We start from the raw sequence: 56,087 nt of genomic DNA, 5'->3' as shown, positions 1-56,087 counted from the left end.
TAGTCCAGCCAGACGATGTTTCCAGCCGTCATTGAGTCCCCCAGCAGCGGTCCTGCCAAGCGCAGAACTTGCACTCAATGTGGGTAGGTGTGGTGGCAAAGCGCGGCAAGACCTCGCTTGCACTGGTGGCAGTGATCACGCGCACAGCTCGGTCGGACATGCGCTGCGCCAGCCCGCCGTCAAAGGGCAGCAACTCGAACCAGATTTCCTGGGTGTCTTTGTTGATGGCGGTGAAAAGCGCCGGGTTGGCAGAGATGCCCGGAATGCTGGCTTCCATGTAGGCCTGGTAGACCGCAACCTGTGCGGCATAGACCGGCTTGGACTTGGCCACCCCGAGTTTGACGGTGTCGCGCCAGGACTTGTCGTTCATGGTCTTGAACTCCCAGAGCGCCGGGTAGCTCACGCCCAGGTCAGCAGGCCCGGTGTTCAAGATCCCGTCGACGTGACCACGGATCCGTCCACCTGCCACCGAGAAGCCAAACTGACCCCCTTGGACTTTTCGCGTGTACAGGTCAAACCCCGCCATGCGCAGCCAGCGGATGGCCAGGTCTTCCAGCGTGTGGCCTACCTCAAAGATGCGCAGCAAGCGGCCTGAAAAATCACGGCCGTCGTCCACCGGTGTGTGCGTGTACTCGTATTGCAGCGCGCGCTCGCATGAAACGCCCAAGCGCGACGCGCCCAGGTAGTCGCGCGGCGTCTGGCCAGCGCGCTCGCGGGTCAATGCTGCATCAATGAGCTGGCTGATCTGTTCCTGAATTTTGGGGCGGGCGTTGAAGTCCAGCATCACACACGACCCTTCTGCAAGCTCAGGCGCTCTTGCAAAAACGACCGGTCGCGTGCGGCCATGCGTTCGTGCTCAGCCGTCATCTGGCCTTGGTAGGCCGTGACCACGACATCAATCAGTGTCAGCACCTCAATGCGGCTGTAACTGGCCAGCGGGCGGTCCATGCCGATGCCGCTCACGAACTCGCCCAGTGGTTGCAGGCACGCGCCCATGGCGGTGGTTTCCATTTCACTTGGATTAATCATTTGTCCCTCCGTCTTATTCATGAGTGTTGAGAAGGCGTTTTGGCAGCGGCGAGAGCAAAACACCCATTTGTCTGAATAGCGACCGGGGTCGCTTCGTTTGAGGCTGGGGTTAAACCAGCCGTAGCCTTTGGCCTGGCGGGCACAGACCGCGCACTTCAAGCCGCCTCCAAAACATGGGGGTAGCTGCTGTGGCTGGTGGCGCTGCCGTGATGCGCGTCATTGGCAGCGGTGACCAAACGCTGAATCTCTTTGCGGTTGAACTGAAACGACAACAAAGCGGAAGCCTGGTAGCGCGTCATGCCGAAATCGGTCCGCATCGCCTCTGGCAGGTAGACCAGTTGCTTGACCGTGGGCGGCTCGTTGAGCCAGCGCCTGGTCTTGTGCGCCGAGTCAGCCGACTCGTGGTCGTTGAGCCAGTCATCAGCGCGCGCCATGCACACGGTGCGCTCGCCCACAGCCAGCAAAGTGGGACGCAGCGACTTGGCTCCACCGATGGCATGCCAGCGGCCGTTCAGGAAAAACACGCCGCCCCAAGCCGTAAAGCCCGTAGCCATCAAGGCGTCGTCAGCGCCAAACAGATCGCACCACCGGAAATTCGAGCGCTTGAGCAAGTCGATTTCACTCATGATGAAATCCGAGAGTGCGCCGATGTCTTCTGGCTGGCGCACCCAGACATAGCCGCAGAGCGGGCACTCCATGCAAGACAGCGGCACGGATGCGTCGCACTCCGGACACTCTTTGGTGGGTGCTTCTCCCTCATGCGTGTGGCCATCGAGGTTGACCTCTTGCTCCAGCGCACCATGCATCAGACTGGCCGTGCCGAAATCCAGCACTACACAATCGGACTTGATAACGCCGGGAAACTCCTGCGGGTCCACCGTGCGCAGACCACGCCCAACCATCTGAATGAAGGTGGACTTGTAGGAGCTCGGGCGAAGCAACACCACACAAGACGTGGGTGTGTAGTCGTAGCCCTCGGTGAGCACCGCCACATTGACCACCACCTGGGCGCTGCCGGTCTCAAATGCTTGCAGCCTTGTTTGGCGTTCAACCGGCGACAGCTCGCCATGGATCAGCACGGACGACACACCGGAAGCCACAAACGCCTCGCAAACACTTTGCGCGTGGGCCACGGTGGAACAAAAAACGATGGTCTTGCGGTCTGCCGCTTTTTGCTTCCAGTGCGCAATCACGGCGTCAGTGATCAGCGATTTGTTGAGAATCGTGGCCACCTGCTCCATGTCGAAGTCGATCGCTGTACGGCGCACGTTCTGCAATGCTTCCTGCGCACCGACATCAATCACAAAGGTTCGCGGTGAGACCAGATGGCCGCTTGCGATCATCTCGCCCAGACTGATCTGGTCGGCCACGTTGGAGAACACCTCGCGCAGGCCCTTGCCGTCACCCCGGTTAGGCGTAGCGGTCAGGCCGCAGATGGCAGCCTTGGGATTCTTGGCCAACACCTGGTCAATGACCACCCGGTAGCTGGGCGAGGACGCGTGGTGCGCCTCATCGATGACCAGCAAATCAAGCGTGGGCATCTGCGCAAGGTTCATGGGCCGCGAGAGGGTTTGCACCATCGCAAAGGTGGCATCACCCGCCCAGGATTTTTCCTGGGCATCAAAGACCGAGGTGCTCAAGCCCGGATTGACGCGGGCGAACTTGGCCCGGTTCTGACCCGTAAGTTCGGTGCGGTGTGCCAGCACGCAGGCCTTGGCATCCGGCTCAGACAACATCTTGCCGACCACCGCCGACAACATGATGGTCTTACCAGACCCGGTGGGTGCGACAGCCAGCGTGTTGCCATGCAGAGCGAGCGCGTCCAGGGTGCGTTGGACCAGCAGGGATTGGCGGGGTCGAAGCATCATGGCTGTGACCTCCGCTTACTGCGCCCAGCTCGGACGACCGGGAACCGGCGCACGACCTGTGGCTTGGGCATAGGCGTTGGCTGCGGGCGCAGCACTGACCGGAGCAGGCGCTCGCGGTGCACCCATGGCAGCGGCGTAGTCCTTGTTGTCAGGCGTCACTGCCGCCTTGATGACCGCCTTGTCCTGGCCGTTCTGGTCTTTGTCCCAGTCCACCTTGCCCAGGAACTCAATGCCATCCAGATCCGCAAAGCCGCTGATACGCCGGGCGTTCTGGGCGGCCTGGCTGTTGTCACCCGGCTGGACGTTGCGCGCCGAGTTCAGGATGGCCTTCACCATGGTACGGCCCATGTTGGCCCACTCAGGTCCCTTTGGACTGTGCAGACCAATGAGTGACCACATCTTGCGTCGCGCAAACTCACCATCGGTCACCACGAATTCGCAGTTGAGATACACCGAGCCGGTGGTGCTGCTTCGGGTGGCATAACCGCCGGTCCAGCCTTGTGAGGCGTCATCGAAGCCGCCGGGTTTGATGGTCATGCGCACGCGCACCAGCGTGCCTTTGGGGATCAGGTCGAAAGAGGTTTGTTCAGACGCGGAATTGAAATCGAAGTAAGTCATGTTCAGGACTCCTGAGTGGGGTTGAAGGAAGTGGGGTCGAAGCTGGTGTCTGTGCTTGTCTCAGTTGAGGTGCGGGCTTCTGGCAAAGCAGGAACACTGCTGGCGGGCCGTGCAAAGTCGAGCCGCTCTGGTGCGGGCTTGGCCGGGCCAGCAATCTTTTCCATGAGGCGGCCCAGGTCGGGCTCCTCAATGGCGTCCAGGCGACCCGAGCGGTCTTTGGCCGGATAGCCCCAGTTGTTGAGCGTGTGGCAGACAAAAGCGCGGTAGCTGCTACCGTCATCACCCTTGAGCTCGGTCAGCGTGACCACCTCATCGACGATGCCGGGCAACTCCAGTCCGGTTTTGGAGCCATCAACCTGCAGAGAAAATACGCGGCGGTTGAAGTCGTCCAGCGCTTCGTTCAGGATGCCGACGAACCACACGTTCTTGCGCCGGGTGTGCTGCAAGTGAGTCAGCCAGCCGATCATTTCTTGACCCATCAAGCCGTAAGCACCCCGGCTATCAGGCTTGCCGGTTTTTTCTGAAAAGGCTTGGGGCTGACCTTTGCACCACTGCAGGCACAGACGACCGGCCACGGTGATCGAGTCCACGAACACGGTGTCGTACTTGTCCATGGAGGAGGACTCACCGAAACGCTGGCACACCGCATCAAAGTGCGCCTGGCTGTAGGGCTGGTCATCGCGCAGCGCCGGGTTGGGGCCGCCAATGAAGACGGCAAAGTCGCGGCACTCCTGCCATGTGCGTGGGCGCACCGTGTCACCTGCCCAGCCTTCGACTGCGAGGTCGCCCGCTTCCAGGTCAAAGAACAAAGTGGCGCTGGGTTTGAGGGTCCACAGCTGCGAGGTTTTGCCGATGCCGCTTTTGCCGACGAGTACGCCTTTGACGCCACGGCGTTCGGCCAGGCGCTGGTCAGCGGTGATGATGGGAAGGCTCATTTGTTTTCTCCTTGAAGTGCGAGACGAAAACCCGGCTTGCCGGTTTTGAGGGTGCGGGCCGCAGAGAACGAACTCTTGAGCGATTCGGGCCACGCGTTGAACTTGGTTTCCGAGACGCGGTAGCTGATCTCGACGTACTCGGCCGGGTTGTCGCCGTTGGCGGCAATGCGCTGCGTGATGTCAGCGAGGCGGGCCTGGTCCCACTCGATCTTTTTGGGAAGATCAGCAGTGATGTGCACGCGGCCGTCATCGAAATGAACTACGCCGGTGTCTTTGCCTGCAGCCAGACGCAGTTGGTGGGCTTGCGCTGAGTACTTCAAATCCAGCGCCCGGTCGATGTGCTCGACGATGGTCTTGGCCATCACCAAAAAATCGGCCGCGTTGTTTTTGAGCTGGAACAGCGACTCGGCGGATTGCTCAGCCAATGCGCCCACGGGGATGGACAAAATTTGATCGGGATGATCAAGCGGTAACGTGCTCATGCTGCACCTCCCACTGCACTGGAGGTGCTTTGGCGCAAGCTGTCGGACTCGAATGCTTCGATGTCTTCGACGCGGTACAGCACGCGGCCCTGTATCTTCATGAAGACCGGACCGATGCCGTCGCTGCGCCATCTTTCTAGCGTCGCTTCAGCGACGTCCCAGCGCTCTGCTAACTGGGTTTGGTTGAGGTGCTTGACCTTTTCTGCGGATTGCAATTGAATCTCCTTGGTGTTGAAAAAACCCCGGTTTTTTGAAGCTCGTTTGCCTCGCTAACCAGTGAGATGAATTTCAACAATCGGGATTCCTCAAACCGATCCTCAGACTCCTCAGCAGCATTCCTCAAATGCGTTTCGTGCGGACAAAATGCAAAAAACCCGGGCTCGTACTGGTGAGCGCCGGGTTTTAGGTGGGCCTGCGGGCTGGTGCAGGTTGCAGTGACTCAGGTCAGCCAGTCACGGTCTTCCTCTGGTATTTGCAAGGCGTAAACGCCGTCACCGGACTGGTACTTGATGAATTGCTTGTAGACCACCGGAATTCGTTCAAACACCTTGCTTGGCGAAAACGAATCGGCTTGTGATCTGCATGCTGTACGCAATGCATCACGGTCCATCTCACGATCAAAATCGTCCATCAGCGCCAGCAATAAATCTTTCTGCCGTGGCTCCAGCGCATAGTCAACGCCATCCACGCGCGCCTTGCTCTCAGTGCGAACCAGGCGCAGGGTAGTTCGAAACTGGGTGTCCTCAACCGGAGCGGCAACTGGCACGGTAATACGGTCGTTGAAGAACTCAAACTTGCTTTGCGAGATGCGTGCCACGTCACTGAGGTGGACCACATCAAACCCTATCAGGGGCGAGCCCTCGGGCAGTGGCAAAGCGCTGCTGGTGATCACCTTTGCAGACTTGTGCGCCTGGTCCTGCCTGATAGTTTCCACCAACCGCTGCGCCACCCTGTGGTCATGCAGGTGGCGAGCAAAGTACCAGGTCAGCGGCTTGCCGCGCACCGGCTCCGTGACCCCGATACGCCAGGCTATCTCGGTGGCAACTTCTTTCTTGGCGCTGGGCTGGGTCCCCAACCCAAGCATCAGCCGGTCGATGAACTTGGGCAAGCTCACCTTGTAGGTTTCTTGCAATAGCCTCGGGCTGGTGACTTCGCCGCATTCATCGCACGAGAGCAGGATGTTTTCATGGGCGAGATCACGAGCGACGCGCGCCAGTTCCACACCACACTCAGGGCAGGTCACGTGCGAGAGTGACGCGCCAACCACGAGCAGGCGTTCACGCAACAAATCTCGTCCGGCGTTCCCATATTCACCACCCAACAGAGTCATGCCGTTGACCTCGGGCTTTTCTCGCTCAAGGAGTTGGCACAACACGCTGGTGGCACTGATTTGCGCAAGACTCACGCCGCAACCTCTTCTGCTTCGATCACGTTCAACGAACGCAATACAGCAAGTGCTGTGGGCTGATTTTTATCAGCCAGGTTTTTGATGGTCGAAGAGCCCGTGGCGGAGATATCAAAGCTGAAGTGTCCGGCCTTGCGGCTTTCGGTAGCCAGTGTGTAGACAATGACCGAGGCACTGCTCATGTTGTATTCCGACTCGAAGGAGTGATGCACTTTGAGTCCCGTCAGCGCCAGCCGGATTGCATCGTCCTGGTCTTTGGCCGATGGTGCTTCCACCTGAAACGAAATGCCGGTGCGTCCCATGGGCGTGAAGCGTGCCCGGCGCAGGCGAACTTTTTCAACGCCGTAGGCAGACCAGTCCTCAAACGGCTCCATCAAGCCGTCGCGCAAGGCGTTGAGTTTGTAGCGTGTCTTCTCAATTTCTTCTGGCTTGATGGCTGTCTCCACCACATGCTTGCCAAAGAGCTCAAGCACCGCGCCATGATTTTTGGCACCACCCTTGACCACGGTTTCAATGAAGCCAGTCGACGGCTGGTACACCAACGCAGTCTCCAGCGCGATGCGGGTGTTGATGCGCTTGAAACTATTCTCGGAAAAATGTGCGATCGCCGTGACGGGGCCTTCGATGTAAATGGTCAGTTGCACGCTACCGTCGGCGGCCCGTTTGCTGACCTCAATGTGAGTGCCATCGCCACCGCCCACGCTCTTGTAAAGCTTGGCCACCTCGTGGCAAAAGGCATCGAGTTTGATGCGGTCTTGCATTGGGTCGAGCCCAGGCTGGATGCGGTGTTTTTTCCAGTACTTGCCATTGGATTTGGCCTGAAAGGCAATGTGCATTTCAGCGTTGCGAAATGCGGTGTCCCGAAAGGTCAACATCCACAGAGACTGCTCGCGGGCATCGCGGCTGGCAAATGCCTCCTGCACCTCGCGATCACCAGCGCATGAGGTCTGAAACTCTTGGATGGAGAGATCGTTGGACATCAGGTGTGCGCGGCGCAAGTCGTCGTGCCAGAGGTGCAACTTGTATTCAACCGACTCGCGCTCGGCTTGCGTCATCTCTGCACCCTGCATAGTTGCATCAAGCAACGCGACTGCTTCATTGACCACGGTGGGCAGCAGTTCCTGCGCCAGGCTCCAGTCAATGGCCAGGCTCTGGCCCAGGGGATGCGCGTCGGTGAATTCGCGCAGGGTTGGCATCGAGATGTGACGCAGGAAATGTGCAGGGTTGAATATTTTCATTGTTGGTTTGCCTCATGTGTATTTGCGCACAAGGCCAACCAAAACCCCAAAAATCTCAAGTTTGCCGCTGGGCCGGATGGTGGGGAAATCCGGGTTGGCGGGAAGCAGGTGATATCCGTCTTTGTCTCGTCCAAGTGTTTTCAGTGTGAATTCATCATCAACGACCGCGACCACCACTTCTCCGGGGTTGGCCTGGCTGCGCCGCTCGACCACAGCCAGATCTCCGCTGTGGATCCCGGCATTGATCATTGAGTCGCCTTTGACCCGCACCAGCACCGTGTTGGCTGGCCGGGCGATCAAAAATCGGTCCAGCGTCATCTGCTCGCCACCCTCGTCTGCTGTTGGCAGGGGCATGCCAGCGGCAACCGGCAGGTTGGCAATTGAGCGGTCAAAGAATCGATCGGTCGGGGACCAGTCGCCATCAGAGGTGCGCTCCAGCATGCCCGCAGCCTCCAGCCGCTCCAGCACCTTTTTGATACCGGACTTGGAGGCGAACCCCAGGAGCGACATCAGCCTGGTGTACGAGGGCAACACCCGGTGTTGGGCGTAATAGTCCTGCAGGGTGGCCAGGTGTTCGAGATCGTTGATTGTTTTCTTCACGGAATCATTGTAGAGAACGATCGTTCACTTTGCAATGATCTTGTGTCTTCAATCGCAAAAAACCTTTTTTACGATGATTTCAGGCGTTAACCCGCAGGAACCCGCACTAACCCACACCAGCCCGCAACTCCCTGCTGGCCTTGGAAGCAGCCCTTAAAGACAATTTTGGCTAAACAAGTTTGTCAACACGGAACGCTACCCAATGAGCCTAAAAAACAGCATTAACCACCTCCCGCCTGAGCGCATGACACCTGAGCAGCGTCGGCTGGAGATCGCCGCCATCCTCGCAAAGGGCCTAGTCCGGCTGCGCCAGTCAAACCCGGTCAAGCGTCAGATACCTGCCACTGAGCGCAAAGTTTTACTTGGCTTCTCTGGTGACCAGAGCGTTCATACAGACCTCATCAACAAATGAACGAGGTTCACATGAAAACAAGCAAAACGCCCGCAACCGCACCCCGGACTGCGGTGGCCCAGGTGCATGAACTGCCCAACCTGCCTTTTCCCGAGATCAAAGCCCTGTGGCGAAAACTGTTTGGCGGTGAAACACCCACCCACAACCGGCAGTTTCTGGAGCGCCAGCTTGCCTACAAACTTCAGGAGGTCGAATTCCGCAAGGTCGACCCGGGGCTGCTGGAGCGCAACAACAAGAAGATCGCCTCGCTGATTGCCACCGGCAAGCTCAGAAGACGCGACCGGGATTTCCACCCCACGCCCGGCACACTGTTTACCCGCGAGTACCACGGCAAGGTGCACCAGGTGATCGCCACGGCAGACGGCCAGTACGAATTTGAAGGTCGCCCTTACCGAAGCCTCTCGATGATTGCGCGAGAGATCACCAGCAGCCGCTGGTCCGGGCCTGTCTTTTTTGGACTCAAGGACTACGCCGCCAAATCCTCCGCCAAGAAAGGTGGCTCCAAATGAGCGAAGTGTTGAAACGCCGCATGCGCTGCGCGGTCTACACCCGCAAGTCCAGCGAGGAAGGACTGGACCAGGAATACAACTCGATTGATGCCCAGCGCGATGCTGGGCACGCCTACATCGCCAGCCAGCGCGCCGAGGGCTGGATCGCGGTCGCCGACGACTACGACGACCCGGCTTTCTCCGGCGGCAACATGGAGCGGCCCGCACTCAAGCGACTGATGGCCGACATTGAGGCCGGAAAAATTGACGTGATCGTGATTTACAAGATCGACCGGCTGACTCGCAGCCTGGCTGACTTCTCCAAGATGGTCGAAGTGTTTGAACGCCAGGGCGTGTCCTTTGTGTCTGTCACCCAGCAATTCAACACGACCACGTCCATGGGCCGACTGATGCTCAACGTGCTGCTGTCCTTTGCCCAATTCGAGCGCGAGGTGACTGGCGAGCGGATCAGGGACAAGATTGCCGCCAGCAAGCGCAAGGGGATGTGGATGGGCGGCATCCCACCGATTGGCTATGACGTTGCCAACCGGCGTCTGATTCCCAATGAGGCCGAAGCCAAGACGATTGCGCACATTTTTCAGCGATTTGTGGAACTGGGCTCGACCACCAAACTGGTCAAAGAATTACGGCTGGATGGTGTGACCTCCAAAGCCTGGACTACTCAGGACGGTCGAGTCCGGGAGGGCAAGCCGATCGACAAGGGGCTGATTTACAAGGTACTGAACAACCGCACCTACCTGGGCGAGTTGCGTCACAAGGAGCTTTGGTATCAGGCGGAGCACCCGCCGATCATCACGAAGTCCATTTGGGACGATGTCCACGCGATCCTCAGCACGAATGGACGTGTGCGGGCCACCACGACCAGAGCCAAGACGCAGTACCTCCTCAAAGGTATCGTCTTTGGCAGCGACGGCCGCGCGATGTCACCATTCCAAACCGCCAAACAAAACGGTCGCCGCTACCGGTACTACGTGCCCCAACGCGACATCAAGGAGCACGCCGGTGCATCGGGCCTGCCCCGCATGCCAGCTGCGGAGCTGGAGTCGGCGGTACTGGAGCAACTGAGGGGTCATTTGCGCTCACCGGATGTGGTCAGAGATGTCCTGCCGCAGGCCCAGAAATACGACCCTACGCTGGATGAGGCGATCGTCACCGTAGCCATGAAGCGGCTTGATGATGTCTGGGACCAGTTGTTCCCTGCAGAGCAGATGCGGATTGTGCGGTTGCTGGTTCGCCAGGTGAATGTCTCGCCCAACAACATGTCGATGGATTTGCATCCCACAGGTATCCAGCGACTGGTGCTTGAGTTGCATCACAAGAAACTGCAACCCGAGCCAGCCACGGAATTGGCAGCGGAGGCAATGGCATGAGCGAGATTCAAATCAGATCGACAGGCACTACGGAAGTGATTCAATCCAGCGACGGCCGGATCACACTGTCGGTACCGATTCAGATCAAGCGCCGCAGTGGGCGCAAACAAATGACGCTGCCTAACGGGCAATCAGGTCAGCCGGGCAAACTGCTACGGCCGTGGGACGTGGCGGCCACACCGCTGCAACTGGCGCTGGCCAGGGGCCACAGGTGGCTGGCCATGCTGGAGTCCGGCAAGGTAAAGAACCTGACTGAAATTGCGGCGCTGGAGGGAGTCGACAACAGCTACGTCAGCCGGATGGTGAACCTGACAACGCTGGCACCGGACATCGTCGAGGCGATTCTGGAGGACGTGCTGCCAGATCACCTGACGCTGTTTGATCTTGCGGTGGACCCGCCTGCGCTTTGGGAGGAGCAGCGGTTACGGATTTGGTGAGGCGGAGACTGTAAAAGAATAGTCATGGCGACTGACTTCAATGCAGCGAAAGCAGTCGTCCGCATAAAACAGCTGACCGTCTGCTACCGGCCAAAAGCAGCCGTTCCCGTTTGTCACTCGCTCGTTTGCCGCCTTCGTAAGTCGCATGTCGCTTGGTGGACACTTTGAACCCATCCCAGGGTCCGAACGAAGGTTTGCCATGGATCGCCCGGCGCGTGAACCGAATAGATCTCGGAATTTGCAACGTTGAGTAGCAGCCAGTGAAACCAGGAATGGCCACTGCGGTTCGACCAGGAAGTCGTGAGACTCTATGCTAAGTCCCAAGACGTCCTGCAAAGCCTTACACACTATTGATAAGTGTGTTTGCGCCAGGAGTTCTACTATTTCGTACGGACCTCCTGCAGCGTCTGGATGGCAGCTGCAGGAAGTCCGCACAGGAGGCGTCTGCCGTCGCCAACCGACAAACCCCAAGGCTCAGCCTGAAAACTACTGGAGACATATCATGAGCAACGCGACCAAAGTGGCATCCGAACCTGGAGTTGGAACCCGCAAGCTGTTTGAGAACGATAAGGTCATCGTCTGGGACTTCGTGCTTCCCGTAGGCGCGGAGACACCCGTCCACACCCATGACCACTCCTATATGTGGTTCGCGGTGCAAGGCGCACCGCTGCAGATCTACGATGAACACGGCAACGACGTGGGACTCTTCCCGGTACCCACGAACGGGGTCTTCGAGCTTAAGGTCCAGGACGGGACCATCGAGGTCATGTCCGAGATCGGTAAGGGCGCAAAGGTGCCGGCAAGGCACAAGGCCAAGAACGTCGGCAAGGAAGACTACAGAGAGATCTTGGTCGAGTGGAAATAAGCTTTCGGTCATGACCGTTCGCCGCTGGCCAACCTGGCCGGCGGTGAGGCGGTAGGGCTCTGCGTTCACATGATCTCCAGGATCCTGCGGTACTTGCTCGGGGCGAATCCCTGCATACCAACGAAGAAGCGTGTGAAGTTGCCCGCGGTATCGAAGCCAAGGTCGAAGGCAATGTCCTGCAGCTTGACGTCACGCTGCGCAAGGCTGAGCAAACCCGACTCCATCTTGAGCATGTTCACGAACAGCGCTGGGGACATTCCGGTCGACTTCTTGAAGAGCCGAAAGAACTGGGGTCGCGACAGCCCGGTCGCTGAGGCCATTGCGTCTGGACTCATGCCCGCATCATGGTCACTGAGCATGTGGTCGACGAGCTTTCTGATGCGTGCGTCGAAGCCCAATTCACCACGCTCGCCGGCGAAATGCAGCAGGTTCTGCGGTGGTGAGATCGTCAGCACCTCGCAGAATACGGCAGCAATCAGCAACTCCATCTCCCGCATGCTCGGCGGAATGTGCTGAGTCAGAGCATCAACCACGTCGTCCCGGGTCTGGGCCAGCCGCCGCGTCAAGGTATCGACCGGTCGCGCGAAGAACTTCGGGTGCGCGCTGTGCGCGAAGCGTCGATCCAGTTCCTTGAGCCATTGCGGCTGGAGGTAGAACGCGAGCAGGACGGTTTTCTCATTCGTCTCGCGGTGGTTGTAAAAGTGCGGCTCCCAAGCGTTGATCATCAGCGCACTCTGAGCCGTGACCGAGTACTCTTTGCCGTTGATCCCGAACTGGATGTCGGCTCCGCCGATCTTGAAAACGATATGACAGTCTCGATGCGCATGGAGCACCATCGAGTGGTCAAGGCGAACGAGCACGACCCGTCCGAAGGGGCCGTGGATGATGCGTAGCGGGTCTGACATCAGAATTCCTTTAAGCGAGTCATGCCTGCCATCTGAGGTGTGGCCTACGCCGTGAACTGCTCTTGCGAACGCTGGACGTCGTCCTCCACGGCCCACCCCACCAGAGCGGTGCAGACCTGGTAGCAGATGCACACCTCATTGATGCTGACAGCCTTGCGGAAGAATCTCTAGTTCTTACCCGCTGTCTGCAGCGCATATATACCTGAATATCCCGCTGAGAAATCCGGCGGTAATTCAATGATTCCAGTTTCCACGCGTGCATGAGTAGCCGGCTCGCCCCTGACCATCTGGTTGCGATGGATGCTGTCTACAACGGGTGCGGTATAGGCGAATGAGTCAGCAGCGGCGTACTGAATGATGTAGGTCGTGCGCAAGGTGTCCGAGCGATTTTGACTGGAGCCGTGCACTGCGAGGCCGTGATGTGCCACCACATCTCCCACATCCAGCTCATTGTCGACTACGTTCTCAAAGTCTTCCCGCGTCATCGTGTGGTTGCAATTGAGTTTATAGATGCCGTTTTCCCAATGACTGCGCGGCCCCAACTTGTGGCTGCCGGGGATCGTCTGAAGGCAGCCATTGATGGCGCGGGACGGATTCAAAGGTACGCTCAGAGCGACAAGATTGGTGTTGGTGTGAGGAAACACCGGCCAGTCCTGATGCCAGCCAATCTCTGCACCTCCATGAGGCAGTTTGAAATTGATCTTCGAGTGGTAAAACTTGACCGCTCCACCAAGCAGGTCTGCGGCGATGTCACCCAGGATCGAATCGAAAGCGGCTTCAACATACACCGAATCTAGTTCGGTTGGGCTGGAGATACGCCTGATACGTGGCGCAAGGGCGGTATGCGCAGGCTCTAGGTCGTAATGTTTTGACTTTTGCTGGAGTGATCGGCCCTCATCGTACAGTCGCTCAGTGGTCGCGATCAGCCTCGCAAGCAATTTGGGATCAAGTACCTGACGGAGATTGAGATAACCCGTATCGCGGTAGTCCCCGATCTGCTCAAGGGAAAGGATGCGTTGACGGCGGGTATTCATCTGGCTTCCTGCGTCGAGCTTGTAAGCGGGAAAATATGGTCGCTTCCCTTGATGAGTGGTTTTGTATTGGTTGACCGTACGTAGTCAGGACGTGGGTTGGGAACGTCGTTGCACCGGTTTGATACCGGGTTGTAGACCACATAAATCGCCCAACGATTGTGCTGGGACAAGTTATGCCCCGAGGCGTGCAGAATATTGCAGTCAAAGAACACCACGGTGCCGGGCTTGCCAGTGATCGCCACCGGTGCGGGGCTGCGAGCCATGATTTCTAGCAGCTTGTCCTTCGGCGTCACATAAAACTTGTAGCCCGTAGCGTCGTTGAATTCTGGCTCTAGATTGCCCTCTTTGTGGCTGCCCGGAATGAAGTACAAGCACCCGTTCATTTCTGTTGGCTCGTCCAGCATGACCAACGCTGTAGTTGGACGTGCCTCAGGCATGCCATCTCGCTTCCAAGTTCCGTAGTCCTGGTGCCACGCCCACACCGAACCGTCAATGGCGGTCTTCAAATTGCATTTGGTGTGATGGATGTAGAGCTCCTGCTCGGAAAGCAGATCCTGTGCGGGCTCGAGCATACGTGAAGTACGCGAGACGGCATGAAACACCGGTGAACCTGTAGGGCCGTCTTGCTCGTGGACCTGATAGATAGTTTTGGCAATATTGCTTCCCTTTTCCCGCACCAAGTGATCGGTGTCGATCACTTGAATTCGCTCAAGCTCGGCCCTCATGGCCGCTACTTCAGGGGCAGAAAAAAGGCCATCAAGGGTGAGAAATCCATCACGGCGGTAGGTTTCGATCTGCAGATGGGTGAGGCGCACTGGCAAACTCCTTAAACAGGAGTTCATGGTATGCGACTGGTATGCCAGTTGTCAAGTGCGGGTAATCAGGGTCCTGTGGGCGAAACCGAAAAGATCATCAATCAACCGATCACTTGCCTCGGCAGCTTTGTCAGATTTGCCGGAGGCCATCGCACGTGCAAGGGCCACGTGCAGACGCAGTGTCGCGTTGACTTGATCATGGTGATGGTAGAACCAGAAACGCCGTGAGGCCGAGTGCAGAGCGGACACGGCCGCAGCAGCCACAATGTTCCGAGCGCTGTGTGCTGACTGCCTGTTCATTTCGTTGTCCCATTTCAGGAATGCTACAAGGTCGTCAGACTTCACAGCAGTCTCCATGTTCTGAGCAATGGCAGCCATGGTCTCGCGCTCTGCCAGAGTGGCACGCGTAGCTGCAGATCGAGCAATAAGGCGGTCGAGTTCGCGCCGTGTCTCTAGGATTTGGAGTTGATGACCCACGTCGACGGCGGTGACCACCACACCGCGACGGGGCAAGATCTGAACAAGATGTTCGCGCGCCAGACGCTGCAAGGCTTCACGGATCGGCGTATGCCCAATGCCGATGCGTTCGCTGAGCATGGCCTCAGACACCACGCTGCCCGGCGCGAGTTCAAGAGTCACGATCATCTCTTCAATGAGGCGATAAGCTTCCTCGTTGAGTGAGGGCGGCACTTGGCTAGGAGTAGGCGATTTCGAGAGTACGCGAGGTCGACTGGTCATAATCAATATGGTGCCACAAGAAAATCCCCGACACTACAACTCACGAGGCATTTAGGATGGTGGCACGACCGCTTTGAGTCAGTATTAGCCATCTCGCCAATATAAAAGGATCGTCATCACCTCGAAGCGATCCAGAGCTTTGCAACTGTCAGCTGATCAGATTAAACCGGTCAGCGGACGAAGCAGTGACTACTGAGTTCGAGTGCCTGCTTCTGAGTTGAAGCCAAGAAGTTACTGTCGGATACGACCGACCGCTATCGCTGTATCTGAGTCAGGGGCTGGTTCACCGTGAAGACCGCTTTGGGTCGGCCTCTGCCAATCGGCAGAATTTCTGCAAGGTCTGCTTCCAGCCTTAAACAGTCATTGCCTCAGCCCACCAAAGCGACAAAAAAACCTCTTAATTCGTCCGCGCGTAACCCGTTGATTTATATAGGGGTGACGGGCGCGCCTTCCGGACTTCGGCCTGCGCTGGGTGGGGTGGGTCGGAGAGAGAATGTGCAAACGGAGAGTAAAACCTGCCGGTTACTGGCAGAAATGGCTCTCTCCGCAGTCCGCAAGAACCCGCAGGAACCCGCGCAAACACGCGGTAGTAGGCAAAAAAAAGCCAACCCCGAAGGGTTGGTTTTTCCTTTATTGGTGGAGCTGGGGGGATTTGAACCCCCGTCCATAAGTCTTTTTCGTACAGTTCTACATGTGTAGTCGTCTGATTTGAGTCTCGCCAAATGAACCGCGCAGCGACACGCTGAACACCCAGCCAGTACCCTTTTTTCTCACACCACCCCAAGGTACCCGAGGTGATGCCAGCCCATATGTTTTACCTTGCAGCCAGGACTTTGGGAGCTTTAACACCCCCATCACCCTAACCCAGCCTATCGGCCAACTGTTGCAAGGCTCACCGGATTAAGCGGCGAGTGCGAAACGTTCGTCGTTTGCAGTTAGTTTTTTTTCCGAAGATTAACGAGGATCAGAACCTCGACATGCCCTGCCACGCGTCCGAACCCATGTCGAAACCAGTGCAGCCCCTGAGTTTCCTATTTTAGGCCTGCTTGAGCGATTTCAAGAGGTCCAGCGGAGAATCAATGTGCAAATGGGCATTCCAGCGTGAAATATCGGCCTGCGCACCCAAATAACCGTAGGTGGCAGCCACTGTGCCCATGCCTGCGGCAAGGCCTGCGACGATGTCGCGTTCGTCATCGCCCACATACACGCAACGGGCAGGATCAATCCTCAAGCGACGAGCCGCCTCGAACAAGGGCTCTGGGTGAGGTTTGGCGTGCGGCGTGGTGTTGCCGCTGACAATCGCGCGCGCCGTGGCAAACAAGGGCATGGCGGCGGTCAGCGGGTCGGTGAAGCGGCTGGACTTGTTGGTCACCACGCCCCATGCCAAGCCTTGCGCCACCAGCGCATTGACCATGTCCACCACGCCATCAAAAATGCGGGTGCGCTCGGTCATGCAGTTTTCATAGTTGACGAAGAATTCTTCTTTCATCGCCTCGAAATCGGGATGCTCGGGCGTCATGCCAAAACCCAAGCCAATCATGCCGCGGGCGCCTGCACCGGCCATGGGGCGGTAGTGCTCCAAGGGCAAAGAGGGCAAGCCACGGGCCACGCGCATTTTGTCTACGGCTGCACCCAAGTCAGGGGCGCTGTCAATGAGCGTGCCATCCAGATCAAACAAGACAGCTTCAACATTCTTGAACATGCTCTTCAAGCCTTTCGGCATGCCATCAAATAATTCACACTGGTGTCATGGCTGAGCCAGTAGCGGCGTGTGAACGGGTTGTATTCCATGCCCTTGAAGCCCTGGATATCCAAGCCGGCATCACGGGCCCAAGTGGACAACTCACTGGGTTTGATCATCCGGGCAAATTCGTGCGTGCCTTTGGGCAAGAGCTTGAGGATGTATTCCGCGCCCACGATGGCAAACAGGAAAGATTTGGGGTTCCGGTTGAGGGTCGAGAAAAACACCCAGCCACCAGGCTTGACCATTTGCACACAGGCTTTGACGACCGAGGCCGGATCAGGCACGTGTTCCAACATTTCCATGCAAGTGACCACGTCAAATTGGGCGGCTTGTTCTGCCGCCAAAGCTTCAGCACTGATTTCGCGGTATTGAACGCCCGTCGTGCCGGCTTCCAGCGCATGCAATTGCGCCACTTTGAGCGATTTGGTCGCCAGGTCGATGCCTGTGACTTGCGCACCTTTGCGTGCCATGGCATCGGCCAAGATACCGCCACCGCAACCCACATCCACCACTTTCAGACCCGACAAAGGCACTTGGTTGTTGATCCACTCCAGACGCAGGGGGTTGATCTGGTGCAAAGGGCGGAATTCACTCTCGGGGTCCCACCAACGGTGGGCCAGATCAGAAAACTTGGCCAATTCGGCCGGATCGACGTTGTGTGCTGCTTGAGTCATGGGAGGAGATTGTGATGCAAGTGCCACATGTGCTTGTGCCGCAGACATAAAAAAAGCCCCATCGCTGGGGCTTTTTGGAATCCTTGGGAAGGATTACTTGTTGGCGCGGGTACCCACCACTTCGATTTCCACGCGGCGGTTTTTAGCACGGCCGGCAGAAGTCTTGTTGTCAGCAACGGGCTGCTTCTCGCCTTTGCCTTCGGTGTAAACGCGGTTTTTCTCGATGCCCTTGGACACCAAGTAGGCCTTCACAGCGTCAGCGCGCTTGACAGACAATTTCTGGTTGTAGCTGTCGCCACCCACGGAGTCGGTGTGACCCACAGCGATGATGACTTCCAGGTTGATGCCTTTGACTTTGCCAACCAGATCGTCCAGCTTGGCTTTGCCTTCTTTCTTCAACACAGCTTTGTCGAAGTCGAAGAACGCGTCAGCAGCGTAAGTCACTTTGGTTGCTGCAGCGGGGGCTGGAGCAGGTGCTGGAGCAGCTTTAGGAGCTGGAGCAGCCACAGGAGCTGGTGCTGGTGCTGGAGCAGCTTTAGGAGCCACGATGGCGCCGTCGCAACCGGCAGCTGCAGTAGCAGGTGTCCAGTTGGCATCGCGCCAGCACAGTTCTTGGTTGCTGTTTTTCCAGATCAGGTCGCCGGAGCCATTGCGCCAGTTGTCCACAGATTGAGCACCTGCGGCCGTTGCGAGAGCTGCGGCTGCAAACATCATTGCCACTTTGTTGAGTTTCTTCATGGTCTTCCTCTTGAGGGATTAAGCCGCAGACTCGCTGCGAAAAAAGAACGTTACAGATGACCGTCACCTGTAGCGCTGACATTTATTGTGCCATAGACATTCAAGGGTGCCGTTAATTGGGTCGCAACCTTGACAACCTATTACAAATTTGCAAACAAAGTTGTTGCATTCTTGCGACACCCTATTGCACCTAAAATGTTAGGTTCAATTCGCGTCACCCATCACCCCTCTATATATGACCCAGTTCGCCAAAGAAACACTGCCCATCAGTCTGGAAGAGGAAATGCGGCGCAGCTACCTCGATTACGCGATGAGCGTGATCGTGGGTCGCGCCCTGCCCGATGCCCGTGACGGCCTCAAACCTGTGCACCGCCGCGCCTTGTTCGCCATGCACGAGTTGAACAACGACTGGAACAGACCCTACAAAAAATCGGCCCGTATCGTGGGTGACGTGATCGGTAAGTACCACCCCCACGGTGACCAGTCGGTGTACGACACCATCGTGCGCATGGCGCAAGACTTTTCCATGCGCCACATGCTGGTGGACGGCCAGGGCAACTTCGGCTCGGTCGACGGCGACAACGCGGCCGCCATGCGTTACACCGAAATCCGATTGGCCAAGATCGCGCACGAGATGCTGGGCGACATCGACAAAGAAACCGTTGACTTCGGCCCCAACTACGACGGTTCGGAAAAAGAACCCTTGGTGCTGCCCTCGCGCCTGCCCAACTTGCTGATCAACGGCTCGGGCGGTATCGCCGTGGGCATGGCCACCAACATCCCACCACACAACCTCAACGAGGTGGTGGACGCTTGCCTGCATTTGCTGCGCAACCCGGAAGCGTCCATTGACGAGTTGATGGAAATCATCCCGGCACCCGACTTTCCGACTGCCGGCATCATCTACGGCATCACCGGTGTCAAGGACGGTTACCGCACAGGCCGTGGCCGCGTGGTCATGCGCGCCAAGTGCCACTTTGAAGACATCGACAAAGGCCAGCGCCAATCGATCATCGTGGACGAGCTGCCCTACCAGGTCAACAAGAAGTCCCTGCTCGAGCGCATCGCCGAGCTGGTGCACGAAAAGAAGATCGAAGGCATCAGCCACATCCAGGACGAATCCGACAAGTCCGGCATGCGGGTGGTGATCGAGCTCAAGCGCGGTGAAGTGCCCGAAGTGGTGCTGAACAACCTGTACAAACAGACCCAGCTGCAAGACACCTTTGGCATGAACATGGTCGCCCTGATCGATGGGCAACCCAAGCTGTGCAACCTGAAAGACCTGATCCAGGTCTTCTTGCAGCACCGCCGCGAAGTGGTGACACGCCGCACCGTGTTCGAGCTGCGCAAAGCGCGTGACCGTGGCCATGTGCTCGAAGGCCTCGCGGTGGCACTTGCCAACATCGACGATTTCATTGCGATCATCCGCAACGCCCCGACGCCACCTGTGGCCAAGGCCGAGCTGATGACTCGCGCCTGGGACAGCCAGATGGTGCGCACCATGCTGACCCGCGCCCGCGACGATGGCTCGACCATCAACGCCGACGATTACCGCCCAGAGGGTTTGGAGCGCGAATACGGTCTGGGCCAGGACGGCCTGTACCGCCTGTCCGACACGCAAGCGCAAGAAATCTTGCAAATGCGTCTGCAACGCCTGACCGGTCTGGAACAAGACAAGATCGTGGCGGAATACAAAGAAGTCATGTCGGTCATCGAAGACCTGCTGGACATTCTGGCCAAGCCCGAACGCGTCTCGACCATCATCGGCGACGAGCTGGGCACCGTGCGCCAAGAATTTGGCCAAACCAAAATCGGCGCTCGCCGCAGCCAGATTGAGCACAGCGCGCAAGACCTGTCGACCGAAGACCTGATCACGCCCACCGACATGGTGGTGACACTCTCGCACAGCGGCTACATCAAGAGCCAACCCTTATCTGAATACCGCGCCCAAAAGCGCGGTGGCCGTGGCAAACAAGCGGCCGCCACCAAAGAAGACGACTGGATCGACCAGCTCTTCATTGCCAACACACACGACTACCTGCTGTGCTTCTCCAACCGGGGCCGTTTGTACTGGCTCAAGGTCTGGGAAGTGCCTGCCGGTTCACGCGGCTCTCGCGGTCGTCCCATCGTCAACATGTTCCCGCTGCAAGAAGGCGAGAAAATCAACGTGGTGCTGGCCTTGACCGGTGAAGCACGCACCTTCCCTGAAAACCAGTATGTTTTCATGGGCACGTCCATGGGCACGGTCAAGAAGACCTCGCTGGACGAATTCAGCAACCCCCGCAAGGGCGGCATCATCGCCGTGAATCTGGACGAAGGCGACTATTTGATCGGCGCCGCCCTGACCGACGGCAAGCATGACGTGATGCTGTTCAGCGACGGCGGCAAGGCTGTGCGTTTTGACGAGAACGATGTGCGCCCGCTGGGCCGCAGCGCCCGCGGTGTGCGCGGCATGATGATCGAAGAAGGCCAGAGCGTGATCGCCATGCTGGTGGCCGAAGACGAAACGCAAAGCGTGTTGACCGCCACTGAGAACGGCTACGGCAAGCGCACAAGCATCGTCGAATACACCCGTCACGGCCGTGGCACCAAGGGCATGATCGCCATCCAGCAAAGCGAGCGCAACGGCAAAGTCGTCGCCGCCACCCTGGTGCATGCCGACGACGAGATCATGCTGATCACCGACACCGGCGTCTTGGTGCGCACCCGCGTGGCCGAGATCCGCGAACTGGGCCGTGCCACACAAGGCGTGACCCTGATCAACCTGGACGAAGGCGCCAAGCTGTCGGGCCTGCAACGCATTGTCGAAAACGATGCCAATGCAAACGACGGCGAAACCGACGCTCAAGACAGCACAGACGACAACACCCCAGCAGCGGAATAAGGCATGAGCCGAGCATTCAATTTCTCGGCCGGTCCGGCCGTCATGCCCGAAGAGGTCTTGCAACAAGCCGCCGCAGAAATGCTCGACTGGCATGATGCACAAGGCCGTTCCTCTGGCATGAGCGTGATGGAGATGAGCCACCGTGGCAAAGAATTCATCAGCATCTGCGAGCAAGCCGAAGCCGACCTGCGCGAACTGCTGGCCGTGCCTGCGAACTTCAAGATCCTGTTCATGCAAGGCGGCGGCTTGGCTGAGAACGCCATCGTGCCGATGAACCTGTCGCAAGGCGGGGCCATGGACTTTGTGCTGACAGGCAGCTGGAGCCAAAAATCTCTCAAGGAAGCGGGCAAGTACGGCACGGCGCGTGTCGCCGCATCGGCCCAGGCCGATGGCTTCACCTCCCTGCCCTCGCCCGCAAGCTGGCACATCGGCGCAGACAGCCGCTATGTGCACATCTGCGGCAACGAGACCATCCACGGCGTGGAATTTCATGAACTGCCTGACCTGAAAGCTTTGGGTTGCGATGCGCCTTTGGTCGTGGACTTTTCATCGCACGTGGCCTCGCGCCCGGTGGACTGGTCGCGTGTGGGCCTGGCCTTTGGCGGTGCGCAAAAAAACCTCGGGCCGGCTGGCCTGACCCTGGTCATCGTGCGCGAAGACCTGATCGGCCATGCCCTGCCGCATTGCCCCAGCGCTTTTGACTACAAGCTGGTGGCCGACAACCAGTCCATGTACAACACGCCGCCCACCTACAGCATTTACATCGCGGGTCTGGTGTTCCAGTGGCTCAAAAAGCATGGCGGCATCGCCGCCATGGAGCAACGCAACATCGCCAAAGCCCAGCTGCTGTACGACTGCCTAGACAACTCTGCGCTGTATGTGAACAAAGTTGACAAGGCCTGTCGCTCGCGCATGAACGTGCCCTTCTTCCTGCGCGATGAATCACGCAACGACGCCTTCCTGGCAGGGGCCAAAGCACGCGGCTTGCTGCAGCTCAAGGGCCACAAATCGGTCGGTGGCATGCGTGCCAGCATCTACAACGCCATGCCTCTTGAAGGTGTGCAAGCGCTGGTGAGCTACCTGCGCGAATTTGAAAAAACACAGGCTTAACGCCCTCAGGACCATGAGCCAACAACCTATCCAGTCCGAAGCGCTGGGCGCTTTGCGGGTGCAAATCGACTCGCTGGACAAGCAACTGCTGCAACTGCTGAACGACCGCGCCAAAGTGGCAGAAAAAGTCGGCGAAATCAAACGCGCCGAAGGCTCGCCCTTCTATCGTCCCGACCGCGTGGCGCAGGTCATCGACAAGATCACCCAAGCCAACCCCGGCCCGCTCAAGAACGAGCATGTGGCCTCCATTTGGCGCGAGATCATGTCGGCCTGCCTGGCCCTCGAAGCGCCACAGCGCGTGGCCGTACTCGGCCCGCAAGGCACGTTTTGCGAACAAGCCGCGATTGAGTTTTTTGGCAGCGCCGCCAACCTGATTTATTGCGCCAACTTCGACGAGGTCTTCCACGCCACTGCGGCTGGCTCCGCCCAATACGGCGTGGTGGGCATGGAAAACTCCACCGAAGGCGTGGTGGCCCGTTCGCTCGATTTGTTCTTGCGCTCGCCCGTGCATGTGGTGGGCGAAGTCAGCTTGCAAGTGCGCTTCAATCTGCTGCGCCAACTCAATTCAGACGCAGGCATCGAAGTCGTCATGGCCCACCCTCAGGCCTTGGCCCAGTGTCAAGGTTGGCTGTCCAAGCACCTGCCACACGTGGAGCGCCGCGCGGTGTCGAGTAACGCCGAAGGCGCCCGCTTGGCCGCCTCCAACCCCGCCTGGGCCGCTTTGGCCAGCGAACGCGCCGCCAGCCAGTTTGGCTTGCACATCGTGCACCACGCCATCCAGGACGAGGCCTTTAACCGCACGCGCTTCGCGGTGATTGCCTTGCCACAAACGCTGGCCACCCCACCCGCCTCGGGCAAAGACTGCACCAGCCTGGTGGTGTCGGTGCCCAACCGCCCGGGGGCTGTGCACGATTTGTTGGTGCCGCTCAAGAACAACGGCGTGTCCATGACCCGCTTTGAGTCGCGCCCGGCCAAATCGGGCCAGTGGGAGTACTACTTCTACATCGACTTGCAAGGCCACATCAGCGAACCGCATGTGGCTGCGGCCCTGCAAGAGCTGCAAGGCCTGTGCGCCTTCTACAAGGTCTTGGGTTCCTACCCGGTTTCCGAATGACATTCCAGCGGCTTGCCTTGATCGGCTGCGGCCTGATGGGCGGCTCGTTTGCGCTCGCTTTGCGCAAGGCCGGTCTGGTGCAAACCATCGCTGGCTTCAGCGCCTCTGAAAAAACCCGCCAACGCGCTGTCGAACTGGAAGTCATCGACCAAGCCTGCACCAGCGTGGCTGAAGCCGTGCAAGGCGCAGACTTGGTGCTGCTGGCCGTGCCCGTGGGCGCGATGCACAGCAGCTTTGCCGCCATGCGCGACGTGCTGGCGCCAAGTGCCTTGCTGATGGATGTGGGCTCCACCAAATGCGATGTGATTGCCGCAGCACTTGCCACCTTGGGCGACCGCCTGAGCTGCTTTGTGCCCGCCCACCCGATCGCGGGCAAAGAGGTCGCGGGCATCGAGCATGCCGAGGCCGCGCTGTACCAAGACCGCCGCACCATCCTCACGCCGCTGCCAAAAACCGGCATCCACAAAATGCAGGCTGCACACGATGTGTGGACCGCCATCGGCAGCCACGTGAGCAACATGACGCCCGAAGCACACGACGCCACCTTTGCAGCCGTCAGCCACCTGCCCCACATGCTGGCTTTTGCCGCTGTGAACGCTTTGACGACGCAGTCACAAGGGGCTGCGTTTTTGGAAATGGCAGGCCCGGGCTTCAGAGACTTCTCACGCATTGCCGCCTCAGATGCCTCAGTGTGGCGCGACATTTTGAGCGCCAACCACGCCGAAGTGCTCACACAAGTGACGCACTTCCGTGCGGCATTGGGCCAATTTGAAACCGCCTTGAAACAAGGCGACACCGCCGCGCTGCAACACCTGATTCAACAAGCCAGCGACGTGCGCTCGGCCTGGACACTGCAAGCGGGCAACGCTTGCAACAAAGCCTCAGAAGACTGAACGATGTTCTCCACCGCCTTCCTCGACCTTCCTGCGCTGCAAGGCGCGTCCGGCACCGTCACCCTGCCTGGCTCCAAAAGCATTTCCAACCGCGTGTTGCTGCTCTCGGCCTTGTGCCAAGGCACCACGGTGGTCCACGACCTGCTGGACTCGGACGACACCCGCGTGATGCTGGCCGCGCTGCGCCAACTGGGCTGCGGCGTAGAGGTGGCAGGCACCACAGTGACCATCACCGGTCTGGGCGGTCGCGCTTGGCCTGCCGAGGCGATCGAGTTTTTCATGGGCAATGCGGGCACGGCCATGCGCCCACTGACGGCCGCGTTGGCCGTGCAAGGCGGCGACTTCACGCTCAAGGGCGTGCCCCGCATGCACGAGCGCCCCATTGGTGATCTGGTGGACGCGCTGCGCGAACTCGGTTGCGCCATCGACTACCTGGGCAACGAGGGCTACCCGCCCCTGCGCATTGGCCAGCCAAAGCTGCAACTCGACAAGCCCATCCCCGTGCGCGGCGATGTGTCCAGCCAGTTCCTGACCGCTTTGCTGATGGCGTTACCGTTGGCCGCGCAGGACCGTGCGATCACCATCGAAGTGGTGGGTGAACTCATCAGCAAGCCCTACATCGAAATCACACTCAACCTGCTGGCGCGCTACGGCATTGCGGTGGAACGCCAAGGCTGGGAACGTTTTGTCATCCCTGCGGGCAGCCGCTACCAGTCACCGGGCACGATCCACGTCGAAGCCGATGCATCCTCGGCCAGCTACTTCATCGCACTGGGCGCCATCGCCAAAGGTGACGGCATCCGCATCCAGGGCGTGGGCGCAGACTCCATCCAGGGCGACATCCGCTTCATGGACGCCGCCGCCCAAATGGGCGCCAAAATCACCAGCGGCCCCAACTGGCTCGAAATCCAGCGCGGTGCCTGGCCGCTCAAAGGCATCACGCTCGACTGCAACCACATCCCCGACGCCGCCATGACGCTGGCCGTGATGGCGCTGTACGCCGACGGCCCGACCACGCTGCGCAACATCGCCAGCTGGCGCGTGAAGGAAACCGACCGCATCGTGGCCATGGCCACCGAAAGCCGCAAGCTCGGCGCCACCGTCGAAGAAGGCCCGGATTGGATCACCATCCACCCCCTTCCCGCCGCAAAATGGCAACGTGCCAGCATCCACACCTACGACGACCACCGCGTGGCCATGTGCTTTTCGCTGGCCGCGTTCAACGCCGACCAGGTGCCGGTGCGCATCGAAGACCCCAAGTGCGTGGCCAAGACCTTCCCCGATTACTTCGAGGCCCTGTTCTCGGTGGCGCACACCAGCGCCCAGAACATCCCGGTGATTTGCATCGACGGCCCCACCGCCTCGGGCAAGGGCACGCTGGCCAGCCGCGTGGCGGCCGCTTTGGGCTACCACTACCTGGACTCGGGCGCGCTCTACCGCGTGACCGCCCACGCAGCTTTGCAAGCGGGTCTCACTCTGGAGGCCGCCGATGAAGCGAAGATCGCCGATCTCGCCCGCCGCTTGCCCGTGCGCTTTGAGGGCGAGCAAGTGCTGCTCGACAACGTGGACGTGACCGATGCCATCCGCAGCGAGCAAGGCGGCATGAACGCCTCCAAGGTGTCCGTCTTGCCCGCCGTGCGCGAGGCCTTGGTCGATCTGCAGCACAGCTTCCAGCGCCTGCCGGGCCTCTTGGCCGATGGCCGCGACATGGGCACCGTGATCTTCCCCAACGCCCCTTTGAAGGTGTTTTTGACCGCCAGCGCCGCCCAAAGGGCCGAAAGACGGCATAAGCAATTGATTTCTAAGGGTTTTTCGGCTAATATCGACAGTCTTCGCGCCGATCTGGAGGCGCGCGATGCACGGGACATGTCCCGCAGCGTGGCGCCCCTCCAAGCTGCGCAAGATGCCTTGCAACTGGACAACTCGTCCTTGTCCATCGAAGCTTCGGTGGATCAGGTCCTGAGCTGGTGGCAAGGCAGGCAGGTTTTTGGCGCATGACTTTGCGCCGTACACCCGCCAACAGCCCGCTGAACGCGGGCTGATTTTCAGGTTCCACGCCGCTCCTCTCGTGCAGCTTGCACATCGGCAGCGTGGATTTTGCTAACCAACCGCGGTTCACACCGCAAACCAATCGCCACTGCAGCTCCTGGAAACGACGCATACCGCGTTCGTCAGTCCTGTTGGTGGATGAGGAAATCACATGTCTGAATCTTTTGCCGCCCTCTTTGAGGAATCCCTGCAACGTACCGAAATGCGCCCTGGTGAAGTCATCACCGCTGAAGTGGTGCGCATCGAACACAACTTCGTGGTTGTCAACGCTGGCCTCAAGTCCGAGTCCTACGTGCCCCTCGAAGAGTTCAAGAACGACCAGGGTGAAGTCGAAGTCCAGGTCGGCGACTTTGTGTCCGTGGCCATCGGCTCCATCGAAAACGGCTACGGCGACACCATCTTGTCCCGTGACACCGCCAAGCGTCTGGCTTCCTGGATGTCTTTGGAAAAAGCCCTGGAATCCGGCGAGTTCGTCACTGGCGTGACCAGCGGCAAAGTCAAAGGTGGCCTGACCGTTTTGGTCAACGGCATCCGCGCTTTCTTGCCCGGCTCTTTGGTCGACACACGTCCTACCAAAGACCTGTCACCCTATGAGAACAAGACCCTGGAATTCAAGGTCATCAAGCTCGACCGCAAGCGCAACAACGTCGTGTTGTCTCGCCGTGCCGTGGTGGAAGCCTCCATGGGCGAAGAGCGCGCCAAACTGATGGAAACCCTGCGCGAAGGCTCCATCGTCAATGGCGTGGTCAAGAACATCACTGAATACGGTGCGTTCGTGGACCTGGGCGGCATCGACGGCCTGTTGCACATCACCGACATGGCATGGCGCCGTGTCCGTCACCCATCCGAAGTGGTGACGGCTGGTCAGGAAATCACCGCCAAGATCCTGAAGTTCGACACCGAGAAAAACCGCGTGTCCTTGGGTCTGAAGCAAATGGGCGACGACCCATGGATGGGCGTGAACCGCCGCTACCCACAAAGCACCCGCATGTTCGGCAAGATCACCAACATCGCCGACTACGGCGCGTTTGTGGAACTCGAGCCAGGCATCGAAGGTTTGGTGCACGTGTCCGAAATGGACTGGACCAACAAGAACGTTGCGCCTTCCAAGATCGTTGCTTTGGGTGACGAAGTCGAAGTCATGGTCCTCGAGATCGACGAAGACAAGCGCCGCATCAGCTTGGGCATGAAGCAGTGCCGTGCCAACCCATGGCAAGAGTTCGCTCAGAACACCAAGCGCGGCGACCGCGTCAAGGGCCCGATCAAGTCGATCACCGACTTCGGCGTGTTCGTGGGCTTGGCTGCCGGCATCGACGGCCTGGTGCACTTGTCTGACCTGTCCTGGAACGAGTCTGGCGAAAACGCCGTGCGCGAATTCAAGAAGGGTCAAGAAGTTGAGGCCTTGGTCTTGGCTGTGGACGTGGACCGCGAGCGCATCAGCTTGGGCATCAAACAGCTCGACTCCGATCCTTTCACCACCTTCACATCCATCAACGACAAAGGCCAGACCGTCACCGGTAAGGTCAAGACTGTGGATGCCAAGGGCGCTGAAATCGACCTGGGCGAAGACATCGTGGGTTACCTGCGCGTGTCCGAAATCTCGCGTGACCGCGTGGAAGACGCCAGCCATGTGCTGAAAGTCGGCGACGAAGTGACTGCTGTGGTGGTGAACGTGGATCGCAAGACCCGCAACATCCAGTTGTCGATCAAAGCCAAAGACCAAGCTGACCAGCAAGAAGCCATGGCTTCGCTGTCGCAACAGTCTTCGCGTGAAAACGCTGGCACCACCAGCCTGGGCGCACTGCTGCGCGCCAAGTTGGACAACAACTGATCGTTGTTGAACTGAAAGACAGCTGCTGTCTGTAAAGCCTGCCCCTGTGATGGGGGCAGGCTTTTTTCAGACCTCTGCAGATGACTTGAAAATAAGAAGAACTCCATGACACGCTCTGATCTGGTTGAAGAATTGGCCGCGCGCTACGCGCAGTTGACCCACCGTGACGCCGAACTGGCCGTCAAAACGGTGCTGGATGCCATGAGCGATGCCTTGGTGCGCGGGCACCGCATCGAAATTCGCGGCTTTGGCAGCTTTTCGATCAACCGCCGCCCACCCCGCATCGGTCGCAATCCGCGCTCGGGCGAAAGCGTTGAGATCCCTGAAAAACGGGTGCCCCATTTCAAACCCGGCAAAGCCTTGCGTGAGGCTGTAGATGCCGGCACTGCTGCGGCTACCGCCAAGAACAAAACCTGATCGGTCAAGCACCGCACACACGCAAACATGCCGGTCTTGAGGCCCATTAGAATGTTTGCAGCTTCCCGAGGTTCCCCATGAAACGTCTGCTTCGCCTGCTTCAGTGGCTGCTGAAAGCAGCGGTTTTTTTCACCCTCTTTGCATTCGCGCTGAACAACCAGCAAGAAACGCGTGTCAATTTCTTTTTTGGCACCTCTTGGCAAGCCCCCACCGTGTTGGTGGTGCTGTCAGCGTTCGCTCTGGGCGTGGTGATTGGCGTGCTGGGCATGGTGCCTCGCTGGTGGCGCCACCGCCAGGCGGCCCAACAAAATACCAAGACAAGCCCTGAAGCAACACCTTCGCCCGAGACACCGCATGGAACTTGACCTGACCTGGATTTTGCTGGGCTTGCCCATGGCTTTTGGCCTGGGCTGGCTGGCTTCGCGCCTGGACCTGCGCCAGCTGCGCATCGCCAACCGCCAAGCACCGCGCGCCTATTTCAAGGGCCTCAATTACCTGCTCAATGAGCAGCAGGACCAGGCCATCGACGCCTTCATCGAAGCCGTCCAGAACGACCCCGACACCTCGGAATTGCACTTCGCCCTGGGCAACTTGTTTCGCCGTCGCGGCGAGTACGACCGTGCCGTGCGCGTGCACGAACACCTGCTGTCTCGTGCCGACTTGAGCAACGCCGATCGCCAGCGCGCACAACACGGTTTGGCACTCGATTACCTGAAAGCCGGTCTGCTCGATCGGGCCGAAGAAGCTTTGCGCAAACTCGAGGGAACAACGTATGAAGGTCAAGCCCGTCTGGCTCGCTTGGCCATTTACGAACGTTCACGCGAGTGGCCCGAAGCCACGCTGGTGGCACAACTGCTTGAAAAATCAGGGGAAGCCAACTTCAGCGTGCGCATGGCGCACTACCAATGCGAGCTGGCAAGGGAGGCTGTACAGCAAGGCGACTCAGCCAAAGCCCTGCAACTGCTGCAAGGCGCCATCATCGATTCACCCGACGCACCCCGTCCACGGATTTTGTTGGGCCAACTGCAACTGGCCCAAGGCCAGAGCCATGCTGCTTTTGAAACACTGAAGACGCTGTTTGAGAAAACAGATGCCTCGGCCCCCCTGGCAGCCAGCAGCTTGGCCAAAGCCGCCCAAGCGGCCCATTTGAGCGCGACCGCATTCCATGTTCTGGAGGCGCATTACGCCAAACAACCTTGCATCGATGTGCTCGAAGCCATGGCCAGCTTGGAAACTGCAGAACCATCCGGTCAAGCGGCATCGCATCAACGGTACCTGGACCATTTGCAAAAGCACGCATCCTTGATGGCAGCCTCGCGTTGGCTCAATGGGCAAGCGCAGCCAGACCCCCTGCCTGCGCCCGTTCAAAAAGCATTGGAGCAAGCCACGCGTCCCTTGGCCCGTTACCGCTGTGCGGCCTGTGGCTTTGAAGCCAAAGAGCATTTCTGGCATTGCCCCGGTTGCCAGGCTTGGGACAGCTACCCGCCGCGACGCGTCGAAGAACTTTGAGACCACCGCTTGTAACATTTTGTTTCAAGCGAGCTTTCCAAAAACTTTACCCGCTCACGCCCAGGCCAGAAAATTGCCCTGTCTTGCAAACAACTGGTTCACCAGTACAGGGGAGGGGCATCGCATGATCCCAAAAATAACTGCCGTGCTGGTGACCGGTTTGTTTGCCGGACTTGGCTGGGCACAGATCGAACTGAACCAAGCCTCAGAAATTGACCTGGACGGTCTCCAAGGCGTGGGTCCAAGCCTGACACGACAAGTGCTCAATGAGCGTCAAAAAGGCGCGTTCACAGATTGGGCAGATGTCATGCAGCGCATCAAGGGCATCGGCCCCAAAAAAGCAGACAGTTTGTCTGCGCAAGGGCTGAGGGTACAGGGCCAGTTGTACACGCCTTCAGCACCAACCTCAGCGCCAGCCACTACGACACCCAAGCCCCAATAAATGGCTTGCTGCCACACCCGCGGTGGCCTGCTGTTGAAGTCGACACCGGAGGGCACCCGTCAAACGGCGCCAAATCCCCCGCCACCCGGTGTGTGGATCTCAAACACATCGCCCGCCTGCATCTCCACTTGGCCAATGTGACCCAGCTCTTGCACGCTGCCATCGGCGCGAACCACGCGGTTGATGCCCGGCAGGCCACTGTGCCCACCCGCCATGCCAAAGGCCGGATGGATGCGCCCGTTGGACAAAATGCCCGCCGTCATCGGCTCCAGAAAACGCATACTCCGCACGCCGCCATCGCCACCGTGCCAGCGCCCCGCGCCGCCTGAGCCCTGGCGGATCGCGTAACTTTCCAGCCGCACCGGAAAGCGGAACTCCAGCACCTCGGGGTCCGTGAGGCGTGAATTGGTCATGTGGGTTTGCACCACCGAGGTGCCGTCAAAACCGCCCACCAGCTGGCCTTGCGCGTCATAGCGGCCCCCCGCCCCACTGCCGCCCGAAATGGTTTCGTAATACTGCACGCGGGCATTGCCGAAGGTGAAGTTGTTCATGGTCGGCTGGCTGCCCGCCATCACACCCAATGCGCCAAACAGCGCATTGGTGATGCAGGTCGAGGTTTCCACATTGCCCGCCACCACCGAAGCGGGTGGGTTGGGGTTGAGCATGGAGCCCTTTGGAATGATGACCTTGAGCGGTTTCAAGCAACCCGCGTTCAGCGGGATGTCGTCATCCACCAAGCTGCGGAACACGTAGAGCACAGCGGCCATGCACACGGCACGGGGCGCGTTGAAGTTGTTGGGCAACTGAGCGCTGGTGCCCGTGAAATCGATCTCGGCCGTGCGATCTTGCGCATTCACACGCACCGCCACCTGGATCTGCGCCCCGTTGTCGAGCGGCAAAGTGAATTGCCCATCTTTGAGGCGTGTGATGACGCGGCGCACCGATTCTTCGGCGTTGTCTTGCACATGGCGCATGTAGGCCTGCACCACATCCAGACCAAACTGCTCCACCATGCGGCGCAGCTCCTGCACGCCTTTTTCGTTGGCGGCAATTTGTGCCTTCAAATCGGCCATGTTCTGCTGCGGGTTGCGCGAGGGGTATTCACCGCTTTGCAGCAGCGCCACCATCTCGGCCTCGCGCAGGTGACCCGCATCGACCAATTTGAAGTTGTCGATCTGCACACCCTCTTCTTCGATGCGCGTGGAAAACGGCGGCATGGAGCCCGGCGTCAAACCGCCCACATCGGCGTGGTGCCCGCGTGAGCCCACGTAAAACACCGGCTCGGCATGGCCTTCCAGATACACCGGCGTGATCACGGTGATGTCGGGCAAATGCGTGCCGCCGTGGTACGGGTCGTTCAGCACAAACACATCGCCCGGCTGCATACGGCCCTTGTTCTCGTGAATGACGGTCTGGATGCTCTCGCCCATGGAGCCCAAATGCACCGGCATGTGCGGTGCGTTGGCGATCAAATGCCCCTCGGCGCTGAACAGCGCACACGAAAAGTCCAGCCGCTCTTTGATGTTGACCGAGTAAGCCGTGTTTTGCAGCTGCAGCCCCATTTGCTCGGCGATGTTCATGAACAGGTTGTTGAACACCTCCAGCAGCACCGGGTCGGCCTGCGTGCCTGCGGCGTGTTGCACTGCCCGCGCTTGCACGCGCACCAGCAGCAAATGGTCCAGAGCCGTGAGGCGCGCTTGCCAACCGGCTTCCACCACGGTGGTGGCATTTTTCTCGGCAATGATGGCGGGGCCGTCGATCACGTCGCCGGGGCGCATGTCTTCTCGCACCACCAGCGCGGCACCCTGCCACTTGGCCACGCCTTGCGCGTTGGCGGCGTACACCTGCACCGTATCGCGGCGCGGCACATCGCGTTGCGGGTGCACGGCCAGCACCGCCTCTTCGGGGGCATCGCCGGGCAGCACCGCCTCGACCGACACGGCCTCGACCACCAAGGCTTTGCCCTGCATCAAAAAGGCAAAGCGCTGACGGTACGCCGCCTCAAACCCGGCCACCAACTGGGCTTGATCACCCCATGGCACGACCAGCGCCGAGTCGGTGCCTTCGTAGCGCAAATGCGCGCGTTGGCGCAGCTCGATGCGGTCGGCACCTCCGACATCCACGCCCATTTGCGCCAGCAAGGCTTGGCGCGAGGTCTCGCCCAAAGCCTGCAGGCGCTCGGCCATGAAGGGCATGGCCGCAGCGTCCAGACGCCGCTCAATGGATTCTTCGCGCATCACGTTCTGGTCGGCCAGGCCCATGCCGTAAGCCGACAAGACACCCGCCAGCGGGTGCACCAGCACCTGCGACATGCCCAGGGCATCGGCCACCAGACAAGCGTGCTGCCCGCCCGCGCCACCAAAGCACTGCAGGGTGTAACGCGTCACGTCGTAACCCCGCGCCACCGAGATTTTCTTGATCGCGTTGGCCATCTGTTGCACCGCGATCTGGATGAAGCCATGCGCCACGTCTTCGGCCGCTCGCCCGGTTTGTGCGGCCAGCTGATCAAAATGCCCGCGCACCACCTCAGCGTCCAACGGCTGGTTCGCCTCGGGGCCGAACACCGAAGGGAAAAACCTGGGCTGCACCTTGCCCACCATCACGTTCGCATCGGTCACGGCCAGCGGCCCACCTCGGCGGTAGCTGGCGGGCCCCGGGTTGGCCCCCGCGCTTTGTGGCCCCACCCGAAAGCGCGCACCGTCATAGGCCAGCAAAGACCCGCCACCTGCGGCCACCGTGTGGATGCTCATCATCGGCGCGCGCATGCGCACCCCCGCCACTTGCGTTTCAAACTCGCGCTCGAACTGCCCGGCAAAGTGCGACACATCGGTGGACGTGCCACCCATGTCAAAGCCAATCACCTTGTCGTGCCCCGCCAGCTGCGCCGTGCGGGCCATGCCCACAATGCCGCCCGCCGGGCCGCTCAAAATCGCGTCCTTGCCCGCAAACACCTGCGCGTCCGTGAGACCACCCGAAGACTGCATGAACATCAGCTTCACACCCGGCATCTCGCTGGCCACCTGGTTCACATAGCGCCCCAAAATCGGTGACAAATACGCATCCACCACCGTGGTGTCACCCCGACTGACCAGCTTCATCATCGGGCTGGTCTGGTGCGAGGTGCTGACCTGCGTGAAACCCTCCTCACGCGCCAGGCGCGCAGCGGCCAGCTCATGCGCCGTGTGCCGCCAGCCGTGCATGAACACGATGGCCACCGAGCGCACACCTTGCTGGTGCGAATGCTTCAATTGGGTGCGCAAATGCGCCTCATCAAGCGGCTGCAACACTTCGCCGTCCACCGTCACGCGCTCCTGTGCCTCCACCACCGCGCTGTAGAGCAACTCGGGCAAAACAATCTGACGGTCAAACAAACGCGGACGGTTTTGGTAGGCGATGCGCAGCGCATCGCCAAAGCCCTGCGTGGTGACCAGTAGCGTCGCCTCGCCCTTGCGCTCCAGCAGCGCGTTGGTGGCCACCGTGGTGCCCATCTTCACGCACTCGACCAGTTCGGGCGTGACCGGCTCGCCAGCTTGGAGGCCCAGCAAATGGCGAATGCCAGCCACCGCCGCATCACGGTACTGCTCGGGGTTTTCAGAGAGCAGCTTGTGCGTGACCAAAGTGCCGTCGGGCCGCTTGCCGACCACGTCGGTGAAGGTGCCGCCCCGGTCAATCCAGAATTGCCAACGGTTTTTGCATGCGGGTGTGAGGATAGGTTCTGTCATAAGTCACTCAACAATCAGAATAAATTGATCCGATCCAATGAAGTTAAAACATCGTTGGCGTGCGCGTGTTTGTCATCCGACTTTTTTCTTTGTCATCTGACTTTTTCCTTTGTCATCCCGGGCGAAGACCAGGGATCCAGTGTTGACCGCTGCCCTTTGCAAAAGTCGGCTGTGTGCTCTGGATCCCGGCTCAAGGCCGGGATGACAAAGAGATGGGCCGGTATGACAAAGAGAGGGGCCAGGATGACAAAGAGACAGCCAGGATGAGAAAGAGCGGGCTGGCTGGTGCATGGAATTTTCAAATTGCCCATGGCCGTATCCATCAAGGCCGAGGTCACAAAGAAGCCGCGGCACGCGCCGCTTGGTCGTACATGCCCGAGAGCACACGCAGCAACCGGGCCAACTCGCCAATGTCACGGTTCAGGCCATCGTCGGCCTTCAGGGCATCGATCAGGCAGCTTTCGCGGATTTCGCGGTAGCGCTGCACATAGGCGCGCCCTTCATCGGTCGCCGCATAGGTCACATCCTTGCCATTTTTTTGAGACATCACCACGCCCAAACCTTGCAGTTTTTTCAGGGCGTAATTCACCAGATGCGTGTCTTCGATGTTCATGATGAAACAGATGTCGGCCAGGCGCTTGTCGCGGGCGCGGTGCGTCACATGGTGCAGCACCAGCACATCCAACGGCGTCAAATCTTTCAGGCCTGCGGCGGCCATGCAGTGGATGATCCAGCGGTGAAAGGCGTTGCCCGCCACAATCAGGCCGAACTCGAACTCGCTCATCTCGGCGCTGTCGGGCGAGACCAAGTGGGCCGAAGAGACGATGGGGTTGGCGGCTTTGTTGGGGGCTGTATTTTTGCTGGGCATGGGCACACGCTTTCTGGGCACTGGAGGGAAAGTCTAGTCGCCATCATGACAATTTGCCAACAATTTGTTGACATTAAGGGAAATCACCGATCCCAAGCACGGGGCAACATGCCTACAGTGAACAACAGCCGACGCACCACCCGCGTGCACATCACGGGCACAGCTTTTGCTGTGCTTCTTGGCTTGGTCCCATCTACTCAGGAGTTTTCATGAAACGTCGCGCCCTCCACCTCAGCCTGCTGGCTGGCTTGCTCGCCCTCTCCGGTTTCGTCTCGGCCCAAACCAAATGGGACCTGCCTGCCGCTTACCCGGCCAGCAACTTCCACTCGCTGAACCTCGCTCAGTTCGCCACCGACGTGGACAAGGCCTCGGGCGGCAAGCTCAAGATCACGGTGCACGCCAACGCCTCGCTGTTCAAAGCGCCTGAAATCAAGCGCGCCGTGCAAGGTGGTCAGGCCCAGGCCGGTGAGATTTTGTTGGCCAACTTCAGCAACGAATGGCCCATCTACGCGGCCGACGGCCTGCCCTTTTTGGCCGACAGCTACGACGAAGGCATGAAGCTCTACAAAGCGCAAAAGCCACTGATGGAGAAGAAACTGGCCGAACAAGGCATGGTGCTGCTGTACTCGGTGGCCTGGCCCCCTCAAGGCATTTACAGCAAGAAGCCGCTCAACAGCGCCGCCGACCTCAAGGGCATCAAGTGGCGCTCCTACAGCCCGTCCACTGCACGCATTGCAGAACTGGTGGGTGCACAGCCTGTGACCGTGCAAGCGGCTGAATTCACCCAAGCTCTCGCCACCGGCGTGGTCGAGTCGACCATGACCTCGGGCGCGACCGGTGTGGACAGCAAGCTCTACGAACACCTCAAGTACTACTACGACGTGCAGGCTTGGCTGCCCAAGAACGCGGTGATCGCCAACAAGAAGGCTTTTGATGCGCTCGACAAGCCCACACAAGACGCCGTGATGAAGGCCGCCGCCGACGCTGAAAGCCGTGGCTGGAGCGAGTCGCGCAAAGTCAACGACACGACGCTGGCCACCCTCAAGGCCAACGGCATGACCGTGACCGCCCCATCGGCCCAGCTGAAAGCCGACATGGCCAAAGTGGGTGACACCATGCTCAAGGAATGGCTGGAGAAATCTGGTGCCGAGGGCAAAGCCTTGGTCGATGCCTACAACAAGAAATAAGCCCGCATGAGCACCAGCAGCACAGCCAGCGCCAGCTTTGGTCGGCGCTTTTTGAACGGTTTGTACCTCTTAGGAGGCAACCTGGCCGCCCTGTGCGTGCTGGCCATTTTGGTCTTGATGATCGCCGCATCGGTCGGTCGCGTGTTCGAGTGGCGCGTGTCCTGGGTCAACGACATCGTGGCCTGGCTGTGTGCGGCGGCGGCCTTTTTGGGCATGGCCTACAGCTTCCGCAACGGCGACTTTGTGCGGGTGACGCTGGTGCTTGAATCGGTGTCTGCGCCTGTGCGCCGCTGGCTGGAGTTGATCTCGCTTTCGGTGGCCGCCGTGGCCATTGGCTACCTGGGCTACTGGGCAGCGCGCTTCACCTGGGAGAGCTACGAGTTCAACGACATCGCGGGCAATATGGTGGCGATCCCGATCTGGATTCCACAAATGAGCTTTGTCATCGGCTCGGCCATTTTGGTGATCGCCGTGCTCGACGAGTGCGTGTGCGTGTTCCGGGGCGGCAAGCCCAGTTATGTGGCGCGTGTCGAAGAACGGCACGCCCGTGGTGATTTTTCTGAGGAATTGTGATGGGCCTGCTGGAAATCGGAGGCCTGCTCCTCTTTTTGATGTTGTTGATGCTCAGCGGCGGCGTGTGGATCGCCATGACGCTGGCCATTGTGGGCTGGGTCGGCCAGGCGTTTTTCACCAACACCCTGCCCGGCAAGAACCTGTTTTCCTCGTTCTGGGAAACCTCGGCCAGCTGGGAACTCGCAGCCTTGCCCATGTTCATCTGGATGGGCGAAATTTTGTACCGCACCAAGCTGTCCGAGCAGATGTTCGACGGCCTTTCGCCCTGGCTGTCCAAGGTGCCGGGCCGCCTGATGCACACCACCATTTTGGGTTGCGGCATTTTCGGCTCGGTTTCGGGCTCGTCTGCCGCCACCTGCGCCACGATCGCCAAAGTGGCCCTGCCCGAGTTGGAAAAGCGCGGCTACGACCGCAACATCGCCCTGGGCTCTCTGGCCGCTGCGGGCGGTTTGGGCATCTTGATTCCGCCGTCCATCACCATGGTGGTCTACGCCGTGGCGGCTGACGCCAGCGTGATCCGCTTGTTCCTCGCTGGCTTCTTGCCCGGCTTTTTGCTGATGGGCCTGTTCTCGGGCTACATCATCTGGTGGAGCCTGCGCAACCCCGACAAAGTGCCCCCACCCGAAGCGCCGACCACCTTCATGGAAAAAATGCGACGCTCGGGCAGCTTGATCCCATGTGGTTTGTTGATCGTGTTCATCGTCTGGGTGCTGGTGGCGGGCATCGCCACCGCCACCGAATGCGCGGCTTACGGCGTGCTGGGTTCGTTGGCGATTGCAGCCGCCGGGCGCAGCCTCACTTGGCAGAATTTTTGGCAAGGCCTGGTGGGCGCCACGCGGGTGAGCTGCATGATCATGTTCATCCTGGCGGGCGCGGCCTTCTTGACCAAGACCATGGCCTTCACCGGCATCCCGCGTGAGCTGGCCGAGTTTGTGCACAGCATGAACCTCTCGCCCTTTGGCCTGATCGGCGTGCTGGTGGTGGTGTATTTGATTTTGGGTACAGCGCTCGACGGCATCTCGATGATCGTGCTGACCAGCGCGGTGGTGTTGCCCATGATCCAGAAAGCCGGTTTCGATCTGGTCTGGTTCGGCATCTTCATCATCATGCTGGTCGAGATCGCCGAAATCACGCCGCCTGTGGGCTTCAACCTGTTCGTGCTGCAAAACATGACCGGCATCGACAGCAACCGCATTGCCAAGGTGACCGTGCCATTTTTCGTTTGCATGATTGTGGGCATTGTGTTGATCACGGTCTTCCCGTCCATCGTCACCAGCGTGCCCGATCTCTTGATGGGCGTGGCCCAGTAAAACCGCCCGCCCACTCCGGTAAGATGCCGCGCTGGCCCCTGTGGCATGAAAGAGTGACGGATGTTCAAAAATGTGATGGTTTACCGCATCGGCGAGGGCTTTGCCCCCACGCTCGCCGATGTGCAAGCGGCGCTGGAGCCCGCCCAGTTTGTTGAGTGCGGCGCCAGCCAGGAGAAATCCGTCGGCTGGATCCCCCCCCGAGGTGAGGCCTACGGTCCGCTGATCGAATCGGTGGGCGGTCAATGGATCGTCAAGCTGATGATCGAGTCCAAGGCCGTGCCCGGCAATGTGGTGCGCCGCAGAGCCGACGAGCGCATCGCCGAAATCGAAGCGGCCACCGGCCGCAAACCCGGCAAAAAAGAAAAGCGCGACATCATGGACGATGTGCTGATGTCGCTGCTGCCCCAAGCTTTTGCGCGCCAGTCCACAGTCATCGTGTGGATGGACCTGGAAAACCGCCGCCTGGTGCTCAACGCAGGCAGCCAAGGCAAGGCAGACGAAGTCATGTCGGCGCTGATGAATGTGTTGGCTGGCCTGTCGGTCTCACTGATCCAGACCGTGACCTCGCCCCAAGCCGCCATGACCCAGTGGCTGCTGGCCCCCACCGAAGACGAGTGGCCCGCCGACCTCACGGTGGAGCGCGAAACCGTGCTCAAGTCCACCGGTGAAGACGCGGCCAGCGTGCGCTTCACCCGCCACCACCTGGCCAACGACGATGTGCGCAAGCACGTGATGGAAGGCAAGCTGCCCACACAGCTGGCCCTGAGCTGGGACGGTCGCGTGGGCTTTGTTTTGACCGAGACCTTGCAGCTGAAAAAAGTGCAGTTCCTCGACGGCGTCATGGACGAGTCAGGTACCGACAAGAACGAAGACCGTTTCGATGGCGACGTCGCCCTGTCCACCGGCTTGCTCGGCCCCTTGCTGGACAGCCTGATCGAAGCGCTGGGTGGCGAGATGGAATTGGGCGCAGAGGCGGCACCCACATCACCAACCGTCACCACCGAAGCGGCTGACGACGACCCGCCTTTTTGAGCACCACTGACCAGGAGTGAACATGCCCTCTGTGATCGCGATTTGTCTGGGTGCCTGTGTGGGCGCTTTGTCACGCTGGCAGCTGGGCTTGTGGCTCAACCCTGGCGCGGCCAGTGCGGGGCTCATGCCCTGGGGCACCTTGGCCGCCAACTTGATCGGCGGTTATCTGGTAGGCGTGTGTGTGGGCGTCTTTCAGCAATTGCCCGACCTCGATCCAGTTTGGCGTCTGGCACTGGTCACGGGCTTTTTAGGCGCATTGACCACCTTTTCCAGCTTCTCGGCCGAAGTGGTGGCCATGCTGCAACAAGGACGCTACGCCTTTGCGGCAGGTACAGCATCGGTGCACCTGTTTGGCTCTTTGGCCTTGACGGTTTTGGGCATCAAAACAGTGACGCTATTCTGGGCGCGTTGAAGCCAGCCAGACCCGTGCGCGACACCGTTGCTGCACTTATTTGCCAGCGTTCGGGAAGAACAGCTGCTCGCCACCGATTTTGTATTCGCTGATGTTTGTCTGACCTGCAGGCGAAATGATCCAGTCCACAAACTTCTGCGCATCAGCCTGCTTGACGTGCGCATGCTTGGCGGGGTTGACCACCATCACGCCGTACTGGTTGAACAAGCGGTTGTCGCCCTCCACCAAAACGGCCAAATCGGCGCGGTTCTTGAAGTTGAGCCAGGTGGCACGGTCGGCCAACACATAGCCGCCTGAAGACGCTGCGATGTTCAAAGCCGGGCCCATGCCGCAGCCGCATTCCTTGTAGCCGCTGCCTTTTTTGTCCGCCAGATTGGCCATTTTCCAAAAACGCAGCTCGGCCGCATGCGTGCCGCTCTTGTCACCACGCGAGACAAAGGGCGCATTGCCTGCAGACAACTTGCTCAAAGCCGCCACGATGTCTTTGCCTTTGGTGCCTGCCGGGTCGGCCTTGGGGCCAATCAGCACAAAGTCGTTGTACATCACAGGCAAGCGCTTGAGGCCAAAGCCATCGGCCACGAACTTTTCTTCGGCCACTTGGTCGTGCACAAACACCACGTCAGCGTCACCGCGACGCGCCATGTCCAGCGCTTGACCCGTGCCCAGCGCCACCACTTTCACGTCCAGCCCACTGGCTTTTTTGAAGGCGGGCAGCAAGTGCGCGAACAAGCCCGATTGCTCGGTCGAAGTGGTGGACGACATCACGATCGATTGGGCTTGCGCCCAGACCGAGGTGGTGGCCAAAACGGCGCACACCAAAGCGCGACGGGTCATGGAAGTTTTGAAAGTCATGAAAGTTCTCCTTGAACAAAAGCATGGGCTGCCGGGCTGCGCTTGGACAGCTCGGCGGCATTGAAAAAATCATCAACAGGCAAGTCCGCTTCGATGCGACCACCCTGCAAATAGAGCACTCGACTGGCCAGGCGCTTGACCTGACCCAAGTTGTGACTGGCCCAGATCAAGGTCATGCGGCCATCGGCACCGTCCGTGAATTCAGCAATCAAGTTCTCCACTTCGCGCTTGGCATGTGGATCCAGGCTGGCGGTCGGCTCGTCCAGCAGCAGCACCTGAGGCTGGCGCGCCCAAGCTCGGGCGAGAGCCAGGCGCTGTTGCTGCCCACCCGACAGTTGGCGCCCCCCTTGGTGAGCCACACCCGTCAAACCGACTCGCTGCAAAGCCACAACCGCACGGGCCTTGGCTTGGGCCCACGACAAGCCCTGTCCACGGTCGAGCCAAAGCGCCAGCGCCACATTGTTCAGCGCCGAAGTGCGCAAAACGTGGGGCTTTTGAAACAACATGGCCTGACGCAACTCAGGATGCCAATGAATTTGCCCTTGGTGGGCCGGCAACAGGCCATGCAATGCACGCAGCAAAGTGCTCTTGCCCGAGCCATTCGAGCCCACAAGGGCCACGCGCTCACCCGGCTGGATCTGCACATCGATGCCATGCAGCACAGGGCTCGCCCCCAACTGCACACTCACCCCGTCCATTTGCACTGCGGCTCGCGCCCTTGTCATGTGACCCATCCTTTAGGGGTGTTCACGACTTGCCCTTGCCTGAATTCGGCCCACCGACGTACGGCCAGGACGAGCAAATTCAACAAGAGCACCACCCCCAACAAAACCAGCCCGAGCCCCAAGGCCAAGGGCAAGTCACCCTTGCTGGTCTCCAGCGCAATGGCCGTGGTCATGACACGGGTGAAGCCATCGATATTGCCCCCCACAATCATCACCGCCCCCACTTCGGAAATAGCACGGCCGAAAGCCGCAACGCCGATGGTCAGCAAGGCATAGCGCTCATCCCAGGCCAGCAGCACACCACGCAAACGAGGCCCGGCCCCCAGTGAAGCCCATTGTTCGCCGTGCTGGCGCTCCACATCCTCCACGACCTGACGGGTCAAAGCCGTGACCACCGGCAGCACCAAGACAAACTGGGCAAGAACCATGGCCTTGAAACTGAACATCCAACCCAAAAAGCCCAAAGGCCCGGTTCGTGACAACAGCAAATACACCACCAACCCCACCACAACCGAGGGCAATGCCAGCAAAGTGTTCAGTCCGATGAGCACCGCACCACGCCCGGCAAACCTGGCCACAGCCAGCCATGCGCCCAACAAAACACCCACGCCATACCCCAGCAAGCAAGCCGTGGCACTGACGGCGACAGACCGCCAGACCACCGCCCACAGGCCTGGATCCAGAGAAATGATGAGGTCGAACGCCGCCAAGGCGCTGTCGGTAAACGTATTCATAAAACAGCCTTGGATGCTATAGGAGCAATACGGCTTGGCCGTAAGGGATGTCCGCTATGAATTCAATTGCATACGCCAGACAGCCCCCTCAGATCACACCCGTTTTGATTCAGGCAAACTCCAAGCTGTGCGACACATTGATATTTCCTACAACTGGAGCCCCAACTCCAGTCCTGCGTTACTGCAAAACCAGACCTCACCGCTGCGCAACCCTTTGATGGATTTGCTACAGGCTGTGCGCAGTGCGGGCTCGATTTCGGCTGCAGCCAAAACAATGGGCTTGTCCTACCGCCATGTTTGGGGCGAACTCAAACGCTGGGAAGATGTGCTCAGCCAACCGCTCATCATTTGGGAAAAAGGCCAAGCCGCACAGCTGACCGAATTTGCCGACAAGCTCCTATGGGCCGAACGACAGGCACAAGCGAGGCTGACGCCCCAAATCAACGCTTTGCAAGCAGAGCTGGAAAAAACCTTTGCAGTGGCATTTGACCCCGACAGCCATTTGCTGACGCTGTATGCCAGCCATGACGATGGTTTGCTTGGCCTGCAAAACCATTGCGCCAGACAATCGCTGCACTTGGACATGCGGTTTTGCGGCAGTGTCGATGCGATTCGCGCACTCAACGAGGGACGTTGCATGGTGGCAGGCTTTCATGCACCGGTTGAGCCTGACAGCGATTCGCTGGTGGCGCGCACTTACCGTCCCCTGCTCAAAAGAGGCCAGCACAAGCTGATCAGCTTCGCCAGACGCGATCAAGGTCTGATGGTCCGCCCGGGCAATCCCCGCCAGCTCACCTCCTGGCAAGACATGACACGCCCGGATGTTCGCATCGTCAACCGTGCACTGGGCACGGGCACAAGGCTGCTGCTGGACCAATGGTTGCAAAGTCACGGCCTGTCGGGCTCGGCCATCCGCGGCTACGAACACGAAGAAAGCTCTCACGCAGGTGTGGCCGCCTGCGTGGCTGCAGGCCGTGCCGATGTTGGATTGGGCATCGCCTCAGCCGCACGCGCACAAAACCTCGACTTCGTGCCTTTGACTCAAGAAAACTACTGGCTCGTTTGCCTCAAAAGCGCCCTCGATACGCCGCCCATCGGGCAACTGCTGTCGGTGCTGCAGTCACAGCCCTGGCAACAACAAATCAACCAGTTGGCCGGCTACCAGGCGCCCGCGGACTGTGGGCAGATCCAATCCTTGAAGCTTCGCTTGCCATGGTGGAATTGATGTCGGGCGATCGGCCATACGTAGTACCACGTAGGCACGCCAAGCCAAGCTCGGAATTGAGGAGATTTAATTTCAAAGTGAGCAAATATCAGGCAAATATCGGTCGAGCCACAGACCTTCATTGTTAACATCGACAGGATTTGCCAAGTCTGCCCCTGAGGCATGGCTTTGTGCTTTTTTTATCTTGGTTAATTTGGAGACAATTTTGTCGACATTGCTTAAATTCGCCTTTGGTATCGATTGGCTCAACGACCGACTCGGTCGCCTGGCCACCTGGACCGTCTTGCTGGCAGCCCTCATCAGCGCGGGCAACGCCTTTGTGCGTTACGGCATTGACTGGAGCTCCAACGGCCTGCTCGAAATCCAGTGGTACCTGTTTGCCTGGATGGTCATGGTCGGTGCACCTTATGTCCTCAAAGTCAACGAACATGTGCGCGTGGACTTGGTCTACGGCAAGCTAACCGGCAACCGACCTGTTTACGTGGACATCTTTGGCATCGTGTTCTTCCTGATGCCGGTCATGGGTTTTCTGGCCTGGTTGTCGTTTCCTTACTTTTGGAACACGTTGGTGACGGGTGAGCACAGCAGCAACGCAGGCGGTCTGATCCGATGGCCCGCCACTTTGGCCATGCCCCTGGGCTTTGCGCTGGTCTTGCTGCAAGGCCTGGCTGAGTTGATCAAGCGGGTGGCCTTCCTGCGGGGCCAATACGCCATGGACACCCACTATGAAAAACCACTGCAGTGAGCGGTAACGCCACAACTGCTCTAAGACTCGCTGCAAGGAAATAAAAATGCAAATGGAAAATTTTGCGCCCATCATGTTTGTGGGCTTGGTGTTCGTGATGCTGATCGGCTTTCCGGTCGCCTTCTCTTTGGCCGCGCTGGGCCTGGCCAGCGGTTTCTTCGCCATCGAAATGGGCTGGTTCCCCACTGCTTTTCTGGGCAATTTGCCCATCTCGATCTTTTCGATCCTGAACAATGACCTGCTGCTGGCCATCCCCTTCTTCACCTTCATGGGCACCATCCTTGAAAAGTGCGGACTGGCCGAAGACATGCTGGACGCCATGGGCCAATTGTTTGGCCCCATCAAAGGCGGCCTGGGCTACTCGGTCATCATCGTGGGCTTCATCTTGGGGGCCATCACCGGCACCGTGGCCGGTCAAGTGATCGCCATGGCACTGATTTCACTGCCCGTCATGCTGCGCTACGGCTACAACACCCGTTACGCCACAGGCGTGCTGGCGGCGTCCGGCACCATCACCCAACTCGTGCCACCGTCACTCGTGTTGGTGGTGCTGGCCGACCAATTGGGTCGCCCTGTGGGTGACATGTACAAAGGCGCCTGGGGCCCCTCGCTGATGCAGATCGCCATGTTCGCGATCTACACCTACGCACTGGGTGTGTTCAAGCCCGAATACGTCCCCGGCGTGCCCAAAGAAGCCCGCACCCTGAACGGCTGGCCGCTGTGGCGCAAGTGCCTCAAAGGCATCATCCCCTCCGCTGTCTTGATCTTCACCGTGCTGGGCTCCATGGGCGGCTTGCCTTTCCAGGACCGCGCGATTGCCACACCCACCGAAGCCGGTGCCATGGGCGTGGTTGGCGCCTTGATTTTGGCAGCCATGCACAAACGCCTGACTCCAAAGCTGCTGTGGGAAGCCATGCACGGCACCATGCGCCTGACGGCCATGGTCGTGTTCATCCTGATCGGCTCGCGCGTGTTCAGCCTGGTCTTCCAGGGCGTGGACGGTGCCAAGTGGGTGGAGCATCTGCTGTCCGGCTTGCCGGGCGGCCAGGTGGGCTTTCTGATCGTGGTGAACGTCTTTGTTTTCTTCCTTGCCTTCTTCCTCGACTTCTTCGAGATCGCCTTCATCATCGTGCCCATGCTGGCGCCTGTGGCCGACAAAATGGGCATCGATCTGATCTGGTTTGGCGTGCTGCTGTGCGTGAACCTGCAGACCAGCTTCATGCACCCGCCGTTTGGTTTTGCGCTGTTCTATTTGCGCGGCATTGCCGACACCATGTTCAAGGAAAAACGGATTGCCGAACCCATCAAGACCAACGATATCTACATGGGCTCCATCCCTTGGGTGATCATGCAAATCCTGCTGGTCGTGATCGTGATCTTTGTGCCCCAGTCGGTCACCGCCTTCCTGGACAAGCCCCAAGTCATTGACATGAACTCTGTTGTGCTGGAGGCCGCCCCGGCTCCCGACGATGCACCACCACCCGATGCCAATGCCAATCCGCAAGCCCAGGATGATCCGATGAAGGACATACCCGGCGCCAGCGACAAGAAGTAAATCTGGTCATTGACAAGCACCTCGCCAGCACAGCTGCGAGGTGCTTTTTTCTTTCCCAAGCCCCCAAATGTCCTCTGCAGAACACCCCGTGCCAGCACAACCTCTGCCCTACCCCTATCAAGCACCGGCGCAAGCCATGTCGGCATCGGCGTTCGGACCCGTCTTCAAAGCCATCGCCTGGTTCATTGTGCTGGCTTTGCTGGTCTGGTTCTGGCGGCTGGACATGGCATGGCTGTCTCGACAAGGCGCTTGGTGCGGCGTGGTCTGGGCCATGCTGTGCTTCATTGTTTGGCACATTCAGCGCAGCCGCATCCAACTGGACCATGAAGCGATTGAGCAAAGCTGGATGTGGCAGCGCCGCGTCGCGTTGCGTGAATTGGCCTACGTGAAAATCATGCGCATCCGCGGCCTGGAGCATCTGGTGGCACCCCGCATCTATGTGCGCAACCTGGGCGGCACATTCACTTTCTTTTACTGCCACGACCGCGCCATGCTCGAAGAATTCACGCGCTTGGCCCAGGCGCTGCGCCAGCACGAACAACGGGTATAAAAAAACCCGCCGGGCTTGCGCACGGCGGGTGGTTTCAGCGGGCTGAAAAAGCTCAGAGCTTTTGAGCCTGCATGAAGCTGTCGAAACGGGCTTCACCGAAACGGAACCACCAGTTTTGCTCAGCGCGGAACTTGGAGTAGTCGTCATAGACTTTCTTCCAGTTCGGGTTCTTGGCGCTCAACTCGGCATAAACCTCTTGTGAGTGCTTGAAGGCCACGTCCATCATGTCCTTGGGGAAAGGCAGGACCTTGGTCTTCTGAGCAGCCAACTGCTTCAAAGCACCTGGGTTGTGTGCATCGTAGCGGGCCTGGATCTCGATGTGGGCCACAGCAGAAGCGGCTTCCACGATGGCTTTGTTCTCAGGCGACAGCGCGTCATAAGCCTTCTGGTTGACCATCAAAGTCAACTGAGGGCCACCTTCCCACCAGCCTGGGTAGTAATAGAACGGCGCCACTTTGTTCAGGCCCAGTTTCAGATCGTCATAAGGTCCGATCCACTCGGCGGCATCGATGGTGCCTTTTTCCAGCGACTGGTAAATCTCACCAGCGGGAATGTTCTGGGGCACCACGCCCATGCGCTCGAGCACTTTGCCAGCAAAGCCACCCACGCGGAACTTCAGGCCCTTGAGGTCAGCAGCCGATTTGATTTCCTTGCGGAACCAGCCACCCATTTGGGTGCCCGTGTTGCCCATCGCGAAGTTCACGATGTTGTACTTGGCATAGTGCTCGCGCATCAGCTTCATGCCGTTGCCTTCGAACATCCACGCCGTCATCTGGCGGCTGTTCAGGCCGAAAGGAATGGCGCAATCCAGGGCGAAAGTCTCGTCCTTGCCGAAGAAGTAGTAAGGCGCGGTGTGTGCGCATTCCACGGTGCCGTTTTGCACGCCGTCGAGCACGCCGAAAGCGGGCATCAACTCACCAGCTGCGTGGGTGGTGATCTCGAACTTGCCGCCGCTCATCTCCTTGACCTTCTTGGCGAAGACTTCAGAGCCGCCAAACAAGGTGTCCAAAGACTTGGGGAAGCTCGAAGCCAGGCGCCAGCGAATGGCGGCTTGCGCATGCACAGCAGGCGCGATGCCTGTAGCCAAAACACCAGCGATACCGGCATTTTTCAGAATGGAACGACGATCCATGGAATAACTCCTCATTGAAAAATAAACATGCCCCAGACTGCGGAGCATGGACTTATTGGGGTCGGTCTATTCTAGAAAGATCCAGAGCCTGTTCAGGCTCGGGTTTACCCTTTTTGTCAGATTTCGCCCCACGAACACCCCAAGCCTTGAAAGTCATTTGACTTTCATCAATGGGCCTCAGCCAAGCGCATCAGGCAAAACGCTTTCGGATCGACGCTTCCATGCCCGCCGCATCCAGTCCTTGCGCTGCCAACAGTTGGGCATGGTCGCCGTGCTCGATGAACACATCGGGCAAACCCAAATGCAGCACAGGCCGCACCAGACCCAGCTGCTGCAAGGCTTCGGCCACGGCGCTGCCTGCGCCGCCCATGATGCTGCCTTCTTCCACCGTCACCAGTTGGGCGTGGTCCTGGGCCACCTTCGCCAGCATCTCAGTGTCCAGCGGCTTGACCCAGCGCATGTTGACCACCGTGGCATTCAAGGCTTCGGCGGCCTTCAAGGCCGGGGCCAGCAAGGTGCCAAACGCGAGGATGGCGATGCCTTGGCCCTGACGGCGGATCTCGGCTTTGCCAAAAGGCAAAGCGTTCAAATCGGCATCGGGCACCGCGCCCACCCCCGCGCCACGCGGATAGCGCACCGCCACCGGATGGTTCTGGGCATAAGCCGTGCTCAGCAGCTGGCGGCATTCGCGCTCGTCGGCCGGGCAAGCCAGGCTCATGTTGGGGATGCAGCGGATGAAAGCGATGTCGTACGCGCCCGCATGGGTCGCGCCATCGGCACCGACAAGTCCTGCGCGGTCGATCGCGAACACCACCGGCAAATTCTGCAGCGCCACATCGTGGATCAGCTGGTCATAAGCGCGCTGCAAGAAGGTGGAGTAAATCGCCACCACCGGCTTGAGGCCTTCGCAGGCCATGCCCGCAGCGAAGGTGACGGCGTGCTGCTCGGCAATGCCCACGTCGTAATAACGATCGGGAAACCGGCGGTGGAACTCCACCATGCCCGAGCCCTCGCGCATGGCGGGGGTGATGCCCACCAAGCGCTTGTCTTGCTGCGCCATGTCGCACAGCCACTGACCAAACACCTGGGTGAAGGTGGTTTTGGCCGGTGTGGTCGATGGCACCAGGCCAACCGCGGGGTCGAACTTGCCGGGGCCATGGTAGGCCACCGGATCGGCCTCGGCCAGCTTGTAGCCCTGGCCTTTTTTGGTGACCACATGCAAAAACTGCGGGCCATCGAGGTGCTTGATGTTTTCCAGCGTCGGGATCAGCGATTCGAGATCGTGCCCGTCGATCGGGCCGATGTAGTTGAAGCCGAATTTTTCGAACAGCGTGGCGGGCACCACCATGCCCTTGGCATGCTCTTCGAGGCGCTTGGCCAGCTCAAACAGCGGCGGCGCGTTCTTGAGCACGTTCTTGCCCACATTTTTGGCGGCCGAATAAAACTTGCCGCTCATCAGCTGCGCCAGATAGCGGTTCAAAGCCCCCACCGGCGGGCTGATCGACATGTCGTTGTCGTTCAGGATCACCAGCAGCTTGCACTCTTCGACGCCCGCGTTGTTGAGCGCCTCAAACGCCATGCCCGCGGTCATCGCGCCATCGCCGATCACGGCGATCGAGTGGCGCGATTCGCCCTTTTGGCGGGCGGCCAGTGCCATGCCCAAGGCCGCCGAAATGCTGGTGGACGAATGGCCCACGCCAAAGGTGTCGTACGCGCTCTCGTCACGGCGCGGAAAGCCCGACAAACCGTTCAGCTGGCGCAAGCTGGGCATGCGCTCACGACGGCCCGTGAGGATTTTGTGCGGGTAAGTCTGATGCCCCACGTCCCAGACGATGCGGTCTTCGGGCGTGTTGAACACATAGTGCAAGGCCACCGTCAGCTCCACCGTGCCCAGGTTCGAGCTCAGGTGGCCCCCGGTCTTGGAGACGTTGTCGAGCACACAGGCCCGCAGCTCTTGCGCGAGGGCGGGCAAATCGGTGCGCGACAACTGGCGCAAATCGGCCGGAGACTGGATGGCGGGAAGGAATTCGGTCATGGCATCAATGGGTTCGCTGGACCACCATGTCGCACAGGCCGCGCAAAGCGGCCAGGCGTTCGGCGGGCAAGCCGGTATCTTGCAAAGCTTGTGCAGCCTCGGCCGCCAGCTGGTCGGCCAGGCGCTGCGCGGGCTCCAGGCCCATCAGCGCCACATAAGTGGGTTTGTCGGCAGCGGCGTCTTTGCCCGCCGTCTTGCCCAAGGTGGCCGAGTCGGCCGTCACATCCAGGATGTCATCGACCACCTGGAAGGCCAGGCCCATGGCCTCGCCAAACTGCTGCAAAGCCGACTGGGCTGCGGGCGACACATCGCTGCCGCAGGCCGCACCCATCTGCACACTGCACAACAACAAAGCACCGGTTTTGAGGCGGTGCATCTGGCGCAGCTGCGCCTCGGTCAAGCGCTGGCCCACACTGGCCAGATCGATCGCCTGGCCACCGGCCATGCCCTGGTAACCCGATGCACGGGCCAACAAGCCCACACAAGCGGCCTGCACAGAAGCGCTCACGCTGCCGTCTTCGGGGGTGAGGAATTCAAAGGCCAAGGTCTGCAAAGCGTCCCCGGCCAACAAAGCCTGGGCCTCGCCAAACTGCACATGCACCGTGGGCTTGCCCCGGCGCAGCACATCGTTGTCCATGCACGGCATGTCGTCGTGCACCAAAGAATAAGCATGGATCAGCTCAATGGCGCAGGCCGCACGCAAGGCCGCTGCCATGTCGCCACCCACCGCCTCGGCGGTGGCCAGCACCAGCAAGGGGCGCAGGCGCTTGCCGCCGTCCAGCACCGCGTAGCGCATGGCCTGGCCCAAATCGGCGGGCGACTGTGCGGCGATGCCATCGGTCAAAGCCGCTTCCACACGCGCCAGATGCGGCTGCATCCAGGCTTTCAAATCAAACAGTGTGCTCATGCGCCCGTCCAGGGTTTGAGTTGGCCGTTGTCCAAGACCTTGATCTGGTCTTCCACCGCCTTGAGCTTGTCGCGGCAAAAACCGAGCAAGCTGGCACCGCGCTGGTAACCCGTGAGCAACTGGTCCAAAGGCATCTGCCCCGACTCCAGCTGGGCCACCAACTGCTCCAGCTCGGACAAAGCCGCCTCATAAGTGGCCGGCAAGTCCTGCACGGCGTCTGAAGTCTCGGTTTTGGAAGCCTTGGGCATGGGTGGTCCGCGCAAAAAGACTGATTTTAGGCGCTTCCCCTGAGCCAAACTGACAGCCATGCACGCCTCAAGGACAAATCAAGGCCCAGCCGCCAACACGGCTCTGCCATGGCGAGCACGGCACGCCAACCCCCTCAAGGTACAATCACGGGTTCCCCGGCAGGCCTGTTCCTGCCGTTTTTTGCGCCCAAATCGCAGGATTTGGCGCTTTGTCCCTGCCCCTTCATAGGGGGAGTCTCTAGGTCAGGTCACCCATGTCTGATTTAAGTCTTCAACTGCAGCAGGCCGCAAGCCAACTACCAGTTTCCACTTATTTCGATGAGGCGCTGTTCCAGCGCGAATTGAAAACGCTCTTCCAGCAAGGCCCCCGCTACGTGGGCCACCAACTGGCAGTGCCCAACCCGGGCGACTACTACGCCCTGCCCCACGAGGGCGAAGGCCGCGCCTTGGTGCGCAACGCCCAAGGCGGGGTGGAGCTCGTCTCCAACGTCTGCCGCCACCGCCAGGCCGTCATGTTGAACGGCCGGGGCAACCTGGCCACACAGCAAAAAGGCAGCGCGGGCGGCAACATCGTCTGCCCCCTGCACCGCTGGACCTACGCGCCCAACGGGCAACTGCTGGGCGCACCGCACTTCTCGCACGACCCCTGCCTGAACCTGAACAACTACAAGTTGCAAGAGTGGAACGGCCTGCTGTTTGAAGACAACGGCCGCAGCATCGCTGCCGACCTGGCCGGCATGGGCCCGCGCAGCCAACTGGACTTTTCGGGCTACGCGCTCGACCGCGTCGAGCTGCACGAATGCAACTACAACTGGAAGACCTTCATCGAGGTCTATCTGGAGGACTACCACGTCGGCCCCTTCCACCCGGGGCTGGGCCAGTTCGTCACCTGCGACGACCTGAGCTGGGAGTTCAAGGAACACTATTCGGTGCAAACCGTGGGCGTCTCGGGCGGCTTTGGCCAGCCCGGCTCCGACACCTACAAAAAGTGGCACGAAGTGCTGCTGAAATACCGCAACGGCCAATTGCCCGAGCGCGGCGCGATCTGGTTGACCTATTACCCGCACATCATGGTCGAGTGGTACCCGCATGTGCTGACCGTGTCGACCCTGCACCCGATCAGCCCCAGCAAAACGCTGAACATGGTCGAGTTCTACTACCCGGAAGAGATCGTCGCCTTTGAGCGCGAATTCGTCGAAGCCCAGCAAGCGGCCTACATGGAAACCTGCATCGAGGACGACGAGATCGCCGAGCGCATGGACGCGGGCCGCAAAGCCCTGCTGGCACGCGGCGACAACGAAGTGGGTCCTTACCAAAGCCCCATGGAAGACGGCATGCAGCACTTCCACGAGTGGTACCGCCGCCAGATGAACACGCGCTGAGCCGACTGCCCCGATGCAAGCCTCCTGGATGATCCTGGCGTCGCTGTTCTTTGCGACCATGAGCGTGTGCATCAAGTTCGCAGCCAGCCACTTCAACACCTTTGAGCTGGTCTTCTACCGAGGCCTGATCGGCATGGTCGTCATGGCCAGCCTGTGCCGGGCACAGGGCGTGTCCATCCGCACGCCCGTGCCGCTGATGCACGTCTGGCGCTCGGTCATCGGCGTCACTTCACTGTCCGCCTGGTTCTACGCCATTGCCCACCTGCCCCTGGCCACCGCCATGACGCTCAACTACATGAGCGGCGTCTGGGTGGCAGCCTTTTTGGTAGGCGGCACCTTGGTCATGGGCCGCCTGCAAGACGCCAGCCGCCAAGGCCCCGTGGTGCTCACGGTGCTGACGGGTTTTGCCGGGGTGATCATGATCTTGCGCCCCACCATCGAACAAAACCAGCTGTTTGCCGGCGTGATCGGCTTGCTCTCGGGCCTGGGCGCAGCATTGGCCTACATGCAGGTGGCGGCTCTGGGCCGCATGGGCGAGCCCGAGTCGCGCACCGTGTTTTATTTCTCGATCGGCACCACCATCGTGGGCGGCACGGCCATGCTGTTCACCGGCGCCAGCGACTGGGTCTGGCCGCATGCGCTGTGGCTGCTGCCCATTGGCCTGCTGGCCGCATTGGGCCAGCTGTGCATGACCAAGGCCTACACCCGGGGCGCCACCATGCTGGTGGCCAATTTGCAATATTCGGGCATTGTGTTTGCCGCGCTGTACGGCTTGTTCTTGTTTGGCGACCTGATCCCGCTGATTGGCTGGACCGGCATGGCCTTGATCATCGCCAGTGGTATCGCCGCCACCGCCCTGCGCAAACGCGCCCTGCCCCAAGCCCCCGCTGAAGAACACTGACACAGGAGATTGACCATGTACCCCTTGCTGATCACCGCCGCCCAATTGCAAGCCTTGAAGCAGTCAGGCCAGAACTTGGCCGTGCTCGACTGCAGCTCGGACCTGATGAAGCCCGAGACGGCCGACAGCATGTTCGAGTCAGAGCACATTGCCGGTGCCCTGCAAGCGCACCTGGACCGCAACCTCAGTGCCCACCATGACGCAGACGCCGTCAATGGCGGCCGCCACCCCTTGCCCGCCCGCGAAAAAGTGGCCGCCTGGTTGGGCAGCCAAGGCATTGGCAACGACACCCAGGTCGTGGTGTACGACCGCCAAGCCGGCAACTACTGCGGCCGCCTGTGGTGGATGCTCAAATGGCTGGGGCATGACGCCGTGGCCGTGCTCGACGGCGGCCTGCAAGGCTGGAAAGCCGCTGGCGGCGCTGTGGCTTCAGGCCCCGCCCAAGCGGCTGGTACAGCCGTCAACTTTGCCGTCAAAACGCCCCTGCGTCAGTTGGTGATGATCGACAGCGTGGTGGAACAACTCGGCCGCCCCACACAAACCGTGGTCGATGCCCGTGGCGCCCCGCGCTACCGTGGCGAGGTCGAGCCGCTGGACCCAATTGCGGGCCACATTCCCGGCGCACTCAACCGCCCCTTCACCGACAACTTCACACCCGAAGGCTTCTTCAAAAGCGCCGACGTGCTCAAGGCCGAATGGGACAGCGTGTTGGCTGGCCGCAGCGCCAGCACCGTGGTGCACCACTGCGGCAGCGGCGTGAGCGCCGTGCCCAACCTGATCGCCATGGAGCTGGCGGGCTATGGCCCCACAGCCCTTTATGCGGGCAGCTGGAGCGAATGGAGCCGCACCCCCGGCCTGCCCTGCGCCCAAGGCTGAACGACCGGCTTTTGAGCGGCTCAGCCCCGGTGGGCCAACAGGCTCACCGCCATGACCATGGCCATGCCGCCCACCAGCCAAATGATTTGCGCGGCCGTCTCTTTGGCGCTCAGGCGCTTTTGCAACTGCGGAATCAAATCGGCCAGCGCCACATAAATGAAGCTGCTGCTGGCCACCACCAAAAAGTAAGGCAAGGCGCCGTGCAAGGCATCGACCAGCACATAGCCCAAGGCCCCACCCAAAGCCGTGATGGCCCCGGCCATCGACACCTTGAGCACCGCCGCCTGGCGGTTGCTGCTGCCTTGGCGCAAAACCACCAAGTCGCCCATGTGGTGCGGCACCTCGTGGGCCAGCACGGCCAATGCAGCGATCACGCCCAACTGCAAATCGGCCATGAAGGCCGACGCAATCAAAATGCCATCGCCAAAGCAATGCACGCTGTCGCCTGCCAGCACCGCCCAATGACCCGCTGAGCGCTCACCGCCGTGGGCATGGCCCGCATGGTCGTGGTGGGCATGGCCCGCATGGTCGTGGTGGGCATGCCCTGAATGGTCATGGTCGTGGTGCCCGTGGTGGTGCTCATGCCCGTGGTGCCACAGCTCGGCCTTGTCGAGCAAAAAGAAAAACACCAAGCCCAAAAGCAGCGTCAAAAACAGCGCATGCGGCCCCACATCGGACTCGAACGCCTCGGGCAGCAAATGCAAAAACGCCGTGGCCAGCAAAGCCCCTGCGGCCAAACTCAGCATGTGCTGCGTGTAACGGCTGATCACGCCAAAGCTCAGCCAGGCCGCCAACCAAACACTGCCGATACCGGCCACCAAGGTGCCGATCAAAATTGCCAATAGAGTCATTTTTCCATCCGGGGTGATCCACACACCCCCAAAACAAACCGCCCCAAAGGGCGGTTTTTCATCCATTCATCAAGCCACGCCTTGCCGCTTGAGCCAGGCCAGCAAACGCTGCCAACCGTCCTCGGCTGCCGCTTGGCGGTAGCTGGGCCGGTAGTCGGCATGAAACGCGTGGGGGGCCTCAGGATAAACCACAAACTCGCTGGCTTTGCCAGCGGCCGTGCCCTTGGCCAGCTCGGCTTTCATCTTATCAAGCGTGTCAAGGGGAATACCGGTATCTGCCGCACCATACAGGCCCAGCACCGGCGCCTTGATGTTGGCGGCCAGCGCCACAGGGTGCTGCGGCGTCTGGGGCGTGGCGGCCCCCACCAAACGGCCATACCAAGCCACAGCGGCCTTGAGCTTGGGCTGGTGCGCGGCATACAGCCAAGTGATGCGGCCACCCCAGCAAAACCCGGTGATCGCCAGCTTGTCGGTGTTGCCGCCGTTGGCTGCGGCCCAAGCCACGGTGGCGTCCAGGTCGCCCATCACCTGCGCATCGGGCACCTTGGCAATGATTTCGGACTGCAGCTTGGCCAACTCGCCGTATTCGCTCGGATCGCCCTGTCGCACAAACAGCTCGGGCGCAATGGCCAAATAACCGGCCTGCGCCAAGCGGCGCGTCACATCGGCGATGTACTCGTGCACGCCAAAGATTTCCGAAATCACCAAGACCACCGGCAAATGGGTCTTGCCCGCTGGGGCACTGCGAAAAGCCGGCATCTTGAAACCATTCACATCGATGGTCACCTCGCCCGTGACCAAGCCGGTCGATGGCGTCTTGATGGCCGTCTGCGCCATCACCGTGCCCGCCGCAGCGGCATAACCCACCCCCAAAGCCAGCTGCAAAGCTTGGCGGCGCGTGCTGCCGTCAAACGAACTTTTGCCCAGCAAAGCTTGGGCATCCTGAATCAGATCGTGGTTCACAAGGGACTCCTTGAATAGGGGAAAGGCGGGATCTTTGCACAAATCATTTGATCCCGCACCGCCTGAGCCAATGTCCTCCTGGAAGGCCTCAGCAAATGTCATCCCGCACCGCCTCGGTAAATGTCATCCCGGACTTGATCCGGGATCCAGGATTCACAACCGGCATTCTCAAAAGAGCGCTGCCCAGTGGATCCCGGGTCTTCGCCCGGGATGACAAAAAGGGTCTTCGCCCGGGATGACAAAAAGGGTGTTCCCCCGGGATGACAAGAAAAGAAGCCCAGATCAAGGACTGCCAAACCCATACCGCGCAAACACAGCCTGTGCGCTGGGCGCGAGCAAGGCGTCGGCAAAGGCCTGTGCGGCCGGGTGGGTGCCACGGCGCACGGTGAGGCCGTAGTCTGCGGACACCTGCAAATTGGGCGGCACCGCCACGATCTTCAGGCGGGGCACCTCTTGTTGGGCAGACACCGCGTTGGTGCAATAGGTCAAGAAAACATCGGCCTGTCCTTGGTCCATGACCCAAGCGTAAGTGCCGCGACCTGCCGGGGGCTTGGGCGAACTGGGGCCTCCCGTCAGCTGCAAAGCCTTGCGCTCCAGCGTGGCGTAAGCGCCAGCGCTGACCGCATCGGCCCTGCGA

Annotated in this window: 57 protein-coding genes and 1 other RNA gene (2 of these 58 only partly in view); 27 read left to right on the top strand and 31 right to left on the bottom strand. The window is 59.8% G+C overall.

Annotated features, from left to right (window positions below; translation table 11 throughout):
• The 11 genes from B9Z43_RS12480 to B9Z43_RS12430 all read right to left on the bottom strand — a co-directional run.
• A protein-coding gene (locus tag B9Z43_RS12480; protein WP_108326063.1) for an AAA family ATPase crosses the window boundary here: on the bottom strand, positions 1 to 32 show its beginning. 2,161 nt of this gene lie to the left of the window's left edge; the window shows 32 of its 2,193 coding nt (coding positions 1–32); the start codon lies at positions 30 to 32; the stop codon falls past the left edge of the window.
• A complete protein-coding gene (locus B9Z43_RS12475) occupies positions 29 to 784 on the bottom strand; it encodes a hypothetical protein (protein ID WP_108326061.1) in 756 nt (251 codons plus the stop codon). The genes B9Z43_RS12480 and B9Z43_RS12475 overlap by 4 nt, the downstream gene beginning before the upstream one ends.
• Entirely contained in the window at positions 784 to 1,029 is a 246-nt protein-coding gene (locus B9Z43_RS17420; protein WP_233253964.1) for a DUF6511 domain-containing protein, read from the bottom strand. Before B9Z43_RS17420 ends, B9Z43_RS12475 begins: the two co-directional genes overlap by 1 nt.
• A gap of 155 nt (positions 1,030 to 1,184) precedes the next feature.
• Entirely contained in the window at positions 1,185 to 2,897 is a 1,713-nt protein-coding gene (locus B9Z43_RS12465) for a DEAD/DEAH box helicase (RefSeq protein ID WP_108326057.1), read from the bottom strand.
• Between the two features lie 15 nt (positions 2,898 to 2,912).
• Positions 2,913 to 3,515, bottom strand: a complete 603-nt coding sequence (locus B9Z43_RS12460) for a hypothetical protein (RefSeq protein WP_108326055.1) — start codon at positions 3,513 to 3,515, stop codon at positions 2,913 to 2,915.
• Positions 3,516 to 3,517: 2 nt separating this feature from the next.
• Complete coding sequence (locus tag B9Z43_RS12455) at positions 3,518 to 4,450, bottom strand: ATP-binding protein (protein WP_108326053.1); 933 nt, start codon at positions 4,448 to 4,450, stop codon at positions 3,518 to 3,520.
• The gene (locus B9Z43_RS12450; protein WP_108326051.1) at positions 4,447 to 4,932 is read right to left on the bottom strand and encodes a hypothetical protein; all 486 of its coding nucleotides are present in this window, start codon (positions 4,930 to 4,932) and stop codon (positions 4,447 to 4,449) included. The genes B9Z43_RS12455 and B9Z43_RS12450 overlap by 4 nt, the downstream gene beginning before the upstream one ends.
• Positions 4,929 to 5,147, bottom strand: coding sequence for a helix-turn-helix domain-containing protein (locus B9Z43_RS12445; protein WP_108326048.1), 219 nt, complete (start codon positions 5,145 to 5,147; stop codon positions 4,929 to 4,931). Before B9Z43_RS12445 ends, B9Z43_RS12450 begins: the two co-directional genes overlap by 4 nt.
• A 224-nt stretch (positions 5,148 to 5,371) precedes the next feature.
• On the bottom strand, positions 5,372 to 6,337 hold the full coding sequence (locus B9Z43_RS12440; protein WP_108326046.1) for a hypothetical protein: 966 nt from the start codon (positions 6,335 to 6,337) through the stop codon (positions 5,372 to 5,374).
• Positions 6,334 to 7,575: a glycine hydroxymethyltransferase gene (locus B9Z43_RS12435; RefSeq protein ID WP_108326043.1), complete on the bottom strand. Its 1,242-nt coding sequence runs from the start codon at positions 7,573 to 7,575 to the stop codon at positions 6,334 to 6,336. The genes B9Z43_RS12440 and B9Z43_RS12435 overlap by 4 nt, the downstream gene beginning before the upstream one ends.
• Positions 7,576 to 7,587: 12 nt before the next feature.
• Positions 7,588 to 8,175 carry a LexA family transcriptional regulator gene (locus tag B9Z43_RS12430; protein WP_199222309.1) on the bottom strand — a complete coding sequence of 196 codons (588 nt, stop codon included), beginning with the start codon at positions 8,173 to 8,175 and terminating at the stop codon, positions 7,588 to 7,590.
• Between the two features lie 244 nt (positions 8,176 to 8,419).
• Here B9Z43_RS12430 and B9Z43_RS12425 point away from each other — a divergent pair, with 244 nt between their 5' ends.
• The 5 genes from B9Z43_RS12425 (at position 8,420) to B9Z43_RS12405 (ending at position 11,768) form a co-directional block, all read left to right on the top strand.
• A complete protein-coding gene (locus tag B9Z43_RS12425) occupies positions 8,420 to 8,587 on the top strand; it encodes a hypothetical protein (protein WP_233253963.1) in 168 nt (55 codons plus the stop codon).
• Positions 8,588 to 8,598: 11 nt separating this feature from the next.
• A complete protein-coding gene (locus tag B9Z43_RS12420; RefSeq protein WP_233253962.1) occupies positions 8,599 to 9,096 on the top strand; it encodes a DUF2924 domain-containing protein in 498 nt (165 codons plus the stop codon).
• The gene (locus B9Z43_RS12415; protein ID WP_108326036.1) at positions 9,093 to 10,466 is read left to right on the top strand and encodes a recombinase family protein; all 1,374 of its coding nucleotides are present in this window, start codon (positions 9,093 to 9,095) and stop codon (positions 10,464 to 10,466) included. The genes B9Z43_RS12420 and B9Z43_RS12415 overlap by 4 nt, the downstream gene beginning before the upstream one ends.
• Positions 10,463 to 10,903: a LacI family transcriptional regulator gene (locus B9Z43_RS12410; protein WP_108326034.1), complete on the top strand. Its 441-nt coding sequence runs from the start codon at positions 10,463 to 10,465 to the stop codon at positions 10,901 to 10,903. Before B9Z43_RS12415 ends, B9Z43_RS12410 begins: the two co-directional genes overlap by 4 nt.
• Before the next feature lie 502 nt (positions 10,904 to 11,405).
• Entirely contained in the window at positions 11,406 to 11,768 is a 363-nt protein-coding gene (locus B9Z43_RS12405) for a hypothetical protein (RefSeq protein WP_108326032.1), read from the top strand.
• Positions 11,769 to 11,833: 65 nt separating this feature from the next.
• On the opposite strand, the gene B9Z43_RS12400 is transcribed toward B9Z43_RS12405, so the two are convergent.
• From B9Z43_RS12400 to ompA, 8 genes are all read right to left on the bottom strand, one after another.
• On the bottom strand, positions 11,834 to 12,673 hold the full coding sequence (locus B9Z43_RS12400; RefSeq protein ID WP_108326030.1) for an AraC family transcriptional regulator: 840 nt from the start codon (positions 12,671 to 12,673) through the stop codon (positions 11,834 to 11,836).
• Between the two features lie 167 nt (positions 12,674 to 12,840).
• Positions 12,841 to 13,707, bottom strand: a complete 867-nt coding sequence (locus B9Z43_RS12395) for a phytanoyl-CoA dioxygenase family protein (RefSeq protein WP_108326027.1) — start codon at positions 13,705 to 13,707, stop codon at positions 12,841 to 12,843.
• Entirely contained in the window at positions 13,704 to 14,522 is an 819-nt protein-coding gene (locus B9Z43_RS12390; RefSeq protein ID WP_108286160.1) for a phytanoyl-CoA dioxygenase family protein, read from the bottom strand. The genes B9Z43_RS12395 and B9Z43_RS12390 overlap by 4 nt, the downstream gene beginning before the upstream one ends.
• Before the next feature lie 51 nt (positions 14,523 to 14,573).
• Positions 14,574 to 15,260, bottom strand: coding sequence for a GntR family transcriptional regulator (locus tag B9Z43_RS12385; protein ID WP_108326025.1), 687 nt, complete (start codon positions 15,258 to 15,260; stop codon positions 14,574 to 14,576).
• 634 nt (positions 15,261 to 15,894) lie between these two features.
• Positions 15,895 to 16,283, bottom strand: a transfer-messenger RNA (tmRNA) gene (gene ssrA / locus B9Z43_RS12380).
• A 13-nt stretch (positions 16,284 to 16,296) separates the two neighbouring features.
• The gene (locus B9Z43_RS12375; RefSeq protein WP_108326143.1) at positions 16,297 to 16,962 is read right to left on the bottom strand and encodes an HAD-IA family hydrolase; all 666 of its coding nucleotides are present in this window, start codon (positions 16,960 to 16,962) and stop codon (positions 16,297 to 16,299) included.
• A gap of 5 nt (positions 16,963 to 16,967) precedes the next feature.
• On the bottom strand, positions 16,968 to 17,678 hold the full coding sequence (gene ubiG, locus B9Z43_RS12370) for a bifunctional 2-polyprenyl-6-hydroxyphenol methylase/3-demethylubiquinol 3-O-methyltransferase UbiG (protein WP_108326023.1): 711 nt from the start codon (positions 17,676 to 17,678) through the stop codon (positions 16,968 to 16,970).
• 93 nt (positions 17,679 to 17,771) lie between these two features.
• A complete protein-coding gene (gene ompA / locus B9Z43_RS12365; RefSeq protein ID WP_108326021.1) occupies positions 17,772 to 18,416 on the bottom strand; it encodes an outer membrane protein OmpA in 645 nt (214 codons plus the stop codon).
• A 235-nt stretch (positions 18,417 to 18,651) separates the two neighbouring features.
• Here ompA and gyrA point away from each other — a divergent pair, with 235 nt between their 5' ends.
• From gyrA to B9Z43_RS12315, 10 genes are all read left to right on the top strand, one after another.
• Positions 18,652 to 21,300: a DNA gyrase subunit A gene (gene gyrA / locus B9Z43_RS12360; protein WP_108326019.1), complete on the top strand. Its 2,649-nt coding sequence runs from the start codon at positions 18,652 to 18,654 to the stop codon at positions 21,298 to 21,300.
• Positions 21,301 to 21,303: 3 nt separating this feature from the next.
• Entirely contained in the window at positions 21,304 to 22,410 is a 1,107-nt protein-coding gene (gene serC / locus B9Z43_RS12355; protein ID WP_108326017.1) for a 3-phosphoserine/phosphohydroxythreonine transaminase, read from the top strand.
• Between the two features lie 13 nt (positions 22,411 to 22,423).
• Positions 22,424 to 23,524, top strand: coding sequence for a prephenate dehydratase (gene pheA, locus B9Z43_RS12350; RefSeq protein WP_108326014.1), 1,101 nt, complete (start codon positions 22,424 to 22,426; stop codon positions 23,522 to 23,524).
• The gene (locus tag B9Z43_RS12345) at positions 23,521 to 24,417 is read left to right on the top strand and encodes a prephenate dehydrogenase/arogenate dehydrogenase family protein (protein WP_108326012.1); all 897 of its coding nucleotides are present in this window, start codon (positions 23,521 to 23,523) and stop codon (positions 24,415 to 24,417) included. Before pheA ends, B9Z43_RS12345 begins: the two co-directional genes overlap by 4 nt.
• A 3-nt stretch (positions 24,418 to 24,420) precedes the next feature.
• Complete coding sequence (locus B9Z43_RS12340; protein WP_108326010.1) at positions 24,421 to 26,415, top strand: bifunctional 3-phosphoshikimate 1-carboxyvinyltransferase/cytidylate kinase; 1,995 nt, start codon at positions 24,421 to 24,423, stop codon at positions 26,413 to 26,415.
• Between the two features lie 202 nt (positions 26,416 to 26,617).
• The gene (gene rpsA, locus B9Z43_RS12335) at positions 26,618 to 28,297 is read left to right on the top strand and encodes a 30S ribosomal protein S1 (RefSeq protein WP_108326008.1); all 1,680 of its coding nucleotides are present in this window, start codon (positions 26,618 to 26,620) and stop codon (positions 28,295 to 28,297) included.
• A gap of 105 nt (positions 28,298 to 28,402) precedes the next feature.
• Entirely contained in the window at positions 28,403 to 28,714 is a 312-nt protein-coding gene (locus B9Z43_RS12330; RefSeq protein WP_108326006.1) for an integration host factor subunit beta, read from the top strand.
• Between the two features lie 77 nt (positions 28,715 to 28,791).
• Positions 28,792 to 29,079 carry a lipopolysaccharide assembly LapA domain-containing protein gene (locus B9Z43_RS12325; protein WP_108326004.1) on the top strand — a complete coding sequence of 96 codons (288 nt, stop codon included), beginning with the start codon at positions 28,792 to 28,794 and terminating at the stop codon, positions 29,077 to 29,079.
• Positions 29,069 to 30,223, top strand: coding sequence for a lipopolysaccharide assembly protein LapB (gene lapB / locus B9Z43_RS12320; protein WP_108326002.1), 1,155 nt, complete (start codon positions 29,069 to 29,071; stop codon positions 30,221 to 30,223). Before B9Z43_RS12325 ends, lapB begins: the two co-directional genes overlap by 11 nt.
• Positions 30,224 to 30,347: 124 nt before the next feature.
• Complete coding sequence (locus B9Z43_RS12315; RefSeq protein ID WP_108326000.1) at positions 30,348 to 30,665, top strand: helix-hairpin-helix domain-containing protein; 318 nt, start codon at positions 30,348 to 30,350, stop codon at positions 30,663 to 30,665.
• 59 nt (positions 30,666 to 30,724) lie between these two features.
• On the opposite strand, the gene B9Z43_RS12310 is transcribed toward B9Z43_RS12315, so the two are convergent.
• Both B9Z43_RS12310 and B9Z43_RS12305 read right to left on the bottom strand, forming a co-directional pair.
• Positions 30,725 to 34,387, bottom strand: coding sequence for a hydantoinase B/oxoprolinase family protein (locus B9Z43_RS12310; RefSeq protein ID WP_108325997.1), 3,663 nt, complete (start codon positions 34,385 to 34,387; stop codon positions 30,725 to 30,727).
• 334 nt (positions 34,388 to 34,721) lie between these two features.
• Positions 34,722 to 35,255 carry a winged helix DNA-binding protein gene (locus B9Z43_RS12305; protein WP_108325995.1) on the bottom strand — a complete coding sequence of 178 codons (534 nt, stop codon included), beginning with the start codon at positions 35,253 to 35,255 and terminating at the stop codon, positions 34,722 to 34,724.
• A gap of 209 nt (positions 35,256 to 35,464) precedes the next feature.
• Between B9Z43_RS12305 and B9Z43_RS12300 the strand changes: the two genes are divergently transcribed.
• From B9Z43_RS12300 to crcB, 5 genes are read left to right on the top strand one after another with little or no spacing between them, the layout of a single operon-like run.
• Positions 35,465 to 36,442 carry a TRAP transporter substrate-binding protein gene (locus B9Z43_RS12300; RefSeq protein WP_108325993.1) on the top strand — a complete coding sequence of 326 codons (978 nt, stop codon included), beginning with the start codon at positions 35,465 to 35,467 and terminating at the stop codon, positions 36,440 to 36,442.
• 6 nt (positions 36,443 to 36,448) lie between these two features.
• A complete protein-coding gene (locus tag B9Z43_RS12295) occupies positions 36,449 to 37,015 on the top strand; it encodes a TRAP transporter small permease (protein WP_108325991.1) in 567 nt (188 codons plus the stop codon).
• Positions 37,015 to 38,325: a TRAP transporter large permease gene (locus tag B9Z43_RS12290; protein ID WP_108325989.1), complete on the top strand. Its 1,311-nt coding sequence runs from the start codon at positions 37,015 to 37,017 to the stop codon at positions 38,323 to 38,325. Before B9Z43_RS12295 ends, B9Z43_RS12290 begins: the two co-directional genes overlap by 1 nt.
• A 60-nt stretch (positions 38,326 to 38,385) precedes the next feature.
• Positions 38,386 to 39,357, top strand: a complete 972-nt coding sequence (locus tag B9Z43_RS12285) for a recombination-associated protein RdgC (RefSeq protein ID WP_108325987.1) — start codon at positions 38,386 to 38,388, stop codon at positions 39,355 to 39,357.
• Positions 39,358 to 39,379: 22 nt separating this feature from the next.
• Positions 39,380 to 39,769: a fluoride efflux transporter CrcB gene (gene crcB / locus B9Z43_RS12280; RefSeq protein ID WP_108325985.1), complete on the top strand. Its 390-nt coding sequence runs from the start codon at positions 39,380 to 39,382 to the stop codon at positions 39,767 to 39,769.
• A 36-nt stretch (positions 39,770 to 39,805) separates the two neighbouring features.
• Here crcB and B9Z43_RS12275 read toward each other — a convergent pair whose 3' ends face one another.
• The 3 genes from B9Z43_RS12275 to B9Z43_RS12265 are packed head-to-tail and all read right to left on the bottom strand — an operon-like array spanning position 39,806 to position 42,080.
• On the bottom strand, positions 39,806 to 40,603 hold the full coding sequence (locus B9Z43_RS12275) for a substrate-binding domain-containing protein (RefSeq protein WP_233250158.1): 798 nt from the start codon (positions 40,601 to 40,603) through the stop codon (positions 39,806 to 39,808).
• Between the two features lie 14 nt (positions 40,604 to 40,617).
• Positions 40,618 to 41,346, bottom strand: a complete 729-nt coding sequence (locus B9Z43_RS12270) for an ATP-binding cassette domain-containing protein (RefSeq protein WP_108326141.1) — start codon at positions 41,344 to 41,346, stop codon at positions 40,618 to 40,620.
• A complete protein-coding gene (locus B9Z43_RS12265) occupies positions 41,343 to 42,080 on the bottom strand; it encodes an ABC transporter permease (protein WP_108325980.1) in 738 nt (245 codons plus the stop codon). The genes B9Z43_RS12270 and B9Z43_RS12265 overlap by 4 nt, the downstream gene beginning before the upstream one ends.
• Before the next feature lie 127 nt (positions 42,081 to 42,207).
• Here B9Z43_RS12265 and B9Z43_RS12260 point away from each other — a divergent pair, with 127 nt between their 5' ends.
• The 4 genes from B9Z43_RS12260 (at position 42,208) to B9Z43_RS12245 (ending at position 46,155) form a co-directional block, all read left to right on the top strand.
• Positions 42,208 to 43,305 carry a substrate-binding domain-containing protein gene (locus B9Z43_RS12260; RefSeq protein WP_108325978.1) on the top strand — a complete coding sequence of 366 codons (1,098 nt, stop codon included), beginning with the start codon at positions 42,208 to 42,210 and terminating at the stop codon, positions 43,303 to 43,305.
• Positions 43,306 to 43,510: 205 nt separating this feature from the next.
• The gene (locus tag B9Z43_RS12255) at positions 43,511 to 44,050 is read left to right on the top strand and encodes a TRAP transporter small permease subunit (RefSeq protein WP_108326139.1); all 540 of its coding nucleotides are present in this window, start codon (positions 43,511 to 43,513) and stop codon (positions 44,048 to 44,050) included.
• 46 nt (positions 44,051 to 44,096) lie between these two features.
• Complete coding sequence (locus B9Z43_RS12250) at positions 44,097 to 45,605, top strand: TRAP transporter large permease subunit (RefSeq protein ID WP_108325976.1); 1,509 nt, start codon at positions 44,097 to 44,099, stop codon at positions 45,603 to 45,605.
• A gap of 67 nt (positions 45,606 to 45,672) precedes the next feature.
• Entirely contained in the window at positions 45,673 to 46,155 is a 483-nt protein-coding gene (locus B9Z43_RS12245; protein ID WP_108325974.1) for a hypothetical protein, read from the top strand.
• Between the two features lie 52 nt (positions 46,156 to 46,207).
• Here B9Z43_RS12245 and B9Z43_RS12240 read toward each other — a convergent pair whose 3' ends face one another.
• From B9Z43_RS12240 to B9Z43_RS12225, 4 genes are all read right to left on the bottom strand, one after another.
• Entirely contained in the window at positions 46,208 to 47,287 is a 1,080-nt protein-coding gene (locus B9Z43_RS12240) for a TRAP transporter substrate-binding protein (RefSeq protein WP_108325972.1), read from the bottom strand.
• A gap of 190 nt (positions 47,288 to 47,477) precedes the next feature.
• Positions 47,478 to 49,322, bottom strand: coding sequence for a 1-deoxy-D-xylulose-5-phosphate synthase (dxs, locus tag B9Z43_RS12235; RefSeq protein WP_108325970.1), 1,845 nt, complete (start codon positions 49,320 to 49,322; stop codon positions 47,478 to 47,480).
• Positions 49,323 to 49,326: 4 nt separating this feature from the next.
• A complete protein-coding gene (locus tag B9Z43_RS12230; protein ID WP_108325968.1) occupies positions 49,327 to 50,229 on the bottom strand; it encodes a polyprenyl synthetase family protein in 903 nt (300 codons plus the stop codon).
• The gene (locus B9Z43_RS12225; protein ID WP_108325966.1) at positions 50,226 to 50,477 is read right to left on the bottom strand and encodes an exodeoxyribonuclease VII small subunit; all 252 of its coding nucleotides are present in this window, start codon (positions 50,475 to 50,477) and stop codon (positions 50,226 to 50,228) included. Before B9Z43_RS12225 ends, B9Z43_RS12230 begins: the two co-directional genes overlap by 4 nt.
• 254 nt (positions 50,478 to 50,731) lie before the next feature.
• Here B9Z43_RS12225 and B9Z43_RS12220 point away from each other — a divergent pair, with 254 nt between their 5' ends.
• The 3 genes from B9Z43_RS12220 to B9Z43_RS12210 are packed head-to-tail and all read left to right on the top strand — an operon-like array spanning position 50,732 to position 53,636.
• On the top strand, positions 50,732 to 51,859 hold the full coding sequence (locus tag B9Z43_RS12220) for an aromatic ring-hydroxylating dioxygenase subunit alpha (protein WP_108325964.1): 1,128 nt from the start codon (positions 50,732 to 50,734) through the stop codon (positions 51,857 to 51,859).
• A 13-nt stretch (positions 51,860 to 51,872) separates the two neighbouring features.
• Positions 51,873 to 52,760, top strand: coding sequence for a DMT family transporter (locus tag B9Z43_RS12215; RefSeq protein WP_108325962.1), 888 nt, complete (start codon positions 51,873 to 51,875; stop codon positions 52,758 to 52,760).
• Positions 52,761 to 52,775: 15 nt separating this feature from the next.
• The gene (locus B9Z43_RS12210) at positions 52,776 to 53,636 is read left to right on the top strand and encodes a sulfurtransferase (protein WP_108325960.1); all 861 of its coding nucleotides are present in this window, start codon (positions 52,776 to 52,778) and stop codon (positions 53,634 to 53,636) included.
• A gap of 20 nt (positions 53,637 to 53,656) precedes the next feature.
• Here the strand turns inward: B9Z43_RS12210 and B9Z43_RS12205 are convergent, their stop codons facing one another.
• From B9Z43_RS12205 to B9Z43_RS12195, 3 genes are all read right to left on the bottom strand, one after another.
• Complete coding sequence (locus B9Z43_RS12205; RefSeq protein WP_108326137.1) at positions 53,657 to 54,487, bottom strand: ZIP family metal transporter; 831 nt, start codon at positions 54,485 to 54,487, stop codon at positions 53,657 to 53,659.
• A 69-nt stretch (positions 54,488 to 54,556) separates the two neighbouring features.
• Positions 54,557 to 55,450: a dienelactone hydrolase family protein gene (locus B9Z43_RS12200; RefSeq protein WP_233250152.1), complete on the bottom strand. Its 894-nt coding sequence runs from the start codon at positions 55,448 to 55,450 to the stop codon at positions 54,557 to 54,559.
• Positions 55,451 to 55,732: 282 nt separating this feature from the next.
• On the bottom strand, positions 55,733 to 56,087 hold the final stretch of the coding sequence (locus B9Z43_RS12195; RefSeq protein ID WP_108325953.1) for a molybdate ABC transporter substrate-binding protein. Its footprint extends 449 nt past the window's final position; 355 of the gene's 804 nt are visible here — the last part of the coding sequence; the start codon falls outside the window, past its right edge; the stop codon is at positions 55,733 to 55,735.

This window comes from Limnohabitans sp. MMS-10A-192, assembly GCF_003063335.1.
Lineage (GTDB): Bacteria > Pseudomonadota > Gammaproteobacteria > Burkholderiales > Burkholderiaceae_C > Limnohabitans_A.
The sequence above is the reverse complement of the archived record's forward strand: the minus strand, read 5'-3'. Positions and strand labels throughout refer to the sequence as shown.

Coding starts and splice junctions, on each gene's coding strand:
- B9Z43_RS12275 (WP_233250158.1), bottom strand. CDS start 40,603: ATGACCCGTCGCGCTTTGGTGTGCGCCGTTTTGGCCACCACCTCGGTC.
- ompA (WP_108326021.1), bottom strand. CDS start 18,416: ATGAAGAAACTCAACAAAGTGGCAATGATGTTTGCAGCCGCAGCTCTC.
- ubiG (WP_108326023.1), bottom strand. CDS start 17,678: ATGACTCAAGCAGCACACAACGTCGATCCGGCCGAATTGGCCAAGTTT.
- B9Z43_RS12215 (WP_108325962.1), top strand. CDS start 51,873: ATGCAAGCCTCCTGGATGATCCTGGCGTCGCTGTTCTTTGCGACCATG.
- B9Z43_RS12270 (WP_108326141.1), bottom strand. CDS start 41,346: ATGACAAGGGCGCGAGCCGCAGTGCAAATGGACGGGGTGAGTGTGCAG.
- B9Z43_RS12210 (WP_108325960.1), top strand. CDS start 52,776: ATGTACCCCTTGCTGATCACCGCCGCCCAATTGCAAGCCTTGAAGCAG.
- B9Z43_RS12245 (WP_108325974.1), top strand. CDS start 45,673: ATGTCCTCTGCAGAACACCCCGTGCCAGCACAACCTCTGCCCTACCCC.
- B9Z43_RS12230 (WP_108325968.1), bottom strand. CDS start 50,229: ATGAGCACACTGTTTGATTTGAAAGCCTGGATGCAGCCGCATCTGGCG.
- B9Z43_RS12325 (WP_108326004.1), top strand. CDS start 28,792: ATGAAACGTCTGCTTCGCCTGCTTCAGTGGCTGCTGAAAGCAGCGGTT.
- gyrA (WP_108326019.1), top strand. CDS start 18,652: ATGACCCAGTTCGCCAAAGAAACACTGCCCATCAGTCTGGAAGAGGAA.
- B9Z43_RS12405 (WP_108326032.1), top strand. CDS start 11,406: ATGAGCAACGCGACCAAAGTGGCATCCGAACCTGGAGTTGGAACCCGC.
- B9Z43_RS12385 (WP_108326025.1), bottom strand. CDS start 15,260: ATGACCAGTCGACCTCGCGTACTCTCGAAATCGCCTACTCCTAGCCAA.
- B9Z43_RS12415 (WP_108326036.1), top strand. CDS start 9,093: ATGAGCGAAGTGTTGAAACGCCGCATGCGCTGCGCGGTCTACACCCGC.
- pheA (WP_108326014.1), top strand. CDS start 22,424: ATGAGCCAACAACCTATCCAGTCCGAAGCGCTGGGCGCTTTGCGGGTG.
- B9Z43_RS12220 (WP_108325964.1), top strand. CDS start 50,732: ATGTCTGATTTAAGTCTTCAACTGCAGCAGGCCGCAAGCCAACTACCA.
- dxs (WP_108325970.1), bottom strand. CDS start 49,322: ATGACCGAATTCCTTCCCGCCATCCAGTCTCCGGCCGATTTGCGCCAG.
- B9Z43_RS12310 (WP_108325997.1), bottom strand. CDS start 34,387: ATGACAGAACCTATCCTCACACCCGCATGCAAAAACCGTTGGCAATTC.
- B9Z43_RS12250 (WP_108325976.1), top strand. CDS start 44,097: ATGCAAATGGAAAATTTTGCGCCCATCATGTTTGTGGGCTTGGTGTTC.
- B9Z43_RS12425 (WP_233253963.1), top strand. CDS start 8,420: ATGACACCTGAGCAGCGTCGGCTGGAGATCGCCGCCATCCTCGCAAAG.
- B9Z43_RS12460 (WP_108326055.1), bottom strand. CDS start 3,515: ATGACTTACTTCGATTTCAATTCCGCGTCTGAACAAACCTCTTTCGAC.
- B9Z43_RS12465 (WP_108326057.1), bottom strand. CDS start 2,897: ATGATGCTTCGACCCCGCCAATCCCTGCTGGTCCAACGCACCCTGGAC.
- B9Z43_RS12375 (WP_108326143.1), bottom strand. CDS start 16,962: ATGTTCAAGAATGTTGAAGCTGTCTTGTTTGATCTGGATGGCACGCTC.
- B9Z43_RS12295 (WP_108325991.1), top strand. CDS start 36,449: ATGAGCACCAGCAGCACAGCCAGCGCCAGCTTTGGTCGGCGCTTTTTG.
- B9Z43_RS17420 (WP_233253964.1), bottom strand. CDS start 1,029: ATGATTAATCCAAGTGAAATGGAAACCACCGCCATGGGCGCGTGCCTG.
- B9Z43_RS12315 (WP_108326000.1), top strand. CDS start 30,348: ATGATCCCAAAAATAACTGCCGTGCTGGTGACCGGTTTGTTTGCCGGA.
- rpsA (WP_108326008.1), top strand. CDS start 26,618: ATGTCTGAATCTTTTGCCGCCCTCTTTGAGGAATCCCTGCAACGTACC.
- B9Z43_RS12300 (WP_108325993.1), top strand. CDS start 35,465: ATGAAACGTCGCGCCCTCCACCTCAGCCTGCTGGCTGGCTTGCTCGCC.
- B9Z43_RS12395 (WP_108326027.1), bottom strand. CDS start 13,707: ATGAATACCCGCCGTCAACGCATCCTTTCCCTTGAGCAGATCGGGGAC.
- B9Z43_RS12345 (WP_108326012.1), top strand. CDS start 23,521: ATGACATTCCAGCGGCTTGCCTTGATCGGCTGCGGCCTGATGGGCGGC.
- B9Z43_RS12410 (WP_108326034.1), top strand. CDS start 10,463: ATGAGCGAGATTCAAATCAGATCGACAGGCACTACGGAAGTGATTCAA.
- B9Z43_RS12420 (WP_233253962.1), top strand. CDS start 8,599: ATGAAAACAAGCAAAACGCCCGCAACCGCACCCCGGACTGCGGTGGCC.
- B9Z43_RS12450 (WP_108326051.1), bottom strand. CDS start 4,932: ATGAGCACGTTACCGCTTGATCATCCCGATCAAATTTTGTCCATCCCC.
- B9Z43_RS12475 (WP_108326061.1), bottom strand. CDS start 784: ATGCTGGACTTCAACGCCCGCCCCAAAATTCAGGAACAGATCAGCCAG.
- B9Z43_RS12340 (WP_108326010.1), top strand. CDS start 24,421: ATGTTCTCCACCGCCTTCCTCGACCTTCCTGCGCTGCAAGGCGCGTCC.
- lapB (WP_108326002.1), top strand. CDS start 29,069: ATGGAACTTGACCTGACCTGGATTTTGCTGGGCTTGCCCATGGCTTTT.
- B9Z43_RS12240 (WP_108325972.1), bottom strand. CDS start 47,287: ATGGATCGTCGTTCCATTCTGAAAAATGCCGGTATCGCTGGTGTTTTG.
- B9Z43_RS12435 (WP_108326043.1), bottom strand. CDS start 7,575: ATGAAAATATTCAACCCTGCACATTTCCTGCGTCACATCTCGATGCCA.
- B9Z43_RS12225 (WP_108325966.1), bottom strand. CDS start 50,477: ATGCCCAAGGCTTCCAAAACCGAGACTTCAGACGCCGTGCAGGACTTG.
- crcB (WP_108325985.1), top strand. CDS start 39,380: ATGCCCTCTGTGATCGCGATTTGTCTGGGTGCCTGTGTGGGCGCTTTG.
- B9Z43_RS12330 (WP_108326006.1), top strand. CDS start 28,403: ATGACACGCTCTGATCTGGTTGAAGAATTGGCCGCGCGCTACGCGCAG.
- B9Z43_RS12305 (WP_108325995.1), bottom strand. CDS start 35,255: ATGCCCAGCAAAAATACAGCCCCCAACAAAGCCGCCAACCCCATCGTC.
- serC (WP_108326017.1), top strand. CDS start 21,304: ATGAGCCGAGCATTCAATTTCTCGGCCGGTCCGGCCGTCATGCCCGAA.
- B9Z43_RS12205 (WP_108326137.1), bottom strand. CDS start 54,487: ATGACTCTATTGGCAATTTTGATCGGCACCTTGGTGGCCGGTATCGGC.
- B9Z43_RS12285 (WP_108325987.1), top strand. CDS start 38,386: ATGTTCAAAAATGTGATGGTTTACCGCATCGGCGAGGGCTTTGCCCCC.
- B9Z43_RS12265 (WP_108325980.1), bottom strand. CDS start 42,080: ATGAATACGTTTACCGACAGCGCCTTGGCGGCGTTCGACCTCATCATT.
- B9Z43_RS12455 (WP_108326053.1), bottom strand. CDS start 4,450: ATGAGCCTTCCCATCATCACCGCTGACCAGCGCCTGGCCGAACGCCGT.
- B9Z43_RS12290 (WP_108325989.1), top strand. CDS start 37,015: ATGGGCCTGCTGGAAATCGGAGGCCTGCTCCTCTTTTTGATGTTGTTG.
- B9Z43_RS12400 (WP_108326030.1), bottom strand. CDS start 12,673: ATGTCAGACCCGCTACGCATCATCCACGGCCCCTTCGGACGGGTCGTG.